Source organism: Comamonas sp. MYb69 (assembly GCF_037479315.1).
In the GTDB taxonomy this organism is placed as follows: Bacteria; Pseudomonadota; Gammaproteobacteria; order Burkholderiales; family Burkholderiaceae_C; genus Comamonas.
The window spans coordinates 114448-172118 of sequence record NZ_JBBGZG010000010.1 but is presented as its reverse complement, the minus strand read 5'-3'; the positions used below and the strand labels follow the sequence as shown (position 1 = coordinate 172118).

The following is a 57671-nucleotide window of genomic DNA, read 5'->3' as shown; positions in this document are numbered from 1 at the left end:
GCCTACAGCAACGAGGTGGTGATGATGCTGCACTCGACCAGCCTGGCTTCCACCGTGCCGTCGCTGGTGGACCTGACCGGCGCTGCCAGCCGGGTGTACTCGGACTACTACCTGCCGTTTGAAGCCTATATCGCGGCAGCTGCCATCTACCTGAGCATCACCTTTATCCTGATTGGCATCTTCCGCCTCGCCGAGCGCCGTTTCCTGGGCTACCTGGCCCCGCGCAAGGCCTAAGACATTCGAGCATCGAGATATGAACGCATCCAACTACAAACTGCAGGCGCTGGACATCCACAAGAGCTATGGCAGCAACCAAGTGCTCAAGGGCGTCTCGCTCAACGCCTGCGCTGGCGACGTGATCAGCATCATCGGCAGCTCCGGCTCGGGCAAGAGCACCTTTCTGCGCTGCATCAACCTGCTGGAGCAGCCCCAGCAAGGGCAAATCATCGTGGCTGGCGAAAGCCTGCAGCTGCGCACCGGCCGCAATGGCGCGCTGGACGCGGTCGACCCCAAGCAGCTCCAGCGCCTGCGCAGCAAGCTGGCGATGGTGTTCCAGCATTTCAACCTCTGGGCCCACATGACGGTGATGCAGAACATCATCGAAGTGCCGGTGCATGTGCTGGGCATCAGCAAGGACGAGGCCGTCGCCCGCGCCCGCAAGTACCTCAAGCTGGTGGGCCTGGAAAACAAGGAAGACAGCTACCCCAACCACATGAGTGGCGGCCAGCAGCAACGCGTGGCCATTGCGCGCGCGCTGGCGGTCGAGCCCGAGGTGATGCTGTTTGACGAGCCCACCTCGGCCCTCGACCCCGAGCTGGTCGGTGAGGTGCTGCGTGTGATGCAGGTGCTCGCCCAGGAAGGCCGCACCATGCTGGTCGTGACGCATGAAATGGGCTTTGCCCGCGAGGTCTCCAACCATGTGATCTTCCTGCACCAGGGCCTGATCGAAGAGCAAGGCCCGCCGCGCGAGGTGCTGGCCAACCCCAAAAGTGAGCGTCTGGCACGTTTCCTCTCTGGAAGCCTGAAGTAAGCGGCGCAGGCCGAGTTCTGCCCGCGACAGCATCAGCGCCACCCAAGCGGCGGGCAGGCGCACAATAGGGCCGGTCGCGGCTGACCTGGAGAGGATTCTTCAGGCAGCCAAGTGCCAGCCGGCCCCTCGGCGCAGACTCGATACCCCTTCACCCCCACCATGGGCACGCCCAGCTCCCCTCCTCCCGCATCCGATCCGGCCCTAGACAGTGACGCAGCATTCTCGCTGCGCCGCATTGCCGTGGCGGCCTTTGGGCCTTCGCTGCTGTTTGGCATTGGCGAGGGTGCGGTGCTGCCGGTCATCGTGCTGATGGCGCGCGATCTGGGCGCCTCAGTGCCCATCGCAGCGCTGGTGGTGGGGCTGGTCAGCATTGGCTCCTTGCTGAGCAATATCCCGGCATCGCTGATAACAGCGCGCTGGGGCGAGCGCTGGGCGATTGTGGCCGCAGGCCTGTGGAGCGCCATCGGCATGGCCCTCTGCCTGGCCACCCAGCAGCTGTGGCTGTTTGCGCTGGGCTGCCTGAAGTTGGGCATGTCGCAGGCGGTCTACAACCTGGCGCGGCAAAGCTATCTGACCGAGGCCGTGCCCGTGTCCTACCGCGCGCGGGCGCTGTCCACCCTGGGTGGGGTGATGCGCATTGGCATGTTCATCGGGCCCTTTATTGGCGCCTGGGCCATGCATAGCTGGGGCCTGCATGCGGCGTTCGCGGTGGGCATTGTGGGCGTTCTCTGCGCGGCAGCCATTGGCCTGCGCGTGCCCGATCTGGCGGCGCCCGCCGCGCTGCCAGGCCAGCCGCTGCCCACCGAGGCACCGTCCATCGCCGGCATTCTGCGCGATCACCACCGGCTGTTTCTCACGCTGGGCCTGGGCGTGCTGCTGGTCAGCGCCGTGCGCGCCTCGCGCCAGGTGGTCATTCCGCTATGGGCCGACCATCTTGCGCTGGCACCGGCTGCCGCCTCGCTGGTCTACGGGCTGGCAGGCGCCATCGATATGCTGGTCTTCTACCCTGCGGGCAAGCTGATGGATCTCAAAGGCCGGCGCTGGGTGGCCGTGCCATCGATGCTGGTGATGGGCGCGGCCATGCTGCTGATGCCGCTGACGGCCAGCGTGACGACCTTGCTGCTGGCGGCCATGGCGCTGGGCTTTGGCAACGGCATTGGCTCGGGCCTGATCATGACCTTGGGGGCCGACCACGCACCGCGCCATGCGCGGGCGCATTTTCTGGGGTTATGGCGCCTGGCGGCCGACCTGGGCTCATCGCTGGGGCCAGCGCTGCTGTCGTTTCTGGCCGGCAGCCTGTCGCTGGCCAGCGGCATCGCCTGCATCGGCTTGCTGGCCTGGGGCGCGGCGGCTGCGCTGGCGCGCTGGATACCGCCTGCCAAGCGCTGAGCCCTTTAGCCCGCGCTGGCGCAGCTACCAGACGACCGGTTCGGGCTCCAGCTGGATGCCAAAGCGCTCATAGACACTGGTCTGGATCGCGCGCGCCAAGGTGACCACCTCACCGCCGGTCACGCTGCCTTCGCCCGCACCCAGGTTGACCAGCACGAGGGCCTGGCGGTCATAGACACCGGCCTTGCCAATGCTTTTGCCGCGCCAGCCGCAGGCATCGATCATCCAGCCCGCAGCCAGCTTGATGCTGCCGTCCAGCATCGGGTAGTGCACGATCTTGGGTTCGCGCGCAATGATGTCCTCGCACTGGTCGGCAGTCACCTGCGGGTTCTTGAAAAAGCTGCCGGCATTGCCGATCTGCGCCGGATCGGGCAGCTTGGCGCGGCGGATCTCCACCACCCAGTCAAAGATGTCCTGGGCCGTGGGCTGCGCAATGCCTTTTTCAGCCTGCTTGCGGGCCAGGTCCAGGTAGCCCAGCTCGGGCTTCCAATCCTTGGCCAGGCGCAGCCGCACATGGGTGATGACGGCGCGGCCCGCCAGGCCCATGCCCCGAGGCTCGGCCACGCCGGTGGCGCGGGCAATCATCGTCAATGGCATGGTCTCGGCCGGCGCATGCTTGAACACCGAATCCCGGTAGCCAAACGCGCACTGCGCCGCCTGCAGGCTGAAATGCTCGCCATTGCTCAGGTCGATCGCATCGAGCGAGTCAAAGCGGTCTTGCAGCTCCACGCCATAGGCGCCAATGTTCTGCACGGGTGCTGCGCCAGCGGTGCCCGGGATCAGCGCCAGGTTCTCCAGCCCGGGGTAGCCCTGGGCCAGGCTCCAGGCCACGACCTCGTGCCAGACTTCACCGGCGCCCACTTCAATGATGTAGTGCTTGTCGGTCTCTTCGACCAGGCGCTTGCCCATGATCTCCATCTTGAAGACGGTGGGCTCGACATCGCCGGTGATGACGATATTGCTGCCGCCCCCCAGCACCACCACCTGGCGGCTGGCGCCCAACGGGGGCTGGGCCAAAAAATCACGGATATCCTGCGGGGCCTGCACGCGCACCAGGTTCATGGCCCGCGCCATGATGCCAAAGGTGTTGTATTGCTGCAGCGGGGCATTTTTCTCGACTAACATCGCTAGATTGTCGCACTTGTCGCGACCCACTCAGGCGCTCAGCCTGGCCTGCAAGGAGAGTATTTATGCCATCGTTTGACACGGTTTGCGAAGCCGACTTCGTCGAGGTGAAAAACGCTGTTGAGAATTCCGCCAAGGAAATTGGCACCCGTTTTGACTTCAAGGGAACGTCGGCCGGGATCGAGCTCAAGGACAAAGAGATCATCATGTACGGCGATGCCGACTTCCAGCTGGTGCAGGTCGAAGACATCCTGCGCAACAAGCTGACCAAGCGCAATGTGGATGTGCGCTTTCTGGACAAGGGCGATGTGCAAAAGGTCGGCGGCGACAAGGTCAAGCAAGTGATCAAGGTGCGCAATGGCATCGAGCAGGAGCTGGCCAAGAAGATCCAGAAGCTCATCAAGGACAGCAAGATGAAGGTGCAGGCCGCCATCCAGGGCGATGCCGTGCGCATCACTGGCGCCAAGCGCGACGATCTGCAAGCAGCGATGGCGCTGCTGAAAAAAGACGTGACCGACGTGCCACTGTCGTTCAATAACTTCCGCGACTAATCCGCACTCGATCAAACACAAACAGGCCGCGCTGCAGGGATTGCAGCGCGGCCTGTTTTTATGGCGCCTACCCTTTTAGAACTGGTAGTTCGCGCTCAGCAAAGCACCACGCGGCGTGCCGGGCATGCTGCTGGAACGCCAGTATTCCTTGTTGGTCAGGTTGGACACTGCCAAGGTGACGGTCCAGGGCGCGGCGCGCCAGCCCACCAGGCCATCCCAGCGGGTGTAGCCGGGCACGCGGCTGGTGTTGGCATCATTGGTGTAGCGCGCGCTGGTGTGGGTCACGCCCAGCTCGGCATACCAGTTGCCTGCAGGCGCATAGCGCAGAAAGACATTGCCATTGCGGCGCGCAGTATTGGCCAGGTAGTTGCCTTCCAGCGCGGGGTTGGCCTTGTTCTCGGTGACCTTGGCGGCCATGATGCCGACGCCGCCGCGCACATACCAAAACGGTGCCACACGGCCAGATGCGCTGAACTCGATACCGCGCGAGCGCTCCTTGCCACGCACGGCCCAGGTGAAGGGGTCGTTGTCCGGATCGGGACGGTAGCGGATGTTGTAGTGCTCCAGCTGGTAGACGGCCAGCTGCGTGGACAGCGCGCCGTCCAGCCAATCGCTCTTGACCCCCATCTCAAACTGCTGCGAATGCTGGGGCTCGTCGTCCAGCACCGCGCCAGCGCCGGTATCGACCGACAGCATGCCGCGCCCGCCATAGGGCGAGAAGCTGCGGCTCCAGGACGCATACAGGCTGTGCTCGCGCACCGGCTGCCAGACCAGGCCAGCACGGGGGCTGACCGAGTTGCCGTCCGTGCTGCGGCTGGCGTTGGTCAGCTGGTTGGTGCTGTTGAAGTCAAAGTTGTCATAGCGTGCACCCAGCAACAGCTTCCACTGGTCGCTCAGGCTGATCAAGTCCTGCACATACAGCGCGCGGGCCGTGCCCTTGTGCAGGTTCTGCTGGGATGGCGTGCCTTGGGGCGGGCGCACGGCATCGAACACCGGGTTGTTCGGGTCGATATAGCCATTGCTGTTGGCGGTGCTGAAGAGGCGCGGCGCGCGCTCTTCCTCGCTGTGCTCCACGCCCAGCAACAGCTCGTGGCGCATGCCGGCCAGGTCCAGCTTGCCGGTCAGGTCCACGGTGTGGGTGGTGGTGCGGTTCTCGGTTTGCTGCCAGGCATAGCTTTGGCGCAGCAGGCCGGGGTTGGCGCACTTGGCGCCCGCAGGGGTCAGGCCCTGGGGATTGCAGTAGGTGCCGGCAAAGTAGTGGTCAAAGTCCTGGCTGGCTTCGCGCTTGCTGGCCACCCAGCGCACACTCCAGGCCTTGTTGAACTCGTACGACAGGTCCGAGCGCAGCACGCGCAGGCGGTCTTCGACAAAGTCGCCCGGCTGGGCAATGCCCTGGCGCAGCGACATGCCTGGCGGCATCTGGTCGTAGGAAGGCCCCCGGTCCGGCACGCGCCAGACATTGTCATAGGTGTACTGGCCGGTCCAGCGCAGGCCCGTGCGCGTATCCACCAGGATACTGGGCGAGACCATCTCGTTGCGGTTGCGGATGCCGCTGCGAAAGCTGTGCGCCTGCTCGCGGTCGGCCGTGAGGCGCATGACCACATTGGGGCTGATCACCCGGTTGATGTCGATGGTGCCGCCCACGTTCTCCCAGGAGCCACCACGCAGGGTCACGCTGCTGACGCCATCAAAGCGCGCCTGCTTGCTGACCATGTTGACGACGCCGCCGCCCGCGCCACGGCCGTACAGCACCGAGGCCGGGCCTTTCAGAATCTCGATGCGCTCGACATTGGCGGTGCTGCGGCGCACCTGGCCGGATTCGCGCACGCCATCGCGGTAGATGTCCCCGCTGTCGGCATTGAAGCCGCGGATCATCACGCCCTCGCCACGCATGTCATAGCTGGTGTTGACGCCCGGCACGCCATCGAGCATGACCGACAGGTCATTGATGCCATAGCTCTTGTACTTGTTGACTTCCAAGGTGTCGATGGTCTGCGGAATGTCCTTGGGCGCCATATAGGTCTTGGTCGCCGTGGTCACGCCTTCGGGGCGCACATCATCGGGATCGAACTGGTCTGCAGACACCTGGACCGTTGGCAAGGTGTGCTCTTGTGCGATGGCGGGCACGGCGGCCATCATCAACAGCGCGGCGACCGACAGGCCGGCGCGCTCGCCTCTTGTACGCGCGAGCGTCTCGCTGCGAAGGGCTTGGATCATTGAAAACTCCTGAAACAATAATTCCGCTTGGTAAACGGCTTGTAAATTTGAGTCAGGGATGCTAATGATAACGATTATCAATAGCAATATATTAACCTTAAGCGGGCGTTTACTTTTCAAAAAAACAACGGGCTAGACTTTTCGTCAAAAAAATAAATCGCAGCTTTTGCTGCCGCTCGCATGCTTTAGGATGTAAAGCAGTCGACCTGCCTGTGACCCGCGCTAGACGCGGCACCGCCCTGCCCGTATGCACCACCATGCTGCCCCGCGACCTATGAAGCTTTCAGTCCCCAAGCCCTGCCCCGCCCCTACCCGCCTGCACCGCTGGGCATTGGCACTGGCCCTGTGCGGCAGCGCCAGTTGGGCCGTCCATGCACAGGAGGCCGCCGAAGGCCCCCGCTCGGTGGCGCTGGCCGGCATTCTGGGGGACAAGGCCTTGCTCGTCATCGATGGCCGGGCGCCCAAGGCCGTGGCAGCGGGCAGCAGCTACCAGCAGGTGCAGGTGGTCAGCGTCAAGGATGGGCAGGCCCAGGTCAGCATCGCGGGCGCCCTGCACAGCCTGCGCATGGGCGAGTCGCCGGTCAGCGTGGCCGATGCGGCGCTGCCCGTCAGCAACACCGGCCGCATTGTGCTGGCGGCCGATGCCAGCGGCCACTTCATGACGGCCGGCATGATCAATGGCAAGGCGACGCGCTTTCTGGTCGATACCGGTGCCACCACGGTGAGCCTGGGGATGAGCGAGGCGCTCAAGCTGGGGATTGACTACAAACAGGGCCGTGCAGTGCGCATGGGCACGGCCAATGGCGTCAGCAACGGCTGGCATCTGAAGCTGAGCAGCGTGCGCATCTCCGATGTGGAGCTGCGCAATGTCGATGCCGTGGTCGCCTCGGCCAACATGCCTTATGTGCTGCTGGGCAACAGCTTTCTCAATGCCTTTGAGATGAAGCGCGCCGGCCCGCAGATGACCTTGGACCGGATCAAGTAGCGGCGCGCCACAGCGCTGAACGCGGTCCAAAACAAATAGGGCTGAACCCGCGATGGTATTCAGCCCTTTTCGCCGTCTGCCCGTGGGCAGCGCGACGCATCACTTGCTTTTCTTCTGGCCCAGCTTGGATTCCTTGCCTTCCACCAGGCGCTGGATATTGAGCTTGTGGCGGTAGACCAGCAAGGCCGACATCACCAGGATCGCGACAAAGATCTCAGCATGGAAATCCCAGAGCTCGCCGCCGATAAGGATGTAGAACACCGGCGCCAGCACCGCCGCCACCAGCGACGACAGCGACGAATAGCGCCAGATGGCAGCGACCGCCACCCAGGCCAGCAAGACCAAGAGACCCAGCCAACCGCTAAAGCCCAGCAGCACGCCCAGCGCAGTGGCCACGCCCTTGCCGCCTTCAAATTTGAAGAATACCGGCCAGAGGTGGCCCAGAAATGCCGCAATCCCCACCAGGGCGACAGTGCCCTCTTGCAGGCCATAGCGCTTGCCCAACCAGACCACCAGCGCCACCGGCAGCCAGCCCTTGGCGGCATCGAGCAGCAAGGTCACCACGGCCGCTGCCTTGCTGCCCGAGCGCAGCACATTGGTCGCACCCGGGTTTTTGCTGCCATAGGTGCGCGGGTCACTCAGGCCCATCGTGCGGCTGACGATCACCGCAAACGACAGCGAACCGATGAGGTAGGCCAAGATGGTGGCCAGGATGGAATAAACGGTACTCAAATTGCTCCCCTTGTCTGCGCGCCTGGGCGGCCGGCGCGCACTGGTGTATCTAGGTCAAAAACAGGCATCATTCTGCCAGCGCGCATTGCACCGGCTGGGCGCCCAGCACCTCCACGCATGCTTTGGGGTCGATCTGCACCAAAAAACCACGCCGCCCGCCGTTGATGGCGATACGCGGCAGCGCCAGAATCGTCTCCTGGATATAGACCGGCATGGCCTTGCGCAGGCCAAACGGTGAGGTGCCCCCCACCAGGTAGCCGCTGTGGCGGCTGGCCACTTCGGGCGTGCAGGGCTCCACGCTCTTGGCGCCAATCTGGCGCGCCAGGCTCTTGGTCGACACCTTGCAGTCGCCATGCATCAGCACGATGAGGGGCTTGGCATCCTGGTTCTGCATCACCAGGGTCTTGACGACAACATGCTCATCGAGCCCCAGCTGGCGGGCCGATTCGGACGTGCCGCCATGCTCCACATAGTCGTAGGGATGCTCGGTAAACGCCACCTTGTGCGCCTTCAGAAACTGGGTGGCAGGCGTTTCGCTGATATGGTTTTTTTTGCTCATGGCTGGAGGGGTGGCGGCAGGCGCCACACAAAATCTGCCCCTATTGTCTCGAAAAATAAGCGGAGGGCGCCGCCAAGCATAGCGGCCTTGGCAACGCCAAAGGACCTGGTTTGCACCAGGGCCTGCAGGTCAGCGCCTTCATCAGCCCCTTCAGGGACCTCAGAACCTGTTGAAGACTTAGAGCCGGTAACACGACCCAGCAAACCGAAGGTTTGCGGTTGAGACTAGGCGTCCTGCCGCAGGCAGTACAGTAGTACGATAAGGCAGGGCGCGGCCGGCGAGGCAACGACGTATCAAGGGTTGTGTTGACGGCTCTTATTGCGCCGGATCGCCCAGCGCCCAGCGCAGTGCGTCAATCTCCTGCAGCAAGGCCTCGGACAGCTGCGTGCCCCAGACATTCAGGTCTTCGTCCAGTTGCTCCATCGTGCGCACACCGATGATGGTGCTGCCCACCTGCCATTTGTTGTAGCAAAAGGCCAATGCCAATGCAGCCGGGGTCAGGCCATGGTCGCGTGCCAACTGGTTGTAGCGCTTGGCGGCATCCAGCGCTTCGGGGCGGCCCCAGCGCTGCTTGCGCACCGATTCATAGCTGGCAATGCGCGCGCCCTGGGGTGCCTGGGGGCCGGTGATGCCGCTGTCGTCATACTTGCCCGTCAGCAGGCCAAAGGCGAGGGGCGAGTACGCCAGCAGCGACACGCCCAGGCGGTCGCAGGTTTCGTCCAGGCCGTTTTCCCAGCTGCGGTTGATGAGGCAGTACGGGTTTTGCACGCTGGCCACGCGCGGAAGGCCATGCTGCTCGGCCAGGCGCACAAACTCATGCACGCCATACGGCGTCTCGTTGGACAGGCCAATGTGGCGGATCTTGCCGGCCTTGACCAGGCCCGCCAAGGCCTGCAGCTGCTCGCCAATCGTCGTCTCGCTGGTTTCCTTTTTCGGGTCGTAGTACAGATTGCCAAAGGCGGGCACATGGCGCTCGGGCCAGTGGATCTGGTAGAGGTCGATCACATCGGTCTGCAGGCGGCGCAGGCTCGCCTCGCACGATGCGACGATGTCGGCCGCCGTCATGCCCTTGCCCTCACGCACCCAGGGCATGCCGCGCGATGGGCCCGCCACCTTGCTGGCCAGCACCACCTTGTCACGCTGGCCCGGGTTGGCCTTGAACCAGTTGCCGATGATGGTCTCCGTCGCACCATAGGTTTCGGCGCGGGCGGGCACCGAGTACATCTCGGCCGTGTCCCAGAAGTACACGCCTCGCGCCAGCGAATGGCTGAGCATGGCATGCGCATCCGCCTCGCTCACTTGCTCGCCAAACGTCATCGTGCCCAGGCAAATGGGCGATACCTTCAAATCACTGCGGCCAAGTTGGATGTCTTGCATAAGAAAAATTCAGCGGTGTCGGTCAAAAAACCAAGTGTAAAAGCATTTTTTGACACCTCGCTGGCCATGGCCGCCATGCGCGCCACGCAGAGATGCCCATCGATACGGGCACCACCGCCACCCAGGCAGCACAGCGCAGCAGATCGAGGCGCTGTCAAGCCTTATTCATCGCTCTATTGATCCGCATCAGCCGCCAATCTCCCGTAAGTTCTGCCGAAGCTTCATCTTTTATTATTTATAAAAAACTATCGAATTCATTAATCCGTTCAATACAGTTATAGCGACAGCACACGATGTTCCAGCCGCCCAACCCCCACAGCCACCCTCCCCCCGCACCCCGGCCAGACAAGCCGCGCGACTCCAGGCCCGAGGGCGGCAAAAGCCTGCCCACGCCCTGCACCGAGACCCATTGCCCCCCGTGCGCGCCCCATGGCAGGCAGGCCAGAGCCTCCAGCGGCAGGGCGCCATACGCGCAGCCGCCCAAAGATCCCTTCATCGGCTATGTGCCCTGCTGGTCCCAGGGCAGCCCACCAGGCATCGTCCAGTGCATGCTGTGCGACGCCAGCGGGCATGCACATGGCACCGTGCGGCTGATCTTTGAACCCCAAGCCCCCCTGCACTGCCACCAGGGCCAGATCCTGCGGGTGTTGCTGCCCGGTGGCTGCGGGCCCGAGATTGTGGTGACCTCCCACCCCAGCGACACCGGCGTGATGCATGGCCGCCTGCTGCCGGCCCAGGGCGCGCCCCTGCCCGCCCAGTTCGGCCCCGATGCAGCCTTTGGATTGATGTTCCAGGTCTGCCTGCGCCACAAGAGCCGCTCCAGCTGAATCCGTAGAACCTGTTTACAGTCCCAAACACCGCCCGCTGTCTCTCTGGCGCGCGGTAGCCGGCCGGGCCGCTTCTACAATGCAGCAGCCCTATGATCCATGCCACGCCCCTGAGCGACGCCCTGCGATCGCGCATCCACCACAGCCTGCAGCATTTTGAGGTGCAGCGCATGGGCGGCGCCGGCCAGTCCCAAGCTGCCGTCGCGCTGGTGCTGCTGGACGAAGGCCCTGGCGCCGGGCTCGAAGGCATGCCCGCAACCGCGCTGTGGAGCAACGAGGCCGCTTTGCTGCTGACGCGCCGCGCCCTGCACTTGCGCAACCACCCGGGCCAATGGGCACTGCCCGGCGGCCGCATCGAGGCGGGCGAGACCGCCGAGCAGGCCGCCTTGCGCGAGTTGCATGAAGAGGCGGGCCTGTTGCTGGCGCCCAGCCAGGTGCTCGGTTGCCTCGATGACTACGCCACGCGTTCGGGCTTTGTCATCACCCCGGTGGTGGTCTGGGCCGGTGCCACCGCCCAGCTGCAGCCCAACCCCGATGAAGTGGCCAGCGTGCACCGCATCCCGCTGGCCGAGCTGCTGCGCAGCGATGCGCCGATGCTCGAGCACACCGATGCATCGCCGCATCCGGTGCTGCGCATGCCCATGGGCAAGAGCTGGGTGGCCGCACCCACGGCCGCATTTTTGTACCAGTTTCGCGAGGTTTGCCTGCTGGGGCACCCCACCCGCGTCGCGCATTTTGACCAGCCCCGGTTTGCCTGGAAGTGAGCCTCGCCTCGCCCAGCGCCGCAAACGCTGCGCAGCGGGAGCAAAAACATTATTAAATCAAGCATATGCCCTAAAGCACCACTGGCCGGCCAAGCGCTGCCAGCATGCGACAATAATGGGCTAGACCGCAATAATAGGACACAGTGACATGGAAGCAGAACGCATCAACCAAATCGGCAACACCCTCGAAGACCTGTCCAGCCGGACAGAAGAGCTTCGGAGGTATCTTTGACTACGATGCAAAGTACGAACGACTGCGCACGGTAAACGCCTCGCTGGAAGACCCCAGCGTCTGGAACGATCCCAAGAAGGCCCAGGAGCTGGGCAAGGAAAAGAAGGCCCTCGACTCCGTCGTGTTGACCTTGCAAAAGCTGAGCAGTGAGCTGGCGGACAACACCGAGCTCTTCGAGATGAGCAAGGAAGAAGGCGATGACGCCGGGCTGGAAACCATCGAAGCCGAGGCTGCCAAGCTGCGCCCGCTGATCGAGGAGCTCGAGTTCCGCCGCATGTTCCGCAATGAGGCCGATCCGCTCAACTGCTTTGTCGACATCCAGGCCGGCGCCGGTGGCACCGAGGCTTGCGACTGGGCCAGCATGCTGCTGCGCCAGTACCTCAAGTACGCCGAGCGCAAGGGCTTCAAGGCCACCGTCGAAGAAGAAACCCCGGGCGATGTCGCCGGCATCAAGAGCGCCACGATCAAGATCGAAGGCGAGTACGCCTTTGGCCTGCTGCGCACCGAAACCGGTGTGCACCGCCTTGTGCGTAAAAGCCCGTTCGACTCGTCGGGCGGCCGCCACACCAGCTTCTCGTCGCTGTTCGTCTACCCCGAGATTGATGACTCCATCGAGATCAACATCAACCCCTCGGATGTGCGTACCGACACCTACCGTGCCTCGGGCGCGGGTGGCCAGCACATCAACAAGACCGACTCGGCCGTGCGCCTGACCCACATCCCGACCGGCATCGTCGTGCAGTGCCAGGATGGCCGTAGCCAACACAGCAACCGCGATGTGGCCTGGCAGCGCCTGCGCTCCAAGCTCTATGACTTTGAAATGCGCAAGCGCATGGAAGAGCAGCAAAAGCTCGAAGACACCAAGACCGATGTGGGCTGGGGCCACCAGATCCGCAGCTACGTGCTGGACAACAGCCGTATCAAGGACCTGCGCACCAACGTCGAAGTCTCCGCCACCCAAAAGGTGCTGGACGGCGACCTGGACGTGTTCATCGAAGCCTCGCTCAAGCAAGGCGTTTAAAAACCTGTGGCACTCCCCATGCAGCGCAGCCTTGCAGCGGTGCATGCGGCGTGCCTCAGCCCCTCTATCGATTGGCTGGGCCTCCCAGCCAATACGGACCTGAAGACAAGCCCAATGCCTGCGATCGAAGCGCTGATTTTTGACATGGACGGCACCATGGTTCACTCCATGCCCTGGCACACCCAGGCCTGGGTGGAGTACGCACGCCGCCACGCCTTGGATCTGGATGTGCCTGCCTTCATGGCGCAGACCACCGGCAAGAACGCCTTTGAATGCGCCTGCGCGCTGATGGGCCGCACGGTGAGCGCCGAAGAGAGCGAGCGCATCACCGCAGAAAAAGAAGGCATTTACCGCGAGCTGTTTGCCGCCCATTTCTGCGCGGTCGATGGCTTTGACCGCTTTCATGCCCAGGCGCGAGACATGGGCCTCAAAGTGGCCATTGGCACTGCGGGCGACCAGGACAATGTACGCTTTGTGCTGGACAACCTGCAGATGCAGCCCCCGGCCCAGGCGATTGCGCGTGGCGACGAGGGCCTGCCCGGCAAGCCCCACCCCGATATTTTTCTGAAGGCGGCCGAGCGCCTAGCGATAGACCCGGCCGCCTGCATCGTGTTTGAAGATGCGCCGCACGGCATTGAAGCGGCGCGGCGCGCCGGCATGCGTGCGGTGGGCATTGGCACCACGCACGATGCCCAGCAACTCAGCGGCCCCCATGTTCTGGCATGGGCGCCCGATTTTTCGACCCTGCTCAACAACCAATTTTTGGAGAAGCTCCATGATGCGTGAAGGACAAGCACACACCGTGTACCGCGCCGACTACCAGGCCCCGGCATGGTGGATTGATACGGTCGACCTGACATTCGATCTGGACCCGGCCAAGACGCGCGTGCTCAACAAGATGCGCGTGCGCCGCAACCCCGATGTGCCAGCCCAGCCGCTGCACCTCAATGGCGACGAGCTGAACCTGGCCCGCGTGATGGTCAATGGCGCCGCCTCCTCGTTCAAGATGGACGGCTCGGACCTGGTGCTGGAGAACCTGCCCGAAGGCAGCGACCCGGTCGACCTGGAGATCTTCACCACCTGCATGCCCGAGAAGAACACCAAGCTGATGGGCCTGTACACCAGCAATGGCTCGTTCTTCACGCAGTGCGAGGCCGAAGGCTTTCGCCGCATCACCTATTTCCTGGACCGTCCCGATGTGATGGCCATGTACACCGTGACCCTGCGCGCCAACAAGGCCCAGTTCCCGGTGCTGCTGTCCAACGGCAACCTGGTCGAGCAAGGCGACTTGCAAGGGCCTGGCAACGAAGGCCGCCACTTTGCCAAGTGGGTCGATCCGCACAAAAAGCCCTGCTACCTGTTCGCACTGGTGGCCGGCAACCTGGTCGCCCGCGAGCAGAAGATCAAAAGCCGCGCGGGCAACGAGCACCTGCTGCAGGTCTTTGTGCGCCCGGGCGACCTGGAGAAGACCGAGCATGCGATGAACTCGCTGATGGCCTCCATCGCCTGGGACGAAGCCCGCTTTGGCCTGAGCCTGGACCTCGACCGCTTCATGATCGTCGCCACCAGCGACTTCAACATGGGCGCGATGGAGAACAAGGGCCTCAACATCTTCAACACCAAGTACGTGCTGGCCAGCCAGGCCACCGCGACCGATGCCGACTACGCCAATATCGAGTCGGTGGTGGGCCACGAGTACTTCCACAACTGGACGGGTGACCGCGTCACCTGCCGCGACTGGTTCCAGCTCTCGCTCAAGGAGGGCCTGACCGTCTTCCGCGACCAGGAGTTCAGCATGGACATGGCCGGCAGCGCCTCGGCCCGCGCCGTCAAGCGCATCGACGACGTGCGCGTGCTGCGCACCGTGCAGTTCCCCGAAGACGCCGGCCCCATGGCCCACCCCGTGCGCCCGGACAGCTACCTCGAAATCAACAACTTCTACACCGTCACCATTTACGAAAAAGGCTCGGAAGTGGTGCGCATGCAGTCCACCCTGGTGGGCCGCGACGGCTTTGCCAAGGGCATGAAGCTCTACTTTGAGCGCCATGACGGCCAGGCCGTGACCTGCGACGACTTTGCCCAGGCCATTGCCGATGCCAACCCCGGCTCGCCGCTGGCCCAGCACCTGCCGCAGTTCAAGCGCTGGTACAGCCAGTCCGGCACGCCCCGCGTCGCCGCGCAAGGTGTGTACGACGCAGAAGCGCAGACCTACACCCTGACCCTGACCCAATCCTGCCCGCCCACCCCGGGCCAGCCAGGCAAAGAGCCCTTTGTGATCCCCGTCACCCTGGGCCTGCTGGCAGCCGATGGCCGCAGCCTGCCGCTCCACATTCGCCCCAGCCAGGCGCTCAGCAGCATCGCCCACAGCGCCACCAACCACACCGTGGTGCTGACCGAGGAATCGCACACCATTGTCTTCGACGGTGTCGAGCAAGCCCCTGCCCCATCGCTGCTGCGCAACTTCAGCGCGCCCGTGGTGCTGCAGATCGAAGAGAGCGACGACGCCCTCCTGCACCTGCTGGCCCACGACGAAGACGCCTTCAACCGCTGGGAAGCGGGCCAACGCCTGGGCCTGCGCTTTGCGCTGCAAGCCATTGCCGCACGCAGCGCCGCCGGTGCCGATGCCGCTGCACCACAAGCCAATCTGCTGCCCGCCTCGTTTGTGCAAGCGATGCGCGAGGTGCTGCGCGATCCGCAGCTCGACGCCGCCTTCAAGGACCTGGCGCTGACCTTGCCGTCCGAAGGTTATATCAGCGAACAGCTCGACCAGGTTGACCCGCAAACCGTGCACGCCGTGCGCGAAGCCATGCGCCAGCAGCTGGCCACCGAACTGGCCGCCGACTGGGCCTGGGCTTACGACGAATGCAGCCACACCGGCGCCTATGTGCCCGATGCGGTGAGCGCCGGCAAGCGCGCACTGGCCGGCCATGCGCTCCTGATGCTCTGCGTGGCCGCCCGTGAATCGGGCGACAAGGTCTGGCCTGGCAAGACCCTGCAGCGCTACAAGGATGCGGGCAATATGACCGACCGCTACAACGCCCTGAGCGCGCTCGTGGTGAGCGGCAGCCCGCTGGCCGATGCGGCCATCCAGAGCTTCCACCAGATGTTCAAGAACGACGAGCTGGTGCTGGACAAGTGGTTTGCGCTGCAAGCGAGCGCACCCGATATCAACGGCAGCGCCCTGCCCGCCGTGCGCGCGCTGATGAAGCAGCCCGACTTCAACATCAAGAACCCCAACCGCGCCCGCAGCGTGATCTTCAGCTACTGCAACGGCAACCCCGGTGGCTTCCACCGCGCCGATGGTGCTGGCTACGCCTTCTGGGCCGAACAGGTGGTGGCGCTGGACGCCTTCAACCCGCAAGTCGCTGCCCGCCTGGCCCGCGCGCTGGACCGCTGGAAGAAGCTGCCCGAGCCCTACCGCAGCGCGGCGGGCGATGCGATTGCCAAGGTCGCCGCCAAGCCCAAGCTCAGCAACGATGTGCGCGAAGTGATCACGCGCGCCATGGCGGACTGATGCGCCAGGGCATGCGCCAACAGCTGCTGGCCCAGGGCATTGCCGCCTTGGCCAGCTTGGCTGCCGCCATGCCCCTGCTGGCCAGCGCACAAACCGGCCGCAACTCCGGGGCGGTGGCCACTACCGCGCCCGAAGGCCTGGCGATCACGCCCAGCAACAATTTTGAAAAGCGCTTTGCGCCGCTCTATGCCGCTGTGTTCAGCGAAGGCAGCCGTTTCAGCGGCAGCGCGATGAGCGCGGACCTGCAGGCGCTTGAGCCGATACTCAAGCGCACCAAGGCGCCGGCGCTGGATTTTTTCCGCCTCTACTACACGCAGGCCACCATCTTCAGCCGCCGCGCCATGCCTGCCGAGGCCGGTCAGGTGGCACAAAAGGCCTTGGTGGCCATGCCCAAGCCCAGCGATCCGCAATGGGCCTACCAGCATCTGGAGCTGAGCATTGCCAGCATCCGCTGGCTGGCCGAAGGCGGGCGTTATGAGGCCGCGCTCAAACAGGCGCAAACGCTTATCACCCGCTACCCGCTGCAAGAGATTGCCAGGCTGCCCGCGCAGATGCGCTGGGACAACAACACCCCCATCCCGCAGGCGGCCGACTACCCCACCCAGCTGCAGATACTGGGCGTGTACGAAGACCTGGGCTATGTGCTGCACGAGCAAGGCCAGTACCGCCAGGCCCTGCAGGCCAACCAGCAGCTGCTGCCCGTGGCGCGCGAGCGCCTGCTAGCGCTGGGCGAGACGCCGCGCCTGCGCGGCCTGCTGGCCAACCTGGCGCAGAACAGCTACATGCTCGGCCAGGTGGACGCCGCCCGCAACTACCTGCAAGAGCGCCTGCAGATCGCCATCAGCGCGGGCGACCATGACACCGTGTACGACAGCTATTTCCAGCTGATGGTGCTGGCCCATGAGCAGAATCAGCCGCAGCAGGCGCGGCAGTGGCTCAGCGCCTATGCGCAATATGCCCGCACCCAGGGGCACAGCGACCAACTGGCCCGCGCCGAGCAGCTGCGCGACGAGCTGAACGGCCGCGAAGCAGCGCCCCCGCCGCAACAGCCGGCCCCACAGCCAGCGCGCCAGCCCAAGCGCTGAGCCCACCCAGATTGACCCAGTTTGAAGGAGTTCCACCCATGAAGAAAAACATCACCCTCAGCCGCTACCTTGTCGAGCAGCAACGCGTCGACGGCCTCATCCCCGCCCAGCTGCGCCTGCTGATCGAAGTGGTGGCCCGCGCCTGCAAGCGCATCAGCCACAGCGTCAACAAAGGCGCGCTGGGCGATGTGCTGGGCACCGCCGGCAGCGAGAACGTGCAAGGCGAAGTGCAGAAGAAGCTGGACATCATCGCCAACGAAGTGCTGATCGAAGCCAATGAATGGGGCGGCCACCTGGCCGCCATGGCCTCCGAAGAGATGGACAGCATCTACCTGGTGCCCAACCGCTACCCCCAAGGCGAATACCTGCTGATGTTCGACCCGCTCGACGGCTCGTCCAACATCGATGTGAACGTGTCCATCGGCACCATTTTCAGCGTGCTCAAAAAGCCCGAAGGCCACCCTGGCGTGACGGAAGACGACTTTCTGCAGGCAGGCGCCCAGCAAGTGGCCGCCGGCTACTGCGTCTACGGCCCACAAACCACCCTGGTGCTGACCTTTGGTGACGGCGTGGCCATGTTCACCCTGGACCGCGAGCAAGGCAGCTTTGTGCTGACCCAGGAGAATGTGCGCATCCCTGAAGACACCAAGGAATTCGCGATCAACATGAGCAACATGCGCCACTGGGATGCCCCTGTGAAGCGCTATGTAGACGAATGCCTGGCTGGCGTGGAAGGCCCCCGCAACAAGGACTTCAACATGCGCTGGATCGCCTCGATGGTGGCCGACGTGCACCGCATCCTCACCCGTGGCGGCGTCTTCATGTACCCCTGGGACAAGCGCGAACCCAACAAGCCCGGCAAGCTGCGCCTGATGTACGAAGCCAACCCCATGAGCTGGCTGGTAGAGCAAGCCGGCGGCGCCGCCACCAACGGCCGCGAACGCATCCTCGACATCCAACCCACCAAGCTGCACGAGCGCGTCAGCGTGGTCCTGGGCTCGAAGAACGAGGTCGAGCGCATCACCCGCTACCACACGGAAGCATAAATTCCGCAATTTGGTCTGAGAGCCAAAATTTCACGCTATAATTTCTCTCTAACGCCGGTGTAGCTCAGTCGGTAGAGCAGCTCATTCGTAATGAGAAGGTCGGGTGTTCGATTCATCTCTCCGGCACCAAGTCAGTAAAAAGCCCGCTATCTTTTAGATAGCGGGCTTTTTCTTTTTCTCAGGCTGTAGGCGATCTGAAGGCAGTTTTGCGAAGGCTACTCCTACTGCTGGTGAGCACACCTACATGGATGTGGCGACAGCCAGCTGCGTCAGGGTCTGAAACGATGCGCAAACCTCGCCCGAAGAAGTTCATTCCTCAGACATGAGCCTAAGCCGACTGGTTGCGATTCACGCGGCCGGACGCCAGGACTCTGCTACAGGCAAGGTGAAAACACATCATGACCGCCCCCACATAGCCTTGCGCACTACCCTTAATCAGCGATTAGACCTCCCGCGTAACCGATCTACTTCTCGTAACGGTGGCTATTGGGGGGATTACCCTGCACCAGTAGATCAAACACTATTCGCGCAAAGTTGGCTGCCTTGCTCGGATCGGCCAGCAACTGCATCATCTGGTTCTGATGGGCTTCACTGCTGTCCATGATGGCATCGTCTATCGCCTTGGAGAAGTCACCAAGCATGGCCTGTTCGGGCGAATTGTTCTCGATCTGCTTCATCACCTTGATGTTCTCACCTACCTTGTCGCGGATCGTATAGGCGTAGTTCACCATGTCCTTGTCGGTGAGCTTGTCGGTCACAAACACCTCGTTCAGGCGGTTGATGATCTGCGACAGAAGCTCTTCCGTCTTGTCTTTTGGCTTGGCCGTGCCCAAGCCTTCGCCGGGCACCAGCTTGTACTCAGCGCTGTTTTCTTTCAGCACCAGATCCTGCTGGCGGATCTTGGCCACGCGGTAATGGCTGAGCACCACGTTGCCAAGGTCGATGCCGTCTTCTTCCAGCAAGGTTTCGCGCAGCATGGGCCGCAGGCTGCGCGCGTACAGGCTCAGCTTTTCTAGGTCGGTATCGTCGTAATCCACGATCTGCGACATGAACTCGTAAAACCGCACAAAGGTGCCCAGGTCTTTCTTGAAGATTTCCAGCGCGTCCTTTTCCTTCTGGCATTCCTTCAGGCTTTTCTCGGCGTTGGCAATCAGCACGGCATCGCCTGTCTTCTGGGTGCGTTCAAACATGTCCTTGGCAATCTTGAAGGCCTCCACCGCCGACTTGTAGCGCAGCTGCCAGCGCTGCACCGCCGGCTTGCAGATGTTGGCAATGGCCGCGTTGCTCTTGTTCTTCACATAAAACCCCGTGCAGAACTGCTCCACTTCTTGCCACGTAAAAATGCCCCCTGCCCGCAGCTTGTCCTGCAGCGCAAAGATCAGGTTCGGGTCCGACACATCCAGCAGCTCCGCCGTCTGGTAGTACGGCTGAAACGCCTCCAGAATCTCATCCGACTCATTGAAGAAGTCCAACACATAGGTGCCCGTCTCGGCCTTGTTCGGATAGGTGCGGTTCAGGCGCGACAGCGTCTGCACGCACTCCACCCCGACCAGCTTCTTGTCCACATACATGGCGCACAGCTTGGGCTGGTCAAACCCCGTCTGGAACTTGTTGGCGACGATCATCACCTGGTAGTCGTCCGAATCGAAAGCCTTGCGCATGTCGCGGCCCTTGAGGTTCGGGTTCATATTCGTCTCGGTGAACTTCTCGCCGATCTGGCCCGCCGCAGCCGGGTCTTTGTCGGTGAACTCCACCTCCCCCGAAAACGCCACCATGGCGTGTATCTTCTGGTAGCCCTTCTCCGATATGTACTTATCGAAACACTGCTTGTAGCGCACCGCCTCCTTGCGCGAGCTGGTCACCACCATGGCCTTGGCCTGCCCGCCCAGCAAGCCCATCACGTTGTCTTTGAAGTGCTCCACGATCACCATCACCTTCTGGGCAATGTTGTGGTCATGCAGGCGCACCCATTGGTTCAGCTTCACCTTGGCGCGCTTGCTTTCCACCTCTGCATCGGCGTCCTGCACCTTTAAGGCCAGCTTGTAAGCCACCTTGTAGTTGGTGTAGTTCTTCAACACGTCGAGGATGAAGCCCTCCTCAATCGCCTGCCGCATGCTGTACACGTGGAACGCCGCTGGCTTGTTGGTGGCGGAAGGCACCTCGTCCGGGCGTGGCACGCGGCCAAACAGCTCCAGCGTCTTGGCCTTGGGCGTGGCGGTAAAAGCAAAGTAGCTCAGGTTGCCCGATGCGCGGCGCGATGCCACCGTGGCGGCAATGATGTCGTCGCTATCCAGTTCCGCAGTCTCATCCCCCGCTTCACCGGCTTCCTTCATCAGCACCTCTTTGAGCTGCCGCGCCGTGGAGCCGCTTTGCGACGAATGCGCCTCGTCCGCAATGATGGCGTAGCAGCGCTCCTTCAGGCTCACGCTGTTTTCAATCGCCTTCAACACAAACGGAAAAGTCTGGATGGTGACGATGATGATGGGCTGGGCAGACTCCAGGGCGGCGGCCAGCTTTTCAGACTTGGAACCATCGCCCTCTTTGTTGTTGATGCGCCCCACCACGCCATCAGTGTGCTCAAACTGGTAGATCGTGTCTTGCAACTGCGCATCGAGCACCGTGCGATCCGTCACCACAATCACCGAATCAAACTGCTTTTTGCCGTCATGCTTGTACAGCGCCGAGAGCTGGTGCGCCACCCAGGCAATGGAGTTGGACTTGCCCGAGCCCGCGCTGTGCTGAATCAAGTACTTCTGCCCCGGCCCCTCGGTGCGCGCCGCCGCCAGCAGCTTGCCGACCACGTCCCATTGGTGGTAGCGCGGGAAGATCAGGCTTTCCTTCTTGTACTTGCGGCCTTCCCAGTCTTCCTTGTCCTCAATCTGCAGGTGCACAAAGCGGGCCAGGATGTTGAGCAGGTTGTCCGGCAGCAGCACCTCGTTCCACAGGTAATCGGTGGCATAGCGGTGGATGTCTTGCGGCACATCGTTGCCCGCGCCGCCGTCTGCCGTGCCTTTGTTAAAGGGCAAAAAGTACGTACCCTCCCCCTCCAGCTTGGTGGCCATATGCACCTCGTACTGGCTCACCGCAAAGTGCACCAGCGCCCCGCGCTTGAAGGTCAGCAGCGGCTCCGGCTTCTTGGCCACCGGGTCCACGGGCAGGCGTGTGGTTTTGTACTGCCGAACTGCCCGGTCCACCGCCTGCTTGAACTCGCTTTTCAGCTCCAGCGTAGCCACGGGCACGCCATTGACAAACAGCACCAGGTCAATGCGCCATGCCTTGGCCTTGGCCCCTGTCTCCGCGAAACAGGCATCGGTACACCACGGGCTGTACACCAGCTCCGGAACCACGCGCAGACGGTTTTTGGCGTAGCGGGCCAGCGTGTCGGGGTTCAGGTCGTGCTCGGGCTTGAACTGGCACAGCGACAGGCGCGCATTGCGGTCGCGCAGCTCGTGGCGCAATACCCCCAGCGTGCCAAAGGTGCGGCTGTCTTTGTGCGTGGCATTGGGGTCGGCCTTGCCCAGTTGCGTAGCCACAAGCTGCAAAAACTTCTGCTCCGCATCCTTGGGGTGGTTGGCGCAAAACCTTTGCCACTGCGCGTCTTGCGTCTCCTGCACAAAACCCAGCGCATCCTCGGGGTACAAGGCCAGTTCGCGGTGGTACTTGTCAGGCGAGCCAAGCAACCAGCCATTCGCCACCAGCTGGCGAATGATGTCGTCTTGAAAAATGCGTTCGGTTGCTTGGTCGCTCATGGTCGAGTTGAGTTTTAGCTGGGTGGGTGAAGGCAGTCAGGCGGCGGCTTGCCAGTTGCGCACGTCGATTTTGCCGGTGACAGCGGCGGAGATCAGGGCTGTGCGGCGTTCTTGCATTAGTCCAATGGAGCTCTCAGCTAAAGCAATCAATTTTGAAAATTCTTGCTTCTGCAAAGATACGTACTGAACAATTTTTTCTTCTTCTTCTCTCTCAGGGAAGGCAATTGGAAAATCTTGCAAAATAGGGACGCTAATGTTTTTCTGGGCACTTCCCCAAGCATGCAACTCGAAATACTTTTTCCCGATGTAAGAATTCAAATACTCTACAAGAAACTGAGAATGGTGTTCAGCCCGGGGGGTCGCAACTAAATTTGTAAAGCAGTGGGATTGATCAAGGCCCTCTGGCACAACCGCACTTGTGCCTGGATATCCTGTTCGAACAGTGACCACATCGTTTTTGTATAAGTACTTCGAGGTATTTTGTTCCGCAAAGTCCTTCTTGATAAAAAGCATCCCGTCTTGATTCAAGCCGTCTTCTCGGATATCAGTTGACCGTATTATGGGTACGCCAGACTCAGCATATGCATGAGTGGCAGCCTCAGCGATGCCGACAATCACTCTAGTCGTGCAGAACTTATACCGTGCAACAACCCAATGCGCAGGCACTTCTCCTAGCCACTCCACGCCGGAGTCTTTCATCGGAGCGTTGGGGTCGAGGCCTTTGGTGACGGCGTGGCTGATGAGGGCTTGGCGCTTTTCCTTGAGCAACTCAATCAGCCGCTGCTGCTTCTCGATCAAGGCATCAATCTTCGTCGTTTCGTGGTCGAGGAAGGCGGCGATTTTCTCTTGCTCAGCGCCAGATGGCAACCAAACGTCGGCATCCCGCAAAATTGCTTGGGTGATGCTGAACACCTTTACGCCTTTTACCGCGTGACGAATTCTCGTCCGAAACTCTATAGAGTCGAACAGGTAAGCGAAAAAGCGAGCGTTATCGATGCATTCTGGCCGAACAATAATCGTGTGATAACCCGCAAACGTAGGAATATCGCTTATGAGCTGAGTGAAGTTTCCTGAACCTTCAATGTCCTCTGATGTGTCGGCAAAAACAAAATCGCCTTTTCTAAGCAGGGCACTTGGCGAAGTTTTCAGATAGCTATGCTCAACACATCGCAATTGGTGCCCTGATGGATCAACCTCAAATCCAAACTTTGAATGAAGCTCGCCATAGTTCACGCAAGGAATGCCCTCATCGACAAGGTTTTCTTTAGTAATGCTAAGCCCTTTACCAAAGCTAAAGGCATACCGAAGCTTGCTAAGCGACCAATGGACAGGAATGGCCTCTAGCCATTCCATACCGGATTTTTTGTACTCCGGATAAGTCTGATACCGACTCACGAATGCACCTCACGCAGCAGCGCCATGATCTCGGCACTTACGGCATCCAGATCGGCATCAATGGCTTCCAGTGGTCGTGGCGGCTGGTACTGGTAGAAGTGGCGGTTGAAGGGAATTTCGTAGCCGACGATGCCAATCTCGCCATCTTTGGCGTCGCGCTTGCTGGCGTCTATCCACGCATCGGGCAAGTGGGGCTGCACTTCGGCGATGAAGTAGGCCTCCACGCTGGCGCTTACCGTGCGGCTGGGGTCCAGGGTTACGTTTTCAAAGTCGCGCAGCTCGCCGTCGGCCTGGTATTCGATGACTTCTTTCCTCACCTCGAACAAACCATAGAGTGGATTGGCCTTGCCTTTGTGAACTTTCTTGATCACCTTTTCGGCGCCGGGGTTCTTCCAGCTCACGGCATCGGCGATCTGCTTTTTCTCCTTCGCGTCCAGCGTAATGCCTGCCTTTTTGCTGGCGCCCTTGATGGCTTCGTCGTAGGCATTGAAGTCGTCGTGCTGGGCGCTGCCGGTTGCGCTTTGCAGGGCGCGTGCCTTGAGCAGCACGGCCTTTTGTGCCAGCCAGGTGCGGGCGTCGAGCAGGTCTTTGATCTGCTTTTCCTTAAGGCTGGCAAAGTCGCGCTTGAGGTGGGCGCGTATCTCGTCGGTGTAGTCGTCCAGCTGGCCGTAGAGGTCACAGTCGGCAGCGTCTTGCCAGTAGGGCTGGCCATACTCGGCGTAGACCCACTGCATGGCCGCATTCAGCGCGCCAGACTCGAAGCGCAGGCTGGCAATGCGTTCATCAATGAACTGCCACGACAGGCGCAGGGGCCGCTCAATGGTGATACGGCGGTAGCCAAACTCGTGGGTCGCGAAAATTTTGCTCGCGAAAGTTTTGACAACTTCGGGCTTGGGGTTGGCGGCCTGGCGGCCCCGGTTGCTTTTGGCTTCCGCCGGTTTGTTGAGCGCCTGCGCTTCTACCTCCTCAAAGTTGCCAAAGCAACGGGTGATGGTGGCAATGTCGGCCTCGTCCATCACATTGCGCTTGCTGCCCAGCGATTTGCGCATCTTGCCGCAGAGGTCGGTGCCATTGATGAGCTGCACCTTACCTTTGCGCTCGGCGGGCTTTTTGTTCGACAGCACCCACACATAGGTGGCAATGCCGGTGTTGTAGAACATGTCGGTCGGCAGGGCAACGATGGCTTCGAGCAGGTCGCTTTCCAGAATATGACGCCGGATTTCCGATTCTCCCGAACCTGCGCTGCCAGTAAACAGCGGCGAGCCGTTGAGGATGATGCCGATGCGTGAGCCACCGTCCTTGACATCACGCAGTTTGCTGATGAGGTGCAGCAAAAACAGCAGCGACCCATCGGACACCCGCGGCAGGCCGGGGCCAAAGCGGCCATCAAAGCCTTTGAGGGTGTGTTCGTCGGTAATGTCGCCTTCGATTTTTTTCCAATCCACGCCAAAGGGTGGGTTGGAGAGCATGTAGTCAAACTTGCTGGCGTAGAGGTGGTCGTTAGAGAGCGTGTTACCGAGCTTGATGTTGCTCACATCCTGCCCCTTGATAAGCATGTCAGCCTTGCAGATGGCGTAGCTCTCAGGGTTGAGCTCCTGGCCAAAGGCGCGCATCACGGCCTGTGGGTTCAGCTCATGCACATATTCCATGCCTGCCGAAAGAAAGCCTCCTGTACCCGCCGTGGGGTCGTAAATGGTGCGAATGATGCCGGGCTTGGTGAGGGCTTCGTCGTCTTCCATGAACACCAGCGAGGTGGTGAGGCGCACGATATCGCGCGGGGTGAAGTGTTCACCCGCAGTGTCGTTGGAGCTTTCAGCAAACTTGCGGATCAGCTCTTCAAACACCAGGCCCATTTCGTAGTTGGACACGGCATTGGGATGCAGGTCCATGGTGCGGACTTTTTGCACCACTTTGTAGAGCAGATTGGCGTCGTTCAAAAGGCCGATGAATTCGGCGAACTTGAAGTGGTCAAAAATCTCGCGGGCGTTTTTGGAAAAGCACTGGATGTAGCGCTCCAGATTGGCCTTGATGCCCGACTCGCCCAAGGTGCTGAGGTCCATGGGCGAGGTATTGAAGAAAGACAAACCGCCGGTGGCGCGCCGGAGCAGCTTTTCTCTGGCCTCTTCGGCAATGGCCATTTTTTCGACCTTGGCGGCTTCGGTCAGCACGGCGGGCTTGCTGCCCTGCAGTACACATTCCAGACGGCGCAGCAGCGCAAAAGGCAGGATGACGCGGCCATATTGGCTCTGCTTGAAGTCGCCGCGCAGCAAATCGGCAAGCGCCCACAGGTCGGCGGCAAGGTTATTGGTTTCTTGGGTCATGTATTACGAACGAGGGCTTGGGTTTCAACCCTACGAGGGCGTAGTATTGCACGGGCTTAGGGGTGAATTTCCGAACCGATGCACAGGCGCTGACCTACAAAAACATGCAGCGATGGCCCCATTACGGTGCGCAAGGGCGTGGCATTGCGCTGCATCACGGTCGCATGCACGGGCTGGGTTTCATAGCCCCGATCTTCCGTGACGGTCAGCAGCGGTTTTTGGACTGGAACCTGTGCGAGCAACTCAGGCATAACGGCAGCATCGCTGAAATTGCTGGAAGTGACGAAGACCGCCCGTACCTGCAGCGTTTGTGCATCAGTGCCGATGTGCGGTTTGAATCACCCCGGCTCCAACCGAGCCGCCTGCCGAGCCTGCGTCTACCCAAACATCTACCCCGTCACCATCGCGCCAATCAACACCCCCATGACCACGCCCACGGTCCCACCCAGCGTGTCAAAACCATTGCCATGGGGAAGATGCGCAAGATGCCCAAGCGCTCGGGAACGACGGCCAGGTCACCTTGCGCTACCTTTCTGCCCCTCGGCAGCTCTCTCATTCGCCCGATGCAGCACCGCCTGCGCATCCTCCGTCAGCGCATACAAAGCACTGTGCAGACCGCCTTGCAGCCACTTGCTCAGCCTGAACGCCCCACCATCGTCTGCCCCCATCAGCAGAGCCGATATAGCACTCAAGCCATACAAGCGCGTGTTGATCGCCTGGGCTTCGCGCTCCGTCAGCGCCAGGTCTTCCGTAAAGCCGCCAGCCCTGCGGTGCCTGCAAATATCGTGAATGTCTAAAGGCTGGTCACCATGGCCCGCGATGGCCCGGATGACATCGGCGTAAGCGCTATCCAGGCCGGAGGCATCCGAGCTGGAATCCAAGGATGAGCCGGCTTTTGCTGCCGCACGGGCAGCTTGGGGCTTGCTGTTCATGATGACGCCTCCTGACTCCGGGACAGGTTGCGGAGTAGAGGCAGCGCCTGTACAGCCATGTTCAGCGCGTTGTGCGCGTCGGGATGGAGTTGGATAAGGGCGCTTTCGCCCAGGCAGGAAGTGGGCGCAGAGATGCGCACGAGGGAAGACTGAGCCATGGTGGACTCCAGGTGGTTCGGTTTGCTAAAACCACCACCTCCCACGCCAATAGAAGGCGGTGGCTCGAACAGGTTGGCGTACCGGGAACCTCCTGCGAGAACCGGCGGAGCTTTCGCTCCCCCATCCGAGCCACCATAAACCGGGGCACAGACAAGAGAGCCGCAGACTCTGCGAAATGAGACCACGGCTTGCGTCGTGGAGATTCAACGGGACGCCAATCCCGGCTGCGCTTTACGGGCGCAGCGGCGTAACTGTAGCACGGCAGGAATGGGAGTGTTTAGGTGCGGCGCTTTATTGAACCCCTTCCCTTCCCTTCCCTTCCCTTCCCTTCCCTTCCCTTCCCTTCCTTCTTCTCCCTGCCCGAGCCACTCGGCCCGAGTCATTGAAGCGGTAGTGGCCTGGCTGGGTCGGGTGCCTTCACGGTCGGTAACTGCGACAGCTGCCGTAAAAGCCAACACCCTCCCCTAACCACCCAACGCCACCACCGGCTCCAACCGCGCCGCCTGCCGCGCCGGCATCCAGCCAAACACCAAGCCGGTCACCACCGCGCAGCCAAAGGCCAGCAACATCGCACTAACAGAAAGCACAACAGCGCCCCCCAAAAAGACCAGCACTGCGCCAATCAACACCCCAAGCAACACACCCACGGTCCCGCCCACCATGGTTATCAGCACCGCCTCGGTCATGAACTGGCGCTGAATATCCCACTGGCGGGCGCCAGTGGCCATACGGATGCCGATCTCCCGCGTGCGCTCTTTGACGGCCATCAGCATCACGTTCATCACGCCGATGCCGCCAACCAGCAGCGAGACGGCGGCGATCAGGCTGAGCATGGTGGTCATGGAATCCTTGGCCTGGGCTGCAGCCTGCAGGCGGGCGGCGGCGTTGGCCACGTAGAAGTCTTCGCGGCCGTGGCGCAGGCGCAGCAGGTTCTCAATGGCCGCTTGCGCGGGCAGCACGCTTTGGGAATCGCGGGCCTGGATAACGGTGTAGTGCGGGTCAAAACTTTTGCCGTTGGGGAAGATGCGCAGGATGCCCGAGCGGTAGGGAACGACGACCAGGTCATCCTGGCTCTGGCCGCCATCGCCTGCGCCTTTTTCCGACATGACCCCCACCACCTGGAAAGGCGTGGTGCCAATCAGCAGCAGCTCGCCCAGCGCTTTGCGGCCTTCAAAAAAGCGCTCATGCACCTTCTTGCCAATCACCACGACGGGGGCCAGCTCCGCATCCTCGGCATCGGTAAAAAAGCGCCCTTGCGCCACGGGCCAGTTGTGGATGGCTGGCCAGGCGCTGGTGGCGGCAATGGTGTCGCCCTGCCAGGCCACGTTGCCGTAGCGCACGGTGGCCGGGTCGCGCGCCACCGGCATGGCGTGGGCCACCTCGGGCAGCTGCTCGACTGCCTCCAGGTCCGCCAAGGTGGTTACGCCGGTGGGCCCGCCTTGCGGCGGTTTGCGGTTGTTGATGTACATCACCGTTGCCCCCATCGCGCCCATGCGTGCCACCACCTCCTGGCGGGCGCCCATGCCGACGGCCAGCATCACGATGACCGAGGCCACACCAATGACGATGCCCAGCAAGGTCAAGGCCGTGCGTGCGCGGTGGATGCGCATGGAGCGCCAGGCCGAGCGCAGCGCTTCGCGCAGGTCGGCCATGGGTTGGGTGCTCGCCTTGAGCGCGGCCTCGTCCATATCCGGCGGTGGCAAGGCGGCCTGCGATGGCGCTTTGGAAAGGCTCGGGTCGCTGTCGCTGACGATGCAGCCGTCCCGGATCTCGATCACGCGGCGGGCCTGCGCCGCTACCCTGCGGTCATGGGTGATCAAGACGATGGTGTGGCCGGCATCGGCCAGCTCGTGCAGCAGGGCCATCACCTCGGCGCCGCTTTGGCTGTCCAGCGCGCCGGTGGGTTCGTCGGCCAGGATGATGCGGCCGCCATTCATCAAGGCCCGCGCAATCGATACCCGCTGCTGCTGCCCGCCCGATAGTTGGTTAGGCCGCAGATGCCGCTTGTCTGCCAGCCCCAGCCGGCCCAACAGAGCCTGTGCACGCGATGCCCGCGCGGGCCTTGCGCTGCCGGCATAGATGGCGGGCATCTCCACATTCTCCTGCGCCGAATCCGTCGCAATCAGGTGGTAGCCCTGGAACACAAAGCCAAAGGCCTCACGCCGCAGCCAGGCCAGCGCGTCGGCATCCAGCGCCGCCACATCCTGGCCATTGAAGCGGTAGCTGCCAGCACTGGGCCGGTCCAGGCAACCGAGCAGGTGCATCAGCGTGGATTTGCCCGAGCCCGATTGGCCGACGATGGCGACAAACTCGCCCGCCTGGATGGACAGATCAATGCCATGCAGCACCTCCACCTCGGGCCGGCCGCTGCTGCTGCCGCCATAGCGTTTGCGGATGCCGCGCAGTTCGATCAGCGGTGGGGGCAACGGTGCCTCCAGGTGCTGGTGCCGGGCCCCGCCTCCGCCGCTGGGATCGCAATCTCTGGCAGTCGCTCAATAGTCATAACGCAAGGTCATCGCAAAACTGCGCGGCGTGCCCACAAACACGCCGCCGTAGTTGTTGTTGGTAGGGATCGACTGGTAGTAGTGCTTGTCCAGCGCATTGCGCACGTTCAGCTGCAGGCGCAGATGGTTGTTGAACTCGTAGGCCGCATGCAGGTTGAGCAGCGCATAGCCGCCTTGCTGGATGCGATAGCCGCTGCCGCTGTACGACATGGCGCTTTGCGCCTGCACACTGCCACCCAGGCGCCACTTTCCGCCGGGCAAGCGGTAGTCGGTCGATACCTTGAAGATCCTGCGCGGCAAGGTGGTGTTGTAGGGCAGGCCGTTATTGGGGCCGGCCACGTATTTCGGATCGCTGTAGGTAAAGCCGGCGGCCAGGTTCCAGCCGGGGGTGGGCGAGCCCGATACCTCCAGATCAATGCCCCGGTTGCGCACCTTGGCGCCCTCGGTGTAGCAACGGGTGGCGCCGGTCAAACCGCAGGTCGAGGCCACGTTCAGCGCGACCGGCAGGTTGAGCTGGTCGGTCTGGAACAGGGCCACGGCCGTCTGCAGACGGCCATCGAAGAACTGGCTCTTCATCCCCACTTCGTAATTCTTGCCCTTGACCGGCGCCAGCAGGCCATTCGGGCTGTAGTACTGCTGGATCGAGTAGATGTCGGTGTAGCTGGCGTAGAGCGCATGCGCAGCGCTCAGGTCATAGACCGCGCCGGCATACGGAATCACCTGCCGGCCGGAGTCGAAGGACGCGTTGGTGTAGGGGCTGCGCGATGCATAGTCCGACCAGCTGAGGCGGCTGCCGATGATGAAGCTCAGCGCATCCATCGCGCGCAGGCGCGTGGCCACGGCGGCGCCCTTCTCATTGCGCTCCAGCGCATAGGTGGTGGGCGTGCTGCTGAAACCCGGCACCCGGATCGACGAGAAGTCAAAGCTGCTGATATCAATCGTCTGCGAACCCTGGGCCGCAAAGATGTCGTAGTCAAAATTGTCCCGGCGGCGGCTCAGGCTCAGCATCAGCTGGTGCTCGCGGCCCAACAGCGTGTAGGGGCCGGTGGCATGCAGGTCAAAGGCGACTTGCTTGTCCTGGTACTCCGCATCCACCCAGGACAGGGTCTGGCCGGTGTCCGATACCCGCGCCGGGTAGTTGGCGACAAAGCTGGCGTCGGAGCGCACCGTGTTGAACGCGGCCGTCAGGCTCCAGCCATTGTCCAGGCGGTGCTTGATGTCGCCAAAGATGCTGTAGTTGTCGCGGTTGAGGTGCGCGCCCGCGCCGGACAGCGAGGCCGAGCGGTCCAGATCGTAAAAGGTGCCATCGGCCCGCGTGTTGAAGCCGCCCCAGTCATAGCCCTGGTGGTTGTCGCGCTGGGCGCTAAAGCCCAGGCTGGCCGTTGTCGCGCTGCCCAGGTCGGCCTCTGCGATGGCGTAGAGCATGCGGTTGTCGGCTTCGGCCCCCTGCTTGAAGCTGTTGGCCTGGTTGTCGAAGACCACGGCACGGCCACGCACGCTGCCTGCGGCGTTGAGCGGGCCGGACACATCGAGTTGCGCTCGGTAGTCCGCCCAGGAGCCCGCGCCCAGCTCGGCGCTCATCTGGAACTCGCGCGTAGGCCGCTTGCGCACCAGGTTGATGACGGCCGACGGATTGCCCGATCCCTGCAGCAGACCATTGGCGCCGCGCACCACCTCGACCCGGTCATAGATCGCCATATTGTTGAGCGACATGGCATCCGCGGAAAAACTCTCGGCCATGCTGGTGGACAGGCCGTCGATCTGCAGGTCGGTGATCTGGAAGCCGCGCGAATAGAAGTAAGAGCGCTCGGTGCCCAGCTTGCTGTAGGTCACCCCGGGCAGCGCGTCGGTCACATCATCGAGCGACTGCATATTGGCGTCGCGCATCTGCTGCTGCGTCACCACGCTGACCGACTGTGGCGTCTCGCGGATGGACAGATCCATCTTGGTGGCTGTGCGTACCTTGTGGGTGGTGTAGGCACCCGTGCCCTCGGTCACGCCACTGGCATCGGACTGGGCAGTGACGGTCACCGTCGACAAGGTAGCTGCATCCCGGGGATCGGCGGTCGGCGCTTTTTTGACGATCACTTCGGCACCCTGTACCTCTGCAACCAGGCCGCTGCCCAGTAGCACCCGGTCCAGCGCTTGCCGGGGCGTGAGGTTACCCGCCACGGCAGGCGCCTGCTTGCCCGCCACCAGGTCAGGATGCACCATCAGCTGCAAGCGGGCCTGGCGCGCCAGCTCGTTCAAGGCCGTGCCCAGCGGCTGCGCTGGCAAGGAGATGGGCATGGCGGCGCTGGCCTGGGCATGGGCGGGCAAGGCGCTGAGCGCCAGCAACGGCAGGGCGAGTGCGGTGGCTAAAGCGAGGGGCGCGAGTTGAAAGCACGGTTGCGGCATGAATGCGATCTCCACAGTAGAAAGTTAGGTTCCTAGCTGTGCTGACGCATGAGGGGCCGAGGTGTTGAGGTCGCAGAGGACAAATTTTTTAAATTTTTTTGTCCCCTTCCCATCCACCCTTCCATGCCCTGCATTTGCGCCGCCCTCCGCTGCTTCCACCATGGCCTCAACCGCCGCGTGCAGCGGTGATTTCCGTCTTGCCTTCCTTGGGCACCAGCCGCACCGGCAGCACCCGGGGCAAGGCCCGGGCAAAGGCGGCCAGCTGCCGCAGCTCAAAACTGCCATGCACCTTGAGTGCGCCGACGGCCGGATCGCGGATGACCAGACCGGTATCGCCATAGCGTTCAAACTCGGCCACCGCCTGGGCCAGCGTGCTGCCGTTTAAGCTGACCCGGCCTTCGCGCCAGTTGGCCGCAGGTGCGGCCTCGTGCTGCACCGGCCCGGGCAGGCCGCTGGCATCGGTGCTGACGGACTGGCCTGCGACCAGCTCCACCGCTGCGCCCGCACCTGCCAGCTCCTGCGCGCTCTGGCGGCTGGCCACACGCACGCGGCCCTGCTCCACCGCCACGCTGACGCGCCCCTCCTCCCCCAGCCCGCTGCGCGTGTTGCGCACGGAAAAGCGCGTGCCCACGACGGTGACACGGGTCGCGCCGGCCAGCACATCAAAAGGCTGGGCGCTGTTGGGCTGCACGGTAAAGAAGGCCTGCCCCTCCAGCAGCCGCACCTCGCGGCGTTGGCGGTACAGGCGGATCTCCAACTGCGTAGCGGTGTCCAGCCACAGGGTGCTGCCATCGGGCAGCGCCAGCTGCCGCTGCTCGCCACGGGCCGTCGCCAGGCTTTGCGTAAACGTCGGCTGCTGCTGCCAGATATTCCAGCCATACCAGCCGCTGCCCACCATGCCCAGCGCGACAGCGGCCACGCCAGCCTGGGGCACGAGCCAGCCCAGGTTGGCCAACCAGGCGCGGCGGCCGGGCGAGCTTGGCGCGCCTGATGGGCGGCGACTCTCGCCCGCAGCGGCACGGTCCGCTATCGGTGGCAGCGCCAAGGCTGCTGGGCCTTCAGCGCTGGGTGGCAAGCCCGCCTTCAGCGCATCCACGCCGGCTTCAGGCAGCTCATCCATGCGGCCCCAAACGCCTTCGGCCTGCTCTAAGGCCTTGGCATGTTCGGGGTCGCGCTCCAGCCATTCCTGCAATTCCGCCTCTTCTGCGGCAGTCAGCCCGTCCTGGCGGCGCACCATCCAGCCGATGGCCTCCACCTCCAGCGGATCCTGGCCGGCAATGAACTCGGCATAGTCGCGCGCATCCGCCGCCTCCTGGTGGGAAGCTGGCAGGGATGGGCTGGGCGCGCTGGGGCGGTGGTGGAGCTCTGGCTGGTTCATGGGCGCTGAACCTTTGTATCGGCGCCATGGCCAGCGTGCGCTGCTGCGGTGGCACGGCCATGGAAACGGTCATCACAGGCCTTGCAGACCAAGACCGCACGGATCACATGCTGGGCCACCATATTGCGGGAGATGCCCATGTGCTCGGCCACTTGCTGGTGCGACAGGCCATCGAAGCGGTTCAACACAAAGGCCTCACGGCAGCGCGGTGGCAGGCTCTCAATCGCCAGGTAAACGGCCCTCGCATACTGGCTGAAGGCCAGCACTTCCTCGGGTTGCAGATGCCTGGGTGCCAGCGGCTGCTGCGCTTCGTCCAGCGCTTCCAGGCTTTGGTGGCTGCGCACCTGCTCGCGCCGGTACTCGTCCGTCAGCAGATTGCGCGCCGTGCGGAACAGCAGCGCGCGCGGATCTGCCACCTGGGTGCCCGACTGCTGCACGCCAAAGAGGCGCACATAGGCCTCCTGCACCAGATCGGCCGCCGAGTCGCGGTCCTTCAAGCTGCGAGCGCAGAAGTTCAGCAGTTCTTTGTAATAAGCATGCGCAGCCACAGCGAATCGAGCCCCATCCCTTGCATTGGTATTGCCCGTCAAGTGGCAAGCAAGATGTGGCGGCCGCTGGATCTGTAGCGCGTAGCGAGACGGTAAGCCGAGCATTATAAATGCAAATGAGAATTCATCTTATTTACAGAGAGCCAGAATTGGAACACTTCATCCGCCCCCGTTCACAAGCCAACAACGCTGGGCTTGGCAGGGAAGGCGGGCATGGATGGGTCTTGTTTCTTCGGGTGTCCAGCGCGTCTGCGCCTAGGGATTGATCGGCTGCGCAACCAGGCGAACGCCGAGCGCTGCACACACACGCCAAATGGTTTCAAAGCGCGGATGGCTACCCGGACGCAGCGCCTTGTACAGCGCCTCTCGGGTCAGGCCGCTGGCACTTGCTATGTCGCCCATGCCACGCGCGCGCGCAATCACACCCAGGGCATGCGCAAGCTCGGAAGGATCTTCTTCCTCCATCACCAAGGTCAAATAGGCGGCCACCTCTTCATCCGTTTTCAAATGCTCTGCCATGTCAAAGTTGGGCAGGTCTGCAATCTTGACCATCATCTACTCCTTCTCGCCCTCTTCCGGCTCCAAAGTGGCAGCCAGCGCCTGGGCAGCAGCGATATCCGCTTGTTGGCTGGACTTGTCACCACCGCCCAGCATGACTACCACCACATCGCCACGCTGCACGTAGTACATACGCCAGCCTGGGCCAAAGTCTTCTCGCATTTCGTAAACGCCTGCGCCAACGGATTTACAGTCGCCCATCAAACCACGTGTGACCTTGTCTAAACGCTTTGCCAAGCGGATACGCGTCATCGTGTCACGCAGACCATGGAGCCAGGCATCGAATTCAACAGTGCGCTTGACGGTGAACATTTCAGGATTGTAATCGTTCGTTCACACCGACGCCAGTTTTTTCATTAGCGGCAGCACACACTCCAGACACCATGCCATCGCTCACAAGGCATGACGCGATGCGCTCGAACAAAGACTTTTGTATAGTTTTGTACACTGCCTCTCGCAGCGCTACATTCGGTCAGAAAACCCCTTTGCCAAAGCGCCGCTGGCTTGAACAATCGCTCCGTCAGTTTGACAAAACAACAGCTCCACAAGGATTTGACCATGAGCGCAGCACAAGACAAGGTTCTCTACACCGGCCGCACAACCACCACCGGCGGCCGCTCCGGCGCATCGCGCAGCGATGACGGGCATCTGGATATTCGCCTGACCCAATTCGGCACGGCGGGCACAGGCACCAACCCCGAGCAGCTGTTTGCGGCGGGCTGGTCGGCCTGCTTTATGGGGGCGATGGCCCGGGCGGCGCAGCCGCTGGGCGTCAAGCTGCCGGCAGAGCTGGCGGTCGATGCCGAGGTGGACCTGGTGCAAAACGCCGAGGGCTTTGCATTGGCGGCGCGGCTGAACGTCAGGGTACCGGGCGTTGCGCATGACCAGGCGCTGGCCGTGGTGCAGGCGGCGCACCAGATCTGCCCATATTCCAAGGCGACACGCGGCAATATCCAGGTCGATCTTTCCGTGGCCTGATCGCCCCTTGGCTCCCCACCCGGCTTGACCTCCATGCGCAGATTTTTTCAACGGCTTGTCCCTTCCACCCTGCTGGCGCGCGTCGCCTTGCTGGTTGTGCTGGGCATGGGTGTCGCCCAGCTGCTCACCTATATGGCCATTCGCCATGAGCGTGAGCAAGCGCTGATGCGGCTGATGGTCAGCGGGGTCGAGCGCGATATCGCCAGCTCGGTCGCGCTGATCGACCGGCTGCCGGCGGGCGAGCGCCAGGACTGGTTCCCCAAGCTCGAGCGCCCCAACTACAGTTTTTCTCTGGAGGGCACGGTTGGCAGCGCCGCCCCCACCGACCCGGCGCTGGCCCGCTTTGCGCAGGTGGTGGCCGATGCCTTGCAGCCCTTTCCGGTGCTGGCGATGGGGCAGCTCGGCGACCGGCCCGATGCTGTGCGCATGCAGCTGCGGCTAAGCGATGGCTCGCCGCTGTACATCGTCGCGCGCCGCGTGCCGATGCCCGTGTCGGGCTGGGTCACCTGGCTGCTCGCGGGCCAGCTGCTGGTGCTGGCGGGCCTGGCCTGGCTGGCGGTACGCCTGGTCACCCGGCCTTTGGAGAGGCTGGCAACGGCGGCCGACCAGCTGGGCCCGGACCTGCAGCCCGTCGTTGTCGCCGAAGCGGGCCCGGCCGAGGTGGTGCGCGCAGCGCGTGCCTTTAACGCCATGCAGCAGCGCATTGCCGGCTACCTGAACGAGCGCATGCAGATCCTCGCGGCCATCTCGCACGATCTGCAGACCCCCATCACGCGCATGCGCCTGCGGGTGGACCTGATGGACGACATGCCCGATGCCGACAAGTTTCGCCAGGACCTGGAGGCCATGCGCAGCCTGGTGCACGAAGGCGTCAACTACGCCAAGACCCTGCAAGGCTCCGACGAGAAAGTGCGGCGCCTGGACCTGGATGCGCTGCTGCGCAGCATCGTCAACGACTATGCCGACACCGGCAGCCCGGTCACGCTCGACGGCGCTGCGGGCCAGCCCATCGGCACCCGCCCCCATGCGCTGCGCCGCATTCTGGGCAACCTGATCGACAACGCGCTGAAGTACGGCCAGCGCGCCGATGTGCATCTGCGCCTGCAAGCGGGCCATTGCTACATCGATGTCTGCGATGCCGGGCCCGGCATCCCCGAAGAGCAGCTTGCAGCCGTGCTGCAGCCCTTTTACCGGGTCGAGGCCTCCCGCAACCGCGACACCGGCGGCTCGGGCCTGGGTCTGGCCATTGCCCACCAGCTGGCACTGTCGCTGGGCGGCACGCTGCGCCTGCACAACCGCCCCGAAGGCGGCCTTCGCGCCAGCCTCCAGCTGCCAGCCAGCAGCTGAAACCCTCTGAAACCCACCGACCTCCACTGACACTACCGCCTCCTTCTGCCATGACAAGCACCTCCCCTGCCAGCGACCACATTCTCTTGGTGGATGACGACCGGGATATCCGCGACCTGGTCAGCGCCTACCTGCAAAAAAATGGCCTGCGCGTGACCACCGCACCCACAGGCCGGCATATGCGGCAGCTGCTGGAGACGGCAGGGCCGTTTGACCTCATCATCCTGGATCTGATGCTGCCCGGCGAAGACGGGCTCACCCTGTGCCGCGACCTGCGTGCCGGCAAGTTCAAGACCACGCCGATCATCATGCTGACGGCACGCGGCGATGAGACAGACCGCGTGCTGGGCCTGGAGATGGGCGCCGATGACTATATGCCCAAGCCCTTTGCCGCGCGGGAGTTGCTCGCGCGCATCAAATCGGTACTGCGGCGCACCCGCATGCTGCCGCCCAATATGCGCAGCAGCGAAGAGGCGCGCTTTCTGGCCTTTGGCGACTGGCGGCTCGATACCGCCGAGCGCGTGCTGCTGGACCAGGAAGGCGTGATGGTGTCGCTCAGCGGCGCCGAATACCGGCTGCTGCGTGTGCTGGTGGACCATCCGCAAAAGGTGCTCAGCCGCGACCAGATCCTGTCCATCACGCAGGGGCGCGAGGCCGAGCTGTTTGAGCGCTCCATCGACCTGATGATCAGCCGCCTGCGCAAATGCCTGAACGACGATGCCCGCGAGCCGCGCTATATCAAGACCGTCCGCAGCGAGGGCTATGTGTTTGCCGCTCAGGTGGAGGCCCAGGATGTTTAAGGTTCGCAAATGGCTGTATGCCTGCATGTTCTTGCTGGGCTGTGCGGCTGCTGAGATTGCCTCGCCCGCAGGCCGGCCCTGCCCCTTGGCCAGCAGCAGTACGCCGCTACGCAAGCGTGGGCCCCGCGCTTAAGACCTCCAAGCACCACCCACCACCCCCATCGCCTAACACCGCCACCTTTCAGGTGGCGGTGGCGTTTCCGGGGTCGGCAATCACGGCTTTGTATAGCTGTGTATCTGCCCGCGCCGCGTGCTACACGGCCATGCATTTGGGGGCACGCATGACACATGCCACATACATGGCGGCGGTCTACTAGCCAACAGCCAAGACAAACAAGTTTCGGCACCGAGCACCCCGACCACCTTCACCAAGCAAAGGCCCTCCATGAACCCGATCACCACCTCCTCCCGCCGCAGCTTCTTGGGCAATGCCGCCCTGGGCCTGGCCCTGGCGCCCATGGGCAGCTTGCTGGCCAGCAGCGCGCGCGCCGCCAGCCCGGCAGGCGCCACCAGCTTTGGCCCGCTCAAGCAGATCGATGCCGGCGACCTGCGCGTGGAATACGCCGAAGCGGGCCCCGCCAACGGCCCCGTCGCCATCCTGCTGCACGGCTGGCCTTATGACATCCATGCCTTTGCCGATGTGGCGCCGCGCCTGGCGGCAGCGGGCTACCGCGTCATCGTGCCCTACTTGCGCGGCTACGGCGGCACGCGTTTTCTGTCGGCCAGCACCGCACGCAATGGCCAGCAAGGCGCAGTTGCGCAGGACATCATTGCGCTGATGGATGCGCTGGGCGTGCGCCAAGCCGTGCTGGGCGCCTTTGACTGGGGCGCGCGCACCGCCTGCATCATGGCGGCGATCTGGCCCGAGCGGGTGAGCGGCCTGGTGTCGGTGAGCGGCTACCTGATCGGTAACCCCCAGGCCAATGCCAAGCCCCAGGCGCCCGCTGCCGAATACGCCTGGTGGTACCAGTCTTACCTCGCCACCGACCGGGGCCGCGACGGCTATGCCGCCAACCCTGCTGCCTTCAACCGCTTTATCTGGCAGCAGGCCTCGCCCCAATGGCAGTTTGACGATGCCACCTACCAACGCAGCGCCCAGGCCTTTGACAACCCCGACCATGTCGCCATCGTGGTGCACAACTACCGCTGGCGCATTGCACTGGCACCGGGCGAATCGCGTTTTGATGCGCTGGAGGCCCGGCTGGCCAGCGCGCCGCGCATCGCCGTGCCCAGCATCACGATGGAGGGCGATGCCAACGGCGCGCCACACCCCGCGCCTGCTGCCTATGCCGCCAAGTTCAGCGGCCCCTACCAGCACCGCAACCTGGACGGCGGCATTGGCCACAACCTGCCCCAAGAGGCGCCCGCCGCCTTTGCCCAGGCCGTCATCGACGTCACCCGCTTGTAAGCCCGTCCTTAACTAGCCACAAAAGGAGCTGCCATGGCCTTGTACCTTGCTGCCTTTGCTGCCGGGGTGCTCAGCGTGCTGAGCCCCTGCATCCTGCCCGTTCTGCCCTTTGTCTTTGCACGCCAGGGCCAGCCCAGCCGCCACGGCAGCCTGCCGCTGCTGATCGGTATGGCGCTGGCCTTCGCCGCCGCTGCATCGCTGGCCGCCGCAGCCGGCGCCTGGGCGGTGCAGCTGAGCCAATTTGGCCGGGGCCTGGCGCTGCTGGCGCTGGGCGTTTTTGCCGCCTCCCTGCTGTTCCCCGGCCTGGCCGCCTGGTGGAGCCGGCCGCTGGTGCAGATCGGAGAAAAGCTGGCTGCCCAACAGATCCAGCGCCGCTGGCTGCATTCCGCACTGCTGGGCGTGGCCACGGGTCTGATCTGGTCGCCCTGCGCCGGCCCGGTGCTGGGCCTGCTGCTGTCCGGTGCCGCACTGGCGGGGCCGGGCACCGCCACCAGCCTGCTACTGCTGAGCTATGCGGCCGGTGCCAGCCTGGCTCTGTGGGCCGCCCTGCGCATCAGCGCCGGCACTCTCGCTCGCCTGCGGGCCCATTGGCTGCCGGGCGAGCGCGGCAGGCGCGCAGCAGGCGCAGCGATGCTGGCCGCCGTGCTGGCCGTTGCCACCGGGCTGGACAGCCGCCTGCTCGCCCAATCGGGTGGATGGGCCGGTTTGGGCAGCAATGGGCTGGAAAGCAGCCTGCTGCAAGCGGCCATGCCTTCGGCCCAAGCGGCCGAGTTGGCAGGCAATAACCCAGGCGCCCCTTACACCAGCCCGCTGCCGGTGGAATCGACCCGCCCCAGCCTGGACGGCGGCACGCAATGGCTGAATGCCGAGCCGCAGTCCATCCCCGCGCTGCGCGGCAAGGTGGTGCTGGTCAATTTCTGGACCTACTCCTGCGTCAACTGCCTGCGCACGCTGCCGTATGTCAAAGCCTGGGCGCAAAAGTATGCCGATAGCGGCCTGGTCGTGGTGGGGGTGCATGCGCCCGAGTTCGCGTTCGAGAAGGACCGCCGCAATGTCGAGAAGGCCTTGCAGCAGCTCAAGATCAGCTACCCCGTCGTGCAGGACAACGGGTTTCGCATCTGGCGCGCCTTTAACAACCAGTACTGGCCGGCCCTCTACCTGGTGGATGCCCAAGGGCGGGTGCGCCACCACCAGTTTGGCGAAGGCGGCTATGCGGCCACCGAGCGTGCGCTCAACGAGCTGCTGCGCGAAGCCCAGGCGCCATCGGCGGCAACGGCACCTGCGCCTAACGCAAACACGGTCCCTGACACCCAGGGCCTGGGCATGGCCGCCGACACCGCCAGCCTGCGCAGCCCGGAGCTCTACCTGGGCTATGACAAAGGCGCCAGCCTGCGCCTGGCAGGCCGCCCCGCCCCCGACAAGGCAGCGGACTACCAGCCCGCGTCGCTGCGCCTCAACACCTGGACCTTGCAGGGCAACTGGACCTTGAAGCCCGAGTGGGTACAAGCCAATAGCGCCGGCGGCCGCCTGGCGCTGCGCTTTGAGGCCCGCGATGCCAACCTGGTGCTGGGCGCTGCCGGTGCCGGCCCGCTGCGCTTTCGCCTCAGCATCGACGGCCAGCCCCCAGGCATCCACCACGGCAGCGATGTCGATGCCCAGGGCTACGGCCAGGTCGATGCCACACGGCTCTACCAGCTGGTGCGCCAGCAGGGCCCGGTGAAGGAGCGTACGGTGGAGATCGAGTTTCTGGATGCGGGTGCGCAGGGCTATGCGTTTACGTTTGGCTAGTGCTGGCCCTCGTGCCAGTGCTCCTGCTGGTGCTGGTGGGTTGGCATGGCGCGCCTGCTAGGATGCCTGTTGCCCCTCGCGGGCAACCAGCACCAACAACACCTACAGGCACGCGCGCATGGACCCCACCCTGACACAGCAGCTTTCACAACAGGAGGCACTGCTCCACCGCCCGGAGATCCGCCACCAGCCCGAACGCGTGTCGCAGCTGCTGCACCCGGCCTTTGAAGAGACAGGCCGCTCCGGCCAGCGCTATACCCGAGAGCGGGTACTGGAGGCGCTGCGCAATGAATTGGACGCCGCCGAGATCGTGGCAGACGGCTATGCGGCTACCGAGCTGGCACCCGGCGTGGCGCTGCTCACCTACCGCAGCGCGCAGCGCGATGCGCAGGGCCTGCGCAGCAAGCACACGCTGCGCTCGTCGATCTGGTTGCTGACAGATGGCCATTGGCAGCTGCGCTACCACCAGGGCACACCAGCCCAAGATATTTGGTAGTGGATGGCTGGTTGCGCAGGCAGGGACGCACGACAGACAGCGCACGGGGGCAATTCGCCGTACCATGGCACAGCGCCAGGGCCCGCTAACCAGCATCATCGCTTCGACCCGGCGCGTGACTCCCGCCCCATCCCGCTTTGCCCCGCCGCCACCAGGAGCCTCCATGCCGATCGAACTGTGGTTTGCCTTTGTCGCAGCATCTGCCGTGCTGCTCATCATTCCGGGACCCACGATTCTCACGGTCATCAGCTATTCGATGGCCCAGGGGCGCCGCGCCAATGTGCCGCTTGTCGCAGCAGTGGCGCTGGGCGATTCGACGGCGCTGGTGGTGTCGCTGCTGGGGCTGGGGGCGCTCTTGGCGGCGTCGGCCTGGTGGTTCACCGTCGTCAAATGGGCAGGCGGGCTCTACCTGCTCTACCTGGGCATCAAGCTCTTGCGCGCTGGCGTCTCTGCGTCTGCCTTGGTGCCCACGGCCGCTCCGGTCTCGCGCTGGAAGCTGTTTGCCAATACCTACCTGGTCACGGCACTCAACCCCAAGGGCATTGTGTTCTTCGTGGCTTTTTTGCCGCAGTTCATCAGCGCCGAGGCACCGCTTGCGCGCCAGCTCTGGATTCTGGCCCTGACCTTTGTCGTGATGGCCACCCTCAACGCCACGCTCTATGCCGCCTTTGCATCGTCTGCCAGAAAGCTGCTGTCCTCACCCAGGTCGCTGCGCTGGTTCAACATGGCAGGGGGTGGCCTGCTGTCGGCCGCCGGGGTCTGGGCGCTCTTGGCACGGCGGCCAGGCTAAGGCTCAGAGCCGGGGCTTGCGGCCGGTAGGCCGCCCTCTTGCGCTGCCCCGTTGCACCGCCCGTCCCGTTGCGGCGCCACATCAAGCCGCAGAAAACGCCGCCAGCATATGGCGCAGCAATTGCGACGCCACCGGCGACAGCGGCCGGCCGCTGCGGGTGACCACATGCAGCTGGCTGTGGTTGAGCACCGGGCTGGCCAGTGGCAGCGACACCAAGGTATCGAGCGCCACGCCTTGGAGCGGAATGGAGCGCGGCGTCATGATGTAGCCCAGGCCCATCACCGCAAAATCCCAGAGCACCTTGAAGGAGTTGGTGGTCAGCATCGGCTGCAGGCGGATGTTCTCCTCCAGCTCGGCGGCCTGGATGTGCTTGCGCACGCCAAAGGATTCCTCCAGCGCCGCGCCCGGGTAAGGCGCCAGATCGGCCAGGCTCAGCGGGCCCTGGTGGCTGGCCAGCGGATGGCCCTTGCGTACATGCACCCGCACGGGGGCCAGCCGCGCATGGTGGGAGCGCAGGCGCGCATCGGCTGGCGGCTGGAACACGATGCCGATATGCGCACGGTCCTCCAGAATGCACTGCACGGCCTCTTCGGTGCCCGCCACCTTGATGTGGTAGCGCACATCGCCATGGGCTTTGATAAATGGCTGCAGCACCGGCGCCATCACCATATCCAGCGTACCCTCGCCCAGCACCAGGTCCAGATGGCCGGATTGGGCGTTCTTGAGGCTGTTGACCTCGGCGACAAAGGTGTCGTGCAGGTCCTGCTGGCGGCGGGCAAACAGCGCCAGCATGCGCCCGGCATCAGTCACCACCACGCCCCGGCCGCGCCGCTCCAGCAGCACCAGGCCGGTGTCCTGCTCCAGCCGGGCGACCGTGCGGCTGACCATCGACGGGTCGACCGCCAGCACCTCAGCGGCGCCGCGCACCGAGCCGGTTTCCATGATCTGCAGCAGGCACAGCGCCCGCTTGCGGTCCAGCACATCGTCCATCCCCAGGTTCAACATCGCTTGCCTCCGCCCATTGTTGCGATTCTTGCAACGTTTGATTGCCGGCGTTGTCATGGACGCGACGGATGGCAGTTTCGATAATGGTTTGACTTTTTTGTGACGGCCCCACCATGAACGCACCTATCCAACCCTCCTTGCTATCTGCCGTACAGGCCCTTGCGCCTGAGTTTGTCGGCATCCGCCACCAGATCCATGCTTTCCCCGAGCTGGCGTTTGAAGAGCTGCGCACCAGTGACCTGGTGGCCGAGCGCCTGCAGGCCTGGGGCTATGAAGTACACCGGGGCCTGGGCAGCACCGGCGTGGTGGGCCGCCTCAAAAAAGGCCAGGGCAGCCGCAGCATCGGCATTCGTGCCGACATGGATGCGCTGCCGATCCAGGAGAAAACCGGCCTGCCCTACGCCAGCACCCTGAGCGGCAAGATGCATGCCTGCGGCCACGATGGCCACACGGCCATCTTGCTGTGCGCAGCGCGCTACCTGGCCGAATCGGTGGACTACAGCGGCACCTTGAACCTGATTTTTCAGCCGGCCGAAGAGAACGAAGGCGGCGCCTTGCGCATGGTCGATGACGGCCTGTTCGAGCAGTTCCCCTGCGATGAAATCTATGCGCTGCACAACACGCCAGGCCTGCCGGTGGGCCAGATCGGCATGATCACCGGGCCGGCGATGGCCTCGTTTGACCGCGCCACCGTCACCCTGACTGGGCGCTCGGCGCACGGCGCCATGCCCCACCATGGCATCGATGTGATGCAGGCGGCTGCCAGCATCGTGCTGGGCCTGCAGTCGCTGGTCAGCCGCGAGGTCGATGCCCTCAAATCGGCCGTCATCACCGTGGGCTCGATCCAGGCGGGCGCCACCTACAACATCGTGCCCGAGAGCGCGACGATCAAGATCGGCATCCGCGCGCTCAACCCCGAGGTGCGCAACCAGATCGAAACCCGGCTGCGCGACTTTGTCAGCGCCCAGGCGCAGAGCTACCAGCTGCAGGCCGATCTGCTGTACGAGCGCAAATACCCGGTGCTGGTCAACCATGCCGCGCAAACCGAGCGCGCCCGCGAGGTGGCCGCGCGGCTGCTGGGCGCCGACAACGTGGTCACGCGCGGCCCGGTCATGGGCAGCGAGGACTTTGCCTACATGCTGGAGCACCGCCCCGGCGCCTATGTGCGGCTGGGCAATGGCCTGGGGCAGGACGGCGGCTGCATGGTGCACAACCCGCTGTATGACTTCAATGACAAGACCCTGCCCATCGGCGCGGCCTTCTGGGCCAGCCTGGCACACAGCTATCTGCAATAACCCCCACCTAGCGAGAGCACCATGACCGCAACCCATCGCCGCCAGTTCCTTCAATACGCCAGCCTGCTGGCAGGCGCCCCGTGGCTGGCCACACAACCGGCCTGGGCCGCCGATGGCTACCCCAGCAAGCCCTTGTCGCTGGTGGTGCCCTACCCGGCAGGCGGCGCCAGCGATACCGCCGCCCGCATCTTTGGCGAATCGATTGGCAAGACGCTCAAGCAGCAAGTTGTGGTGGAGAACTACGGCGGCGGCACCGGCCTCATTGGCGCCAACAAGGTCCTGAGCGCGCAGGCCGATGCCTATACGTTCTTCCATGGCTCGATCAACGAGGTGTTTCTGGCGCCCATGCTCAACCCCTCGGCCCGCTACGCACCCAAGGATTTCAGCCTGGTCGCGCCGATCAGCGAAGCGCATATCGTGCTGCTGGCCCGCAATGGCCTGCAGGCCGACTCCCTGGACAAGGTGATTGCGCTGGCCAAGCAAAGCAGCGCCAAGCCGCTCACCTACGCCACCGTGGGCATTGATTCCATCTACCACCTGATGGGCGAGGCCTTGGCAACGCGTGTGGGCGCGCCCTTGCTGCATGTGCCCTACAAGGGCGGTGCACCCGCGCTGCAGGGTGTGGCCGGTGGCGAGGTGGACCTGGCGATCCTGCCCTACCAGACCAGCTTTGATGCGATGCAGGCCCAGGGCCGGCTCAAGGTGGTCACCAGCTTCTCCAAGGAACTGCCCACCCCCCTGGCCCATATCCCGCTGATCAGCCAAAGCCAGCAGTTGCCTGACTTTGCCTACACCATCAGCGGCGGCTACTTTGTCAAGCAAGGCTGCCCGGCCGAGCGGGTCAGCCTGTTGCGCAATGCCATTGGCGCGGCGCTGCAAAACCCCGAGATCCGTGCCCGCCTGGAGGCCGAAGGCCGCACCGTTGCCCAGCCCACCGGCAGCCAGGCTGCTGCCAACCAGGCCTTTGACCAATACCTGCTGCGCGTGGGTGAGCTGATCCGCACGGTAGGCCGCAAGCCGGTGGCCTAAAAGTCTGTTCTAAGACGTAATCTGTCTTTGACGCCAGCCCTCTGGTAGGGCTGGCCTGCTTCGCCGGCCCTCCAAATCGCCGTTAAGCCCGCCCCGCCGCACCAAAGCGCTTCTTCATGCTGTCACGCGCTCGGCAAGCTGCGGCTTTTCGCTATCAAAATTAGTACATAATATTGCACGGTCAACAATCAGTTGCGCCTGGTGCATGCTAAACAGCAATGCATCCGGTAACGATTGACACCAACTAGCGGCGCGTGCAACCTGCTGATTCGACGCCGCCGTTTGTAGAAAATCGGGCTGCTGTACAGACAATCACTGCAGTATTTATCAATTTGACAGGTTGATAGTATTTAGCATTAGATTAGTGAATTTCTGCTTGAAATTCTCTAGCTTTCAAGAAGCTGACATTTGTTGAATTTATGATTATCAGCTAGTCATAGTTTTGACATATGATCTCGATTCCTCTGGAGGGAGGTAGAAGTAGAAGAAAAGGAAAACGACCTTGGAGCCCGCAGTCATGCGGGCTCTTTTTTTTGTCAATTGCTGACGATTGCGCCATGCGTTAGCCCATTGAGCCGCGATAGCCGTCCTAGAATTTGACCATCGCTTTCGCCGAGTTCATGCGTACCCTCCCTCCCTCTCTTGATTTGCATGGACACCCTGTTTTTCAGGATCGGCTTTCTTCTTGAATGCACTGCCGCCCCACTGGGGCGGCATTTTTTTGGGCTACGCAGTTGCCAAGCGCAATGGCGAGTCTTTGTGCTGCATCAACAAAGCAGCATCGCGCAATCTCGCCACCAACAGGTGCTTGCACCTGCCGCAAGCGGGCCGCGGGGAAGCCATGCGGTTTGGCTGGGCTTGCGCAAGCTTGCACTTGCAGTGCAGGCTCGCACCCACAGCGGCCCGTGCAGATCAGCGCTGGCTGCGCCTACGGTGCACCGCCACCAAGCCCAGAGCCACCAACAGACCGCTGATCAGTGATTGGCTCCACAGTGAAAGCGTTGGCACCGGGGTTGCTGCAACAGGAACTGGATCTGGATCGGGCGCTGGCACACCAATGGTCACGCTGGCATTTGCCGTGCTGGAGCCGCCTGTGCCTTGCACTGCAAATACGCTGTCCTGGCTAGCAGTGCCGCTGACTTGGCAGACCACAGACTGCCCCTCAGGAATCACACCGGGAGAGGACCAGGCAGCACCATGGAGGGTGCAGGCGCCGACCTGCACGCCTTCGGGCAAACCGGTCACGGTGCAGGCAGCATCGGCCATGTCCGCCGTGCCGCTGTTCGTGCATTGGAAGCTACCGCTATAGGCGCTGCCTACCGTGCCCGACAGGGGCAGCCCACCCAAGTCGATCGCCACATCCGGAGCGGTGGTGAACAACAAAGTCGCAGTGTTGTTGGCGGTGACCGTCTCGCCATTGGGAGCGGCGTCAACCACGGCCGAGCTCGAAGCCGGTGCAGCGCCAACGGCGCGCTGCAATGCTACGCTATAGCGTGCCTGGCCATTTAGCGCAGCCAATGGGCCTACGGTACACGCAAAGCCATTTTGCGGTGCAGCCAGTGCTGCGCAAGCGCTTGGCAACTGCTGGGCCGAATAGCCCGAAGGTAGTGTCACCGTCACTGTCGTATTCGCGGTGCTGGCCGTCGCACCCAGGTTCTTCACGTCCAGGGTATAGGCTTGCGGCACAGCGCCCAGCGCCGCTGGGCCGTCAAAGCTGACGGCCAAATCGACATCCGGCACCGCCTGCTTGCAAGCACCATCCTCATCCAACGCCGCCTTCGCAAACGCATCAATGATCCGATTTGCGCGTGCCTGGTTAGCACCGCTGTCTGTACCAAATGGTGATGCATCAGCCGTGAGGAAAGTGCAGCTGCCACCGTTCATCGCGGTCTTCGGCGCGAAAAAGCCGTAAGCCGAGGTACGTGCAGCGGCCACCGGAATGCTGGCCCCCTGAGGTAGATACAGCGCATTGGCTGTTGGAACGTTCTGAATCGTGCGATAGGCGGAGCCCTGGAGCGGGTTCAAGCCGTTAAAGCTTGCCTGGTAGGGCGACGCTGTGTTGAGCGGCGAGGCAATGGCGCCGCCAGTCTGCGTAGAAGCAATGCTGATACCCCAGTTAGTCGCGTCATTCAGAATGGACGCAATCGGGGCAAGATTGCGATCCGCTTGGCAACAGCCATCCGCAAATATCACAAAAGCCGTGTCTGGACGGGTGGTGATTGCGGTCTTGAGCACATCGATCTGGTTGAGATTCAGCGGCTCAAATACCGTCGTCACCACAACCAGTTTCTTGCCGTCAAATATCGCCGGATCCAGCGGGGTAGCCCTGGATAGCCAACCACGGCCATCTACCCAGCCAGTGCCAGCCGGGCCAAAGCGGTTGGTCAATCCACCGGCGGTGAACGTCAAAATGCCGTAGTTATCGGGAGTGGCGTTATCAGGTGTGAGGTAGAGCACATCCTGCGCCAGAACGGTGCCTGGCAGCACAGCAACAAACGCCAGCATGGCAGCGGCAATAGCGCGCCTCGCCGCACCACATCGCTTAAACAACTCTTCAAATAGATGCATACATTTTCCAATGGGTACGATTCGCGCAAGAATTGTCACAGCAATAACAATTCACTTACCCTTGGAAACCTAAAATCAGACTTTTCAGCGCCGAAATGTTGCTAAATTTATACAAATCAACGCATGCATTTCAAACAACCGCTGCCCTTTAGGGAGTAGAAGCAGAAAATTAGGCGTGCCTAGCAAAAAAACACGCAAAATTCAGTACGAATTTTCTGTTTCTCCTCTACAAAGAAATAAAAATGTCAATTGGCACTCACTTACATTGACAACCCGCTTTGGTAGCGAGCCAGATTCAATGGCTCCTTTCATTTGCCAAATGAGCTAGCCGTTACCTCCATGCATGGACAACAGCTCAGACCAGCGCCGTCGACAGCCCCTGCCGGGTGTGCACTGGCAGCTGCCACTGCCCGCCATCGTGCTCAGCCACCACCTCGATGCGCGGCGCCTCGCTGGTCACGCCACCAAAGATGGTCGCAAATGCTGCATCGGCGGCATCCCGGCCGGTCGCGAGCCGCATCATGCCCATGGGAATGGCGGTGCCCGAAGGGTCAAACAGGTACCAGCGCCCGCCCAGGTAAACCTCCACATAGGCATGGAAATCCGGTGGTCCCAGGGCGGGGTCGGCGCCATAGTCAGTGCCTGTCACAAAGCGGGTCGGCAGGTTGATGGCGCGGCACATGGCGATCATCAGGTGCGCAAAATCGCGGCAAACGCCGACGCACTCGACCAAGGTATCGACAGCCGAGGTGGTGCCGCTGCTGCTGTTGGAGCGGAACTTCACATGCTGCTGCACCCAGTCGCACACGGCCTGGGCACGCGCATAACCGGGGGCCTGTTGCCCAAACAAATCGTAGGCATAGGCGGCAAGCCGGTCGGACTGGCAGTAGCGGCTGGGGTAGATATAGCGCAGCGCTTCCAGCGGCAACTGGTAGAGCGGCACCTCGGCAATGCTCTCGGGGTCGTCGCAGTAGTGGCGCATCTCGACGGTGGCCTGGTAGTTGAGCTGGAGCGGGCCGGTTTGCGCTTGCAGCCGCAGGCTGCGCTGGCCATCGGCATCTTGCTGCAACTGCCAGGTGGCACCGGCCTGGTTGACGCTCAGGTGCTCCTGCACCACCGACTGCTGCGGGGTGAAGGCGGGGTGGAAGTTGAAGAAAAAGTCGGCGCTGGGGGTCAGCACCGTATAGGCAAGCTCCAAAGAGAACTGCAGTCGAATCATGGCGTGGGCTTCTGGGCCATCGTTGAGGAAGATTCCTGGCTGGTGGCAGACCCAGCCCGCATCCATTGGCAAACGGCTGCGCTGCAACCAGTGTGCGGCCAGATGCAGACGCCGTCTGTCAGGCAAACGCCCTGCTCCCTTGTGGTCCCCCACTACCTGGCTGCAAGGCGGGGGTGACAGCCCTGCGCAGGCCCGTCGTACCAGCGCTGCTGCGCTTGTCCTACGGCCCGGGCGCGGTCAGCGCCGCACCATGGAGGCACCAGGACCCAAGTCCTCCACCGAACCCAGGAGCACAGCATGACCCATCCCCATGACCCCAAACTCAACCCCGATCCGATCACCGATGAGCCCGGCGCCCACCCCATTGGCACGGGCATTGGCGCCGCTGGTGGCGCACTGACCGGCGCGGCCGCAGGCTCAGTCGCAGGGCCCGTCGGCACCGCTGTGGGCGGTGTCGTTGGTGCCGTGATTGGCGGCCTGGCCGGCAAGGGCGCTGCCGAGGCCGTCAACCCCACCGCCGAAGATGCCTACTGGGCCGACGCTTACCAGCGCGAGCCCTACTTTGCCGACGGCTATACCTATGACGACTACGCGCCCGCCTACCGCGCCGGTTACCAATCGGTGCGCGATGGCCTGGTCGATTGGGACGATGCGCGCAGCGACTGGGAACGCCGCTGGCAGGCAGAGCGTGCGCAAAGCCGCCTGGGCTGGCCAGAGGCTGAGCCTGCTGTGAAGGCCGCTTGGGAACGCGCCAACCGCGCTTACAAGCAGACCAACCAGGGCTAAAACAGACTGCCTTTGAGACAATAACGCCGCGTCAGGTCATTGCCTGGCGCGGCGTTCTGCGTTCAGTAGGCGACGGCCGCTGCCAGCAGTCCCGAGGCTGCGGCAGCCAGGGCCAAGCGACGCGCGCGCTCGGGCGCATAGGTCAGCACCAGGCCCCAGGCCATCGCCGCCAAGGTCAGCAGACCCAGCCAAGCAGCGATGCCGACCGAGGCGTTCCAGCGCTGCAAGCAGGCCAGCAGCGATAGCAAAAGCAAGGCGCTGCCGCCCGCTTGCCAGCCATGGCGCTTTGTGGTGGCGAGCGCGGCGGTAGCCAGTTGTTCCTCATGGCGGTCCATGGCGGCCGCCAGCGCCGCAAAACCGGCAAAGGCCCACAGCAGACTTGCGATAGCGATCATCGTTGCTGCTCCATCGCGCTGGCTACAGCTGCATGCGGCGCCAGCAAACCGGCATCAGCGGCTGCAGGCTTGGCAGCGGCTGCGGGTTTGCGCGCAGCGGGCGTCGCAGTTTGCCTGCTGCGTGCCAGCCACCACACGACCCAGCCATGCAAGGCCGCCAACGCCAGCATCATCAAATCAAAACCGGCAATGCTCCACTGCGCATCAGCGATGCTTTGGGGCAGCCATGCACCGCCGCTCAGGCCATTGAGCAGCGGCAACAAGGCCAGCAGCACGGTGGCCAGCAGCATCTGCTCGCGCCAGGCCTGGCGGTGCGGGCGCAGCATGGGGTGCAGCAGGCACAGCGCCCACACCGTAAAGAAGCCGCGAATCTCCCAATCGCTGCGGCCAACCAGATCGGCAGGCAACAAGCGGTTGAACCAGAAGAACGAGGCCGTGGCGACCGACAGGCCAGCGATCGCGCCCACATTGAGCACTTCCACCAGGCGGTGGCCATGGGGCGTGCGGCCGAGCTTGCGCCGCTCGGGCAGGCGCTTGACGACCCAGAGCACCATGCCGGTCGCCGCCATGGTGGTGCCGACGACGCCACTCAAGAACAGCAGCCAGCGCACCAGCGGCTCGGCAAAGCGGCCCAGGTGCAGGCTCGATACCACATTGCTGGTCGCACGTGGCCAGGAGATGGCTGCGGCCTCGGGCGCCTGGCGCGGCTCGCCACTCACGCCGTCAAACAGCAAGCTCGATGCCGCACCCCGGTTGACCAGGCTGGAGCCCCCACCCTCGCGCAGTTCCACAGTCGCGCGGGCGGTGCCCGGTGCGTTGACGGTGATGCTGCCCACGCCATGCGCCGGCCACTGCTGCAAGGCCGCCTCCACCATCGGGCCCACAGGTGCCATCGCGACGGGCGTGTTGGCATCGGCACTGGCCTCGCGGCTGGCGCGGCCACCTTCTCGCGGGCCAATACCGTTGTTGCCATTGGCTGCGCCGGGCTGCGCCTGGCGGTTGCCCCGTAGCTCGGAGAAATAGGCATTGCTGTCGCCGCTGTAGGCGGTCTGTACGCCCCAGGGCATCAGCATGTTCATCAGCAGCACCAGGCCGCTGAAGGTGATCACCAGGTGAAAAGGCAGCGCCAGCACGGCCGTTGCATTGTGCGCATCGAGCCAGGAACGCTGGCCCTTGCGCGGGCGGAAGGTGAAGAAGTCACTGAAGATCTTCTTGTGCGTGATGACGCCGCTGATGATCGCCACCAGCATCAGCATCGTCGCAAAGCCCACAATCCAGCGGCCCCAGATGCGCGGCATCGCATAGAGCTCGAAATGGAAACGGTACAAGAAGCTGCCGCCCCGCGTCTCGCGCGGCTGCAGCTGCTCGCCGGTGCCGGCATCCAGGGTCGTGCGCTGGGTCCCAGCCCGGCCAGCCGCAGCACCGGGCTCGCGCCAGGAGGCCTCGATGGCCGTCTGGCGCTCATTGGGCAGAGACAAGGTCCAGGTGCTGGCCTTGGGCGCAATGGCCTGCATGGCATCCAGCCCGCGCTGGGCGGTGCCCGCATCGGGTACCGACTGGTGAAGTTCGGGCCGCATCCAGTCGGTGATCTCGCTGCGGAAAAAGCTCAAGGTGCCGGTAAAGAACACCGCATACAGCAGCCAGCCCAGCAGCAGCCCGCTCCAGGTATGCAGCCAGGCCATCGACTGGCGCAGACCCTCGGGTTTGCCATCGACCCTCATGCCGCAGCTCCCGGAGCCAGCACCCAGGCGATCAGCGCCAGGGCCCCCGCCGGCAGCGCAATGCCCAGCCAGGCGCGCAGTGCCGTTGCGCAGCCAAAGGCCCACATCGCCGCGATCGCGTAGACCACAAAGGCCAGCATCGTGGCCGCCATCGTTGCATCCACCCGGGCCATGCCTAACTCTTGAAAGCCCACGGCCCCCGCTGCGGCAGAAGCCGCCGCCAGCGCATAGCCACCGCCAATGGCGGCTATGGCCCGCGACGCGACGCGCGCGCGGTAGCCCAGCAGGCTGGCTGCTGGTGGGGGGTTGGGGACTGTTTGCATCTTGACCATCCTGTGAACGGGGCCCGCCACTGCGGCATGGCCCGGGGCGCCAGAGCATGCCTGTCATACCGCAGGCCTGGCAGCGCCGCGCGGTATTTTAAATGAGAATGAGTCTTGATAAATATTTGAACACCGATAAAGCTGCGGCCCAGCGCCATGTGCATGCGCTGCAATGGAGGAGCCAGCGCAATGCCTACGCTGCAAACGGCCCCGTCAAAAACGGCCCCGAAGGACCGTTTGAAATCAACGCGGGGCCAGCCGGGCGGCTCAAACCCGCCCGCGCTGCAGCAGCAGCCCCAGCGCCGCCAGCAGCGCAAAGCCCGCGCCGCAGACAAAGGTGCCCTGGTAGCCAATGGCATCCCAGAGCAGCCCGGCAATCACGCTGGCCAGCAGCAAGGCCACACCGGTGAGCAAATGGAAAATGCCAAACGCCGTGCCACGCAGCTCGGCCGGCGCGCTGTCGGCAATCATCGCGTTGAACAGGCCCTGGCTAAAACCCATGTGCAGACCCCACAGCGCCACCCCCAGCCCCAGGCCCAGCACACCGGGTACCAAGGCCAGCACCAGATCGGCGGCCACCAGCAAGCCCAGGCCGGCGAGCAGCACATCCTGCCGGGGGCGGCGGTCCGACAGCACCCCGGCCGGATAGGCCGACAGCGCATAGGCCAGGCCCATGACCACCAGCACTGCCGGCGCCCACATGGGCGGCAGGCCGGCCGACTGCGCGCGCAAAATCAAAAACGCCTCGCTGAACCGCGCCAAGGTGAACACCAGGCCCAGGCCCACGACCATCCAGTAAGCCCGGGGCAAACGCTGCAGTTCGCTCTTGCGCAAGGGCAGCTGGCGCGGCCTTTGCGCTACGGGTGTTGCGGGCTCCTTCACAAAAAACACCAGCACCGCCACCGCCGCAAATGCCGGCAGCACCGCCAGCCAGAACACCAGCTGGTAGTTGTCCGCCGTCCACCACATCAGGCCGATGGCCAGCAAGGGGCCGGTAAAGGCGCCGATGGTGTCCAGCGTCTGGCGCAGGCCGTAGGCGGTGCCGCGCAAATGCGGTGGGGTCACATCGGCCACCAGCGCATCACGGGGCGCGCCGCGAATGCCTTTGCCCACCCGGTCGACAAAGCGCGCACCCACCAGCCATTCCAGGCCGCCCGCCAGCGGAAACACCGGCTTGGTCAGCGCGCCCAGGCCATAGCCCAGCACGGCCAGCAGCTTGCGTTTGCCAAAACGGTCGCTGATCGCGCCGGAGAACACCTTGACGATGGAGGCCGTGGCCTCGGCAATGCCCTCGATCAGGCCCACCGCCAGCACCGAGGTGCCCAGTACTGCCACCATATAGATCGGCAAGAGCGCATGCACCATCTCGGACGAGATATCCATCAGCATCGAGACAAAGCCCAGCGCCCAGACGCTGCGCGGCACTGCGCGTGCGCCGCGCTGCAACGCGCTGTCGCCTGCGGGTTGTTGGGGTTCAACGGTTTTCGTCATGCGCGTCGTACACCCGTTGGGCGTAGGCCTCCAGCAAGGATTCGCAGTGCTGCAGGCGCTCGGCCGCCGTCACTGCCAGTGGCGCGTCGTAGAAGTCCAGCTTGCGGATCTTCTCGTACCAGGCCTGCAGTTTTTTCAGGTCGGTCTCTTCTTCATCCAGCTCGGCATAAGTGAACTTCTCGATCGCGATCTCCTTGGCGATCTCGGCCTCGAAATCCTGGCAGCGGCCCAGCAGTTCGCGGTACTGGTCGTCGCGGTCGGCCTTGAAGCGGGTGATGACCTTGTCCTCCTGCAGCCGGTCGAGCGCAATGGTCTCCAGCAGCACGCAGTCCCCATCCATCGCGGCAATGTCGTTCTCCAGCACCTTGAGCCGGCGCACATGGTCATCGGTCTTGGGCAACAAACACACACCGTTTTGCAGGTATATGGCCCCGAGAGCCTTGAGGCGCCGCCACAGCGCCATGCGTTTGGCCGTGGGCTCGGCCGGGACTTTATAGGTCAGCAGCAACCATTTAACAGCATCCATTGCTCATCCGTTTTTGTGACGACCGTTTCATTTTAAAGTTAACGAACAACTTTCAACAGCTGTATCAGATGAATTTTTTATGACCCTGAACCCAGACCTTCCCTCGCTACGGGCGTAAAAAAGCCCCGCAGGCGGGGCTGGCTGGGCGCAGCAAGGGGCGTTAGGTATCGGATTCGGGTGCCAGATGGCAGGGCCCCACCGAGAGGCAATCGTCTTCAAAAGAGGCTACCGCCTCGTCCAAGGCCTGCGTAATACGCTCGGCCACCTCGTCACTGGCGACCAGTTCACTGTCGGCATCAAAAATGGCTGCCGCATCGGTAATGCCTGCCAGATAAGCCATCTTGAACAGCTTGATCTGGTCGGGGGTGACGACGGTGATTTGCAATTCCGACAAAGACTTTGCACGGGATCTCATACGGCCTCCTCTTCGGGCGCATCGCAATGAAAAATCAGGTCTGCAACACACAACCCTCCGACCGGTCGCGTGTTGTCATCCTGCGGCTGTCACAAACATAGCATAGGAGTACCGGCTTGTTTCATATGCAGCACCCAAGAACAGTCACTTGCGGCAATGGCTGACAACAGACCCGCCCTCCCCAGCCAAACATGGAGCACCTGCCATAGAGACTTTCCCGATGTCCAGCCTCTGCTCCCAGCGACGCTGGCCATGCCGGCCCGCTTGTTGCCCAAGAAGGCGGCGCCGGGCCCAAGCACAATTGGCGGGCACCCGCTCCCGATGCAGGCCAGGCTTTCGGCAGGTGTCGGCAATTGCTGGCACTGCAGAGCGCCAAGCGGTAGCGGTTCGGGCTCCAGCTAAGCGGCCTCGCTGGCGTTTCCATCCTTGCGCTGCGCTTGGGCTTTGCGCAGCTGCCGCAGCTCCTCCAAACCATCAGCCCGGCTTACCACTGGGGCATAACCCAGGCTGTTGCGGGCCTTGTCGATATTCAGACTGACCTCGACGGCCGAGGTGGCCAGCGCCTGCCGCGTCACCGGTGGCTGCCAACGCCCGCCCAACCACGGCGCAATACCTTCGCAGACCGAGGCCAACCTATACACCAACCACCGAGGCACCGACTTGCCGGACGCGCACCGCCCTTGGGTGGCCAGGAGGTCGCTGATGAATGTCCGAAATTCGACCACATCCGCATCAGCAATGAAATAGCACTGCCCGGCCTCGCCCGCCAGCAAGGCCCGCTCTATGCCATGCACCAGGTTCCCAATGTGGGTGGTCGAGGTACGGTACCGCCCCGTACCAACCCAGGCAAACTTGCCGGCGTCGACCGCTTGCAGCAACTGCGGCAGGGCTGTCGTGTCATCCCGCCCCCAGACAAAGCGCGGGCGCAGCACACAAACATGCAAGCCCTGCTGCGCTGCGGCCAAGGCGATCTGTTCCGCCTCTATCTTGCTGGCCGAATAGCCTCCGGCTGGCCGCAGAGGATAGGGATGGCTTTCGTCGGCATGGACCAGCGCCCGGCCATCGAGCAACACCGACTCCGTGCTGATGTGCACCACACGCGCGACCTGTGCCTGGGCTGCTGCAGCCAGCACCCGGCGAGTCCCTTCGACATTGACGAGATGCTGGCCCCGGCTCGCCAGGCCATGCTGGGTGTCCGCCGCTGCATGCACCAGCGCATCGCAGCCTTGCATGGCCAGTGGCAGTTGCGCAGAAAACAGGTCTGCCTCGACAGGCTTGGCACCCAGCGCATGCAAGCATTGACCCGCCTGGGCACTGCGCGCCAACGCGTGTACCTCAACGCCTTGCGCTACAAAATGCCGCACGACATTGCGGCCCACATAGCCGCTGCCACCGGTGATAAAAAGCCTGCGCAGGCGCGGTTCAGACATGGCGTGCGAAGCTGTCAAAGGAAGTGAAGAATCAAACATGGGCTGGCAATGAGCAATGAAAAGGGGGCGGCCACAGGCTGCGCATGCAGCCCGTCGGGCTCGTCGAGAAGGGAGCGCCGGCGCGACCCGCGCTAGCGACGCCAGGAGACCTATGGGAGTTAGTCCGCCGCAGCTACCGGTGCGGCTGCAGAAGCAGCGCCCAACAGCGCTTCGATGTCCGCAAGCAGGCGCTGTCTGTCAGCGGCAGCGAAGGAGTGGAAGTCCAGGCTTTCCAGAAGCTTCAAGCCCTCGAGCGCCAAATAGGCCACCAGGGCAGCGCGCGGCTGGGCGGCGTCGGCCTGCAGGGCCGCGATGACCATGGCCTGGTTGGCCTGCATCAGCGCGCGCAGCTCCCCATCCTGCGCCAGGGCCGCGCACAGATTCAAGGCCACGGCACGCTGAGGTGGCGGAAGCGGATGGGCCGCTGCCGCAATGCGCCCCCGCACCGTCTGTGCGTCGCCACCATTGAACTGCCGGGCGGCGGCCTGGTTGAATGCGTTATCACGCTCCAGGGCCCTGTGGACCAGGGCCTTGATCAGACCCTGTTTGGTCTTGTGGTCGTAGGTGACGCTGGCCTTGCTGACACCCGCCTGGGCCGCAACCCCATCGAGCGTAAGCTTGGCCGCACCGTCTCGCGCGATGACCGCTTCGGCGGCATCCAGCAGTTGATCTTGGTCGATGACTCTTGAGCGTCCCATGGCAGCAATATTTATTTCCGACCGGATGGATATTAATTATACAGACGCAAGCTGTCAAGCCATCATCTGCTGCCTGCGACAGTGCAAAGGCTTTTCATTGCCTGCATCAGCCTGCCGAAATGCGGATCGGCACAAGCCAAGGGGCAAGGTCGCCGCCCAGCCAGGGCGGTCGCCTGCATGGCCCTTGCCCAATCGAAGGGATGCGGATCTGGAGGTGACACAAGGCGGTATTTACAGCCGAGCTGTCGCTATGGCCAAGGAAAACAACGCAGCCGATCGCCTGACAGCGCGCTCAGACCACGGCAGGGAGTTTGGCAGAGGATCGCTGACCATGGGTAAGGCAAAGCAGCCACCAGAGTGATCCGGCATAACCCCGGCCACGCCAAGCCAGGCCAAGGCAGGCCGGGACAGCCTACTGGCAGAGACTTCGCCAGTGCCCGCTTGCACTGGCAGCGGCAGTCGGCTGCTCCATCTCCCCTACCCGTCACCGCTGCAGCGATCAACGCAAGCGATAGCGACGCGCTGCCAGACCGACCAAGCCCATCGATACCAGCCACAGCACCCAAGGGCTATCGACCGGCACCGCCTGTACAGGACCAGCACCCGACGGTGTTTGCACGGGACTCACCACCACCGTGACCATCGCCGTCTGGCACACCGGCTGCGGATACGGGCCTTGCAGGCTGCAGATCTGGTATGTGAAGGTATCCGTTCCCGAGAATCCCGATG

49 protein-coding genes, 1 tRNA gene and 1 pseudogene (2 of these 51 only partly in view) are annotated in these 57671 nt (G+C 63.3%); 23 read left to right on the top strand and 28 right to left on the bottom strand.

The window, feature by feature from the left end:
* The 3 genes from WH303_RS15325 to WH303_RS15315 form a co-directional block, all read left to right on the top strand.
* Window positions 1–234, top strand: the 3' portion of a protein-coding gene (locus WH303_RS15325) for an ABC transporter permease (RefSeq protein WP_339519551.1). It extends 480 nt beyond the left edge of the window; 234 of the gene's 714 nt are visible here — the last part of the coding sequence; the start codon falls outside the window, past its left edge; its stop codon occupies window positions 232–234.
* A gap of 19 nt (window positions 235–253) precedes the next feature.
* A complete protein-coding gene (locus WH303_RS15320) occupies window positions 254–1030 on the top strand; it encodes an ABC transporter ATP-binding protein (RefSeq protein WP_021026757.1) in 777 nt (258 codons plus the stop codon).
* Between the two features lie 159 nt (window positions 1031–1189).
* Complete coding sequence (locus WH303_RS15315) at window positions 1190–2419, top strand: MFS transporter (RefSeq protein ID WP_339519549.1); 1230 nt, start codon at window positions 1190–1192, stop codon at window positions 2417–2419.
* A gap of 24 nt (window positions 2420–2443) precedes the next feature.
* Here the strand turns inward: WH303_RS15315 and murB are convergent, their stop codons facing one another.
* A complete protein-coding gene (gene murB, locus WH303_RS15310; protein WP_133857172.1) occupies window positions 2444–3544 on the bottom strand; it encodes a UDP-N-acetylmuramate dehydrogenase in 1101 nt (366 codons plus the stop codon).
* A gap of 65 nt (window positions 3545–3609) precedes the next feature.
* Between murB and WH303_RS15305 the strand changes: the two genes are divergently transcribed.
* Window positions 3610–4095, top strand: a complete 486-nt coding sequence (locus WH303_RS15305) for a YajQ family cyclic di-GMP-binding protein (protein ID WP_021026760.1) — start codon at window positions 3610–3612, stop codon at window positions 4093–4095.
* Between the two features lie 75 nt (window positions 4096–4170).
* Here WH303_RS15305 and WH303_RS15300 read toward each other — a convergent pair whose 3' ends face one another.
* Window positions 4171–6312 (bottom strand): TonB-dependent receptor, encoded by a 2142-nt coding sequence (locus tag WH303_RS15300; protein WP_339519547.1) that lies wholly within the window; start codon window positions 6310–6312, stop codon window positions 4171–4173.
* A gap of 274 nt (window positions 6313–6586) precedes the next feature.
* Between WH303_RS15300 and WH303_RS15295 the strand changes: the two genes are divergently transcribed.
* Entirely contained in the window at window positions 6587–7297 is a 711-nt protein-coding gene (locus tag WH303_RS15295) for a retropepsin-like aspartic protease family protein (protein ID WP_339519545.1), read from the top strand.
* Between the two features lie 99 nt (window positions 7298–7396).
* Here WH303_RS15295 and plsY read toward each other — a convergent pair whose 3' ends face one another.
* The 3 genes from plsY to WH303_RS15280 form a co-directional block, all read right to left on the bottom strand.
* Entirely contained in the window at window positions 7397–8029 is a 633-nt protein-coding gene (gene plsY, locus WH303_RS15290) for a glycerol-3-phosphate 1-O-acyltransferase PlsY (protein ID WP_339519544.1), read from the bottom strand.
* Window positions 8030–8096: 67 nt separating this feature from the next.
* On the bottom strand, window positions 8097–8588 hold the full coding sequence (locus tag WH303_RS15285; protein ID WP_116926894.1) for an aminoacyl-tRNA deacylase: 492 nt from the start codon (window positions 8586–8588) through the stop codon (window positions 8097–8099).
* 315 nt (window positions 8589–8903) lie between these two features.
* Window positions 8904–9965 (bottom strand): aldo/keto reductase, encoded by a 1062-nt coding sequence (locus WH303_RS15280; protein WP_116926895.1) that lies wholly within the window; start codon window positions 9963–9965, stop codon window positions 8904–8906.
* A 548-nt stretch (window positions 9966–10513) separates the two neighbouring features.
* Here WH303_RS15280 and WH303_RS15275 point away from each other — a divergent pair.
* From WH303_RS15275 to WH303_RS15240, 8 genes are all read left to right on the top strand, one after another.
* A complete protein-coding gene (locus WH303_RS15275; protein WP_339519542.1) occupies window positions 10514–10792 on the top strand; it encodes a hypothetical protein in 279 nt (92 codons plus the stop codon).
* A 92-nt stretch (window positions 10793–10884) separates the two neighbouring features.
* Window positions 10885–11556 carry an NUDIX hydrolase gene (locus tag WH303_RS15270; RefSeq protein WP_339519540.1) on the top strand — a complete coding sequence of 224 codons (672 nt, stop codon included), beginning with the start codon at window positions 10885–10887 and terminating at the stop codon, window positions 11554–11556.
* Between the two features lie 148 nt (window positions 11557–11704).
* A protein-coding gene (gene prfB / locus WH303_RS15265) for a peptide chain release factor 2 (protein ID WP_133857164.1) occupies window positions 11705–12809 on the top strand; the annotation gives its coding sequence in 2 pieces (ribosomal slippage) (window positions 11705–11785 and window positions 11787–12809; 1104 coding nt in all).
* Window positions 12810–12923: 114 nt separating this feature from the next.
* Window positions 12924–13595 carry an HAD family hydrolase gene (locus WH303_RS15260; protein ID WP_339519538.1) on the top strand — a complete coding sequence of 224 codons (672 nt, stop codon included), beginning with the start codon at window positions 12924–12926 and terminating at the stop codon, window positions 13593–13595.
* Window positions 13585–16323, top strand: a complete 2739-nt coding sequence (gene pepN, locus WH303_RS15255; protein WP_339519537.1) for an aminopeptidase N — start codon at window positions 13585–13587, stop codon at window positions 16321–16323. The genes WH303_RS15260 and pepN overlap by 11 nt, the downstream gene beginning before the upstream one ends.
* Before the next feature lie 11 nt (window positions 16324–16334).
* On the top strand, window positions 16335–17408 hold the full coding sequence (locus tag WH303_RS15250; RefSeq protein ID WP_339519536.1) for a tetratricopeptide repeat protein: 1074 nt from the start codon (window positions 16335–16337) through the stop codon (window positions 17406–17408).
* Between the two features lie 38 nt (window positions 17409–17446).
* Window positions 17447–18454, top strand: coding sequence for a class 1 fructose-bisphosphatase (locus WH303_RS15245; protein WP_260719392.1), 1008 nt, complete (start codon window positions 17447–17449; stop codon window positions 18452–18454).
* A gap of 53 nt (window positions 18455–18507) precedes the next feature.
* Window positions 18508–18583: transfer RNA gene (locus WH303_RS15240), tRNA-Thr, on the top strand.
* A gap of 335 nt (window positions 18584–18918) precedes the next feature.
* Here WH303_RS15240 and WH303_RS15235 read toward each other — a convergent pair.
* From WH303_RS15235 to WH303_RS15185, 11 genes and pseudogenes are all read right to left on the bottom strand, one after another.
* The gene (locus tag WH303_RS15235) at window positions 18919–22203 is read right to left on the bottom strand and encodes a type I restriction endonuclease subunit R (RefSeq protein WP_339519535.1); all 3285 of its coding nucleotides are present in this window, start codon (window positions 22201–22203) and stop codon (window positions 18919–18921) included.
* 36 nt (window positions 22204–22239) lie between these two features.
* The gene (locus tag WH303_RS15230) at window positions 22240–23556 is read right to left on the bottom strand and encodes a restriction endonuclease subunit S (RefSeq protein WP_339519533.1); all 1317 of its coding nucleotides are present in this window, start codon (window positions 23554–23556) and stop codon (window positions 22240–22242) included.
* A 38-nt stretch (window positions 23557–23594) separates the two neighbouring features.
* A complete protein-coding gene (locus WH303_RS15225) occupies window positions 23595–25919 on the bottom strand; it encodes a type I restriction-modification system subunit M (protein ID WP_339519531.1) in 2325 nt (774 codons plus the stop codon).
* A 131-nt stretch (window positions 25920–26050) separates the two neighbouring features.
* Window positions 26051–26254, bottom strand: a pseudogene (locus WH303_RS15220) (transposase); the annotation flags it as partial.
* Window positions 26255–26434: 180 nt separating this feature from the next.
* Complete coding sequence (locus WH303_RS15215; protein ID WP_339519529.1) at window positions 26435–26851, bottom strand: hypothetical protein; 417 nt, start codon at window positions 26849–26851, stop codon at window positions 26435–26437.
* Between the two features lie 623 nt (window positions 26852–27474).
* Window positions 27475–29436 carry an ABC transporter permease gene (locus tag WH303_RS15210; protein WP_339519527.1) on the bottom strand — a complete coding sequence of 654 codons (1962 nt, stop codon included), beginning with the start codon at window positions 29434–29436 and terminating at the stop codon, window positions 27475–27477.
* Between the two features lie 66 nt (window positions 29437–29502).
* Complete coding sequence (locus WH303_RS15205; RefSeq protein WP_339519524.1) at window positions 29503–31911, bottom strand: TonB-dependent siderophore receptor; 2409 nt, start codon at window positions 31909–31911, stop codon at window positions 29503–29505.
* A 166-nt stretch (window positions 31912–32077) separates the two neighbouring features.
* A complete protein-coding gene (locus WH303_RS15200; protein WP_339519521.1) occupies window positions 32078–33289 on the bottom strand; it encodes a FecR family protein in 1212 nt (403 codons plus the stop codon).
* A complete protein-coding gene (locus WH303_RS15195; protein WP_339519520.1) occupies window positions 33286–33786 on the bottom strand; it encodes a sigma-70 family RNA polymerase sigma factor in 501 nt (166 codons plus the stop codon). Before WH303_RS15195 ends, WH303_RS15200 begins: the two co-directional genes overlap by 4 nt.
* Window positions 33787–34092: 306 nt before the next feature.
* Complete coding sequence (locus tag WH303_RS15190; protein ID WP_043339850.1) at window positions 34093–34389, bottom strand: addiction module antidote protein; 297 nt, start codon at window positions 34387–34389, stop codon at window positions 34093–34095.
* Window positions 34390–34392: 3 nt separating this feature from the next.
* On the bottom strand, window positions 34393–34707 hold the full coding sequence (locus WH303_RS15185; protein WP_021026784.1) for a type II toxin-antitoxin system RelE/ParE family toxin: 315 nt from the start codon (window positions 34705–34707) through the stop codon (window positions 34393–34395).
* Between the two features lie 246 nt (window positions 34708–34953).
* Between WH303_RS15185 and WH303_RS15180 the strand changes: the two genes are divergently transcribed.
* The 7 genes from WH303_RS15180 to WH303_RS15150 all read left to right on the top strand — a co-directional run bounded on the left by WH303_RS15180 (window position 34954) and on the right by WH303_RS15150 (window position 42002).
* The gene (locus WH303_RS15180; RefSeq protein WP_021026785.1) at window positions 34954–35373 is read left to right on the top strand and encodes an Ohr family peroxiredoxin; all 420 of its coding nucleotides are present in this window, start codon (window positions 34954–34956) and stop codon (window positions 35371–35373) included.
* A 33-nt stretch (window positions 35374–35406) separates the two neighbouring features.
* Window positions 35407–36720 carry an ATP-binding protein gene (locus WH303_RS15175; RefSeq protein ID WP_339519511.1) on the top strand — a complete coding sequence of 438 codons (1314 nt, stop codon included), beginning with the start codon at window positions 35407–35409 and terminating at the stop codon, window positions 36718–36720.
* Between the two features lie 50 nt (window positions 36721–36770).
* Entirely contained in the window at window positions 36771–37520 is a 750-nt protein-coding gene (locus tag WH303_RS15170; protein WP_339519509.1) for a response regulator, read from the top strand.
* Between the two features lie 385 nt (window positions 37521–37905).
* Window positions 37906–38928: an alpha/beta fold hydrolase gene (locus WH303_RS15165; RefSeq protein ID WP_339519507.1), complete on the top strand. Its 1023-nt coding sequence runs from the start codon at window positions 37906–37908 to the stop codon at window positions 38926–38928.
* Window positions 38929–38961: 33 nt separating this feature from the next.
* Window positions 38962–40716 carry a cytochrome c biogenesis protein DipZ gene (locus tag WH303_RS15160; RefSeq protein WP_339519506.1) on the top strand — a complete coding sequence of 585 codons (1755 nt, stop codon included), beginning with the start codon at window positions 38962–38964 and terminating at the stop codon, window positions 40714–40716.
* 118 nt (window positions 40717–40834) lie between these two features.
* Window positions 40835–41212, top strand: coding sequence for a nuclear transport factor 2 family protein (locus WH303_RS15155; protein ID WP_339519504.1), 378 nt, complete (start codon window positions 40835–40837; stop codon window positions 41210–41212).
* A 163-nt stretch (window positions 41213–41375) separates the two neighbouring features.
* Window positions 41376–42002 (top strand): LysE family translocator, encoded by a 627-nt coding sequence (locus tag WH303_RS15150; protein ID WP_339519502.1) that lies wholly within the window; start codon window positions 41376–41378, stop codon window positions 42000–42002.
* A gap of 81 nt (window positions 42003–42083) precedes the next feature.
* On the opposite strand, the gene WH303_RS15145 is transcribed toward WH303_RS15150, so the two are convergent.
* Entirely contained in the window at window positions 42084–42992 is a 909-nt protein-coding gene (locus tag WH303_RS15145; RefSeq protein WP_021025205.1) for a LysR family transcriptional regulator, read from the bottom strand.
* A 128-nt stretch (window positions 42993–43120) separates the two neighbouring features.
* Here WH303_RS15145 and WH303_RS15140 point away from each other — a divergent pair, with 128 nt between their 5' ends.
* Window positions 43121–44302 (top strand): M20 aminoacylase family protein, encoded by a 1182-nt coding sequence (locus tag WH303_RS15140; RefSeq protein WP_339519500.1) that lies wholly within the window; start codon window positions 43121–43123, stop codon window positions 44300–44302.
* 21 nt (window positions 44303–44323) lie between these two features.
* A complete protein-coding gene (locus tag WH303_RS15135; RefSeq protein ID WP_339519499.1) occupies window positions 44324–45331 on the top strand; it encodes a Bug family tripartite tricarboxylate transporter substrate binding protein in 1008 nt (335 codons plus the stop codon).
* Window positions 45332–46243: 912 nt separating this feature from the next.
* Here the strand turns inward: WH303_RS15135 and WH303_RS15130 are convergent.
* Both WH303_RS15130 and WH303_RS15125 read right to left on the bottom strand, forming a co-directional pair.
* Window positions 46244–47899 carry a hypothetical protein gene (locus tag WH303_RS15130; RefSeq protein WP_339519498.1) on the bottom strand — a complete coding sequence of 552 codons (1656 nt, stop codon included), beginning with the start codon at window positions 47897–47899 and terminating at the stop codon, window positions 46244–46246.
* Window positions 47900–48254: 355 nt separating this feature from the next.
* Window positions 48255–49118: a transglutaminase-like domain-containing protein gene (locus tag WH303_RS15125; RefSeq protein WP_339519497.1), complete on the bottom strand. Its 864-nt coding sequence runs from the start codon at window positions 49116–49118 to the stop codon at window positions 48255–48257.
* Window positions 49119–49415: 297 nt separating this feature from the next.
* Between WH303_RS15125 and WH303_RS15120 the strand changes: the two genes are divergently transcribed.
* Window positions 49416–49904 carry a hypothetical protein gene (locus WH303_RS15120; protein ID WP_339519495.1) on the top strand — a complete coding sequence of 163 codons (489 nt, stop codon included), beginning with the start codon at window positions 49416–49418 and terminating at the stop codon, window positions 49902–49904.
* 62 nt (window positions 49905–49966) lie between these two features.
* Here the strand turns inward: WH303_RS15120 and WH303_RS15115 are convergent, their stop codons facing one another.
* From WH303_RS15115 to WH303_RS15075, 9 genes are all read right to left on the bottom strand, one after another.
* Window positions 49967–50299: a DUF3325 family protein gene (locus WH303_RS15115; RefSeq protein WP_339519493.1), complete on the bottom strand. Its 333-nt coding sequence runs from the start codon at window positions 50297–50299 to the stop codon at window positions 49967–49969.
* On the bottom strand, window positions 50296–52020 hold the full coding sequence (locus WH303_RS15110) for a PepSY-associated TM helix domain-containing protein (protein ID WP_339519491.1): 1725 nt from the start codon (window positions 52018–52020) through the stop codon (window positions 50296–50298). Before WH303_RS15110 ends, WH303_RS15115 begins: the two co-directional genes overlap by 4 nt.
* Window positions 52017–52343, bottom strand: a complete 327-nt coding sequence (locus WH303_RS15105; RefSeq protein ID WP_339519489.1) for a DUF3649 domain-containing protein — start codon at window positions 52341–52343, stop codon at window positions 52017–52019. Before WH303_RS15105 ends, WH303_RS15110 begins: the two co-directional genes overlap by 4 nt.
* 267 nt (window positions 52344–52610) lie before the next feature.
* Window positions 52611–53834, bottom strand: a complete 1224-nt coding sequence (locus tag WH303_RS15100) for an MFS transporter (protein WP_339519487.1) — start codon at window positions 53832–53834, stop codon at window positions 52611–52613.
* On the bottom strand, window positions 53818–54360 hold the full coding sequence (locus tag WH303_RS15095) for a Chromate resistance protein ChrB (RefSeq protein ID WP_339519486.1): 543 nt from the start codon (window positions 54358–54360) through the stop codon (window positions 53818–53820). Before WH303_RS15095 ends, WH303_RS15100 begins: the two co-directional genes overlap by 17 nt.
* 160 nt (window positions 54361–54520) lie before the next feature.
* Complete coding sequence (locus WH303_RS15090; RefSeq protein WP_148293016.1) at window positions 54521–54775, bottom strand: hypothetical protein; 255 nt, start codon at window positions 54773–54775, stop codon at window positions 54521–54523.
* A gap of 398 nt (window positions 54776–55173) precedes the next feature.
* Window positions 55174–56205 carry an NAD-dependent epimerase/dehydratase family protein gene (locus WH303_RS15085; RefSeq protein ID WP_339519484.1) on the bottom strand — a complete coding sequence of 344 codons (1032 nt, stop codon included), beginning with the start codon at window positions 56203–56205 and terminating at the stop codon, window positions 55174–55176.
* A 158-nt stretch (window positions 56206–56363) separates the two neighbouring features.
* Complete coding sequence (locus tag WH303_RS15080) at window positions 56364–56942, bottom strand: TetR/AcrR family transcriptional regulator (protein WP_021025218.1); 579 nt, start codon at window positions 56940–56942, stop codon at window positions 56364–56366.
* Between the two features lie 499 nt (window positions 56943–57441).
* Window positions 57442–57671 carry the final stretch of an Ig-like domain-containing protein gene (locus WH303_RS15075; protein ID WP_339519482.1) on the bottom strand. Its footprint extends 1639 nt past the window's final position, so only the last 230 of its 1869 coding nucleotides appear in the window; the start codon falls outside the window, past its right edge; its stop codon occupies window positions 57442–57444.

Excerpts from the sequence above, each read along its gene's own strand:
- WH303_RS15320 (WP_021026757.1), top strand. The coding sequence starts at position 254 with ATGAACGCATCCAACTACAAACTGCAGGCGCTGGACATCCACAAGAGC.
- WH303_RS15315 (WP_339519549.1), top strand. The coding sequence starts at position 1,190 with ATGGGCACGCCCAGCTCCCCTCCTCCCGCATCCGATCCGGCCCTAGAC.
- murB (WP_133857172.1), bottom strand. The coding sequence starts at position 3,544 with ATGTTAGTCGAGAAAAATGCCCCGCTGCAGCAATACAACACCTTTGGC.
- WH303_RS15305 (WP_021026760.1), top strand. The coding sequence starts at position 3,610 with ATGCCATCGTTTGACACGGTTTGCGAAGCCGACTTCGTCGAGGTGAAA.
- WH303_RS15300 (WP_339519547.1), bottom strand. The coding sequence starts at position 6,312 with ATGATCCAAGCCCTTCGCAGCGAGACGCTCGCGCGTACAAGAGGCGAG.
- WH303_RS15295 (WP_339519545.1), top strand. The coding sequence starts at position 6,587 with ATGAAGCTTTCAGTCCCCAAGCCCTGCCCCGCCCCTACCCGCCTGCAC.
- WH303_RS15285 (WP_116926894.1), bottom strand. The coding sequence starts at position 8,588 with ATGAGCAAAAAAAACCATATCAGCGAAACGCCTGCCACCCAGTTTCTG.
- WH303_RS15280 (WP_116926895.1), bottom strand. The coding sequence starts at position 9,965 with ATGCAAGACATCCAACTTGGCCGCAGTGATTTGAAGGTATCGCCCATT.
- WH303_RS15275 (WP_339519542.1), top strand. The coding sequence starts at position 10,514 with ATGCTGTGCGACGCCAGCGGGCATGCACATGGCACCGTGCGGCTGATC.
- WH303_RS15270 (WP_339519540.1), top strand. The coding sequence starts at position 10,885 with ATGATCCATGCCACGCCCCTGAGCGACGCCCTGCGATCGCGCATCCAC.
- WH303_RS15260 (WP_339519538.1), top strand. The coding sequence starts at position 12,924 with ATGCCTGCGATCGAAGCGCTGATTTTTGACATGGACGGCACCATGGTT.
- pepN (WP_339519537.1), top strand. The coding sequence starts at position 13,585 with ATGATGCGTGAAGGACAAGCACACACCGTGTACCGCGCCGACTACCAG.
- WH303_RS15250 (WP_339519536.1), top strand. The coding sequence starts at position 16,335 with ATGCGCCAACAGCTGCTGGCCCAGGGCATTGCCGCCTTGGCCAGCTTG.
- WH303_RS15245 (WP_260719392.1), top strand. The coding sequence starts at position 17,447 with ATGAAGAAAAACATCACCCTCAGCCGCTACCTTGTCGAGCAGCAACGC.
- WH303_RS15235 (WP_339519535.1), bottom strand. The coding sequence starts at position 22,203 with ATGAGCGACCAAGCAACCGAACGCATTTTTCAAGACGACATCATTCGC.
- WH303_RS15230 (WP_339519533.1), bottom strand. The coding sequence starts at position 23,556 with ATGGAATGGCTAGAGGCCATTCCTGTCCATTGGTCGCTTAGCAAGCTT.
- WH303_RS15225 (WP_339519531.1), bottom strand. The coding sequence starts at position 25,919 with ATGACCCAAGAAACCAATAACCTTGCCGCCGACCTGTGGGCGCTTGCC.
- WH303_RS15215 (WP_339519529.1), bottom strand. The coding sequence starts at position 26,851 with ATGAACAGCAAGCCCCAAGCTGCCCGTGCGGCAGCAAAAGCCGGCTCA.
- WH303_RS15205 (WP_339519524.1), bottom strand. The coding sequence starts at position 31,911 with ATGCCGCAACCGTGCTTTCAACTCGCGCCCCTCGCTTTAGCCACCGCA.
- WH303_RS15200 (WP_339519521.1), bottom strand. The coding sequence starts at position 33,289 with ATGAACCAGCCAGAGCTCCACCACCGCCCCAGCGCGCCCAGCCCATCC.
- WH303_RS15190 (WP_043339850.1), bottom strand. The coding sequence starts at position 34,389 with ATGGTCAAGATTGCAGACCTGCCCAACTTTGACATGGCAGAGCATTTG.
- WH303_RS15185 (WP_021026784.1), bottom strand. The coding sequence starts at position 34,707 with ATGTTCACCGTCAAGCGCACTGTTGAATTCGATGCCTGGCTCCATGGT.
- WH303_RS15180 (WP_021026785.1), top strand. The coding sequence starts at position 34,954 with ATGAGCGCAGCACAAGACAAGGTTCTCTACACCGGCCGCACAACCACC.
- WH303_RS15175 (WP_339519511.1), top strand. The coding sequence starts at position 35,407 with ATGCGCAGATTTTTTCAACGGCTTGTCCCTTCCACCCTGCTGGCGCGC.
- WH303_RS15170 (WP_339519509.1), top strand. The coding sequence starts at position 36,771 with ATGACAAGCACCTCCCCTGCCAGCGACCACATTCTCTTGGTGGATGAC.
- WH303_RS15165 (WP_339519507.1), top strand. The coding sequence starts at position 37,906 with ATGAACCCGATCACCACCTCCTCCCGCCGCAGCTTCTTGGGCAATGCC.
- WH303_RS15160 (WP_339519506.1), top strand. The coding sequence starts at position 38,962 with ATGGCCTTGTACCTTGCTGCCTTTGCTGCCGGGGTGCTCAGCGTGCTG.
- WH303_RS15155 (WP_339519504.1), top strand. The coding sequence starts at position 40,835 with ATGGACCCCACCCTGACACAGCAGCTTTCACAACAGGAGGCACTGCTC.
- WH303_RS15150 (WP_339519502.1), top strand. The coding sequence starts at position 41,376 with ATGCCGATCGAACTGTGGTTTGCCTTTGTCGCAGCATCTGCCGTGCTG.
- WH303_RS15145 (WP_021025205.1), bottom strand. The coding sequence starts at position 42,992 with ATGGACGATGTGCTGGACCGCAAGCGGGCGCTGTGCCTGCTGCAGATC.
- WH303_RS15140 (WP_339519500.1), top strand. The coding sequence starts at position 43,121 with ATGAACGCACCTATCCAACCCTCCTTGCTATCTGCCGTACAGGCCCTT.
- WH303_RS15135 (WP_339519499.1), top strand. The coding sequence starts at position 44,324 with ATGACCGCAACCCATCGCCGCCAGTTCCTTCAATACGCCAGCCTGCTG.
- WH303_RS15130 (WP_339519498.1), bottom strand. The coding sequence starts at position 47,899 with ATGCATCTATTTGAAGAGTTGTTTAAGCGATGTGGTGCGGCGAGGCGC.
- WH303_RS15125 (WP_339519497.1), bottom strand. The coding sequence starts at position 49,118 with ATGATTCGACTGCAGTTCTCTTTGGAGCTTGCCTATACGGTGCTGACC.
- WH303_RS15120 (WP_339519495.1), top strand. The coding sequence starts at position 49,416 with ATGACCCATCCCCATGACCCCAAACTCAACCCCGATCCGATCACCGAT.
- WH303_RS15115 (WP_339519493.1), bottom strand. The coding sequence starts at position 50,299 with ATGATCGCTATCGCAAGTCTGCTGTGGGCCTTTGCCGGTTTTGCGGCG.
- WH303_RS15110 (WP_339519491.1), bottom strand. The coding sequence starts at position 52,020 with ATGAGGGTCGATGGCAAACCCGAGGGTCTGCGCCAGTCGATGGCCTGG.
- WH303_RS15105 (WP_339519489.1), bottom strand. The coding sequence starts at position 52,343 with ATGCAAACAGTCCCCAACCCCCCACCAGCAGCCAGCCTGCTGGGCTAC.
- WH303_RS15100 (WP_339519487.1), bottom strand. The coding sequence starts at position 53,834 with ATGACGAAAACCGTTGAACCCCAACAACCCGCAGGCGACAGCGCGTTG.
- WH303_RS15095 (WP_339519486.1), bottom strand. The coding sequence starts at position 54,360 with ATGGATGCTGTTAAATGGTTGCTGCTGACCTATAAAGTCCCGGCCGAG.
- WH303_RS15090 (WP_148293016.1), bottom strand. The coding sequence starts at position 54,775 with ATGAGATCCCGTGCAAAGTCTTTGTCGGAATTGCAAATCACCGTCGTC.
- WH303_RS15085 (WP_339519484.1), bottom strand. The coding sequence starts at position 56,205 with ATGTCTGAACCGCGCCTGCGCAGGCTTTTTATCACCGGTGGCAGCGGC.
- WH303_RS15080 (WP_021025218.1), bottom strand. The coding sequence starts at position 56,942 with ATGGGACGCTCAAGAGTCATCGACCAAGATCAACTGCTGGATGCCGCC.